The organism is Caulobacter sp. GW821-FHT12A07 (assembly GCF_058807655.1).
Genome location: NZ_JBXAQX010000019.1, coordinates 1 through 42,861, shown reverse-complemented (window position 1 = coordinate 42,861; position 42,861 = coordinate 1). Strand labels below are relative to the sequence as shown.

Genomic DNA, 42,861 nt, shown 5'->3' with positions numbered 1-42,861 from the left:
AGCGCTCCCTCCCGAAGACCAAAAGGTCGTCGGCAATCCAGCTGCCCGAGTCGATTGAGGCCGCGGAACTTAGCGATCCAGCGCCGAAAATGCAAGTCGAAACCTTCATTTCCGAAGCTGCGAAGGCGTCCCCCGCGGCGAGGTGCGGCTTCTACGTGGGGCCTCCGCCGGCCGCAAGCCGATTCCGCCCGCCCCGCGCCCTTAGCTGTGGGCGGATCTGTGCATGGAGTCCGGAACAGAAGCGCTTGCGCCCCGCCCCGCCGTGGCTTCATAGAGCGCGCAGGGTCAGGTGCGCGCGGCTGACCCGCCTGACGCGCTCCATCTATAGAGAGCGCTCTATAGAAGAGGGGTCGTCGATGTTGTCCCAGAAGGCGCGCTACGCCCTGCGCGCGATGATCGAACTGGCGCGCGCCGAGGAGCAGGTCACGGCCGGCGAACTGGCCCTGCGCGCCGACGCGCCCCGCAAGTTCCTGGAAGCCATCCTGCTGGGCCTGGCCCGCCACAAGCTGGTGACCAGCCGCCGCGGCAAGTTCGGCGGCTACCTGCTGGCCCGCCCCGCCGCCGAGATCAATTTCGCCGAGATCATCCGCCTGGTCGACGGGCCGCTGGCCTTGGCCCCCTGCGTCAGCCGCACCGCCTTCCGCCGCTGCGAGGACTGCAGCGACCTGGTGACCTGCGCCCTGCGCGAGGCCCTGCTGCGGGCGCGCGACGCCACCGCCGCCGTGCTCGAGGGCTACACCCTGGCCGACGCGGTCACCGGCACGGGCGCCGAGCTGATCGGCTGACGCCCCTCTCTATATGTAGGGGCGCTCTCATATGAGGCGCTCCCTATAGAAGAGAGAGCGCCCCTCGCCCGCCCCGGCCTCAGCCGGCGGCGATATAGGCCTTCAGGCCGTCGGCCTCGGCCTGGGTCTCCTGGATCTTGTACTTCACCAGGTCGCCGATCGAGATGATCCCGACCAGCCGACCGCCCTTGGCCACCGGCAGGTGGCGGATGCGCCGGTCGGTCATCTTGGCCAGCAGGGCCTCGATGGTCTCGTCCGGCTGGGCGAAGATCACGTCGCGGGTCATGCAGGCCGAGATCGGCTTGGTGAGGGCGCCGGCCCCCTCCTTGGCGATCTGCCGCACGATGTCGCGCTCCGACAGTATGCCGGCGATGCTTTCGTCGGCCTCCAGCACCACCATCGCCCCGACCTTGCGGGCGTGCAGCAGGGCGGCCGCCGCGCCGACGGTTTCCTGGGGCGAGGCGGTGAACACCAGGTCGCCCTTGTCCTTCAGGATCTGAGACACCAGCAAAGCTCAATCCTCCCTTATGGTTCTTGGAGAACGAGGGTCTCGCAATCCCGCTCCGGGATCAATGGCGTAAGAGACGCCAAAGGATGCGCGGCCTTCCGATCGACCGCCCCAACCGCCGCGCGGTGCGCGTTTAACCAATTCTGGATACCTTGGCGCCTAGGATTGGCGTGTCCGGTTTTGGCACGGGGGTTGCTTGCAATCCCCTGGCAGACAGTCGCGGAGCCCGTCATGGCCTCAAATAAGAACAACAAGCCCCTCGTCCGGGCCTACGGCGCGGCTTTCGTCGCGGCCGGTGTCCTGATCGGGGCCAGCGTTCCGGCCTTCGCCCAGAGCGTCAGCACCAATTCGGCCTCGTACAACGCCGGCTATGGCCGCACGGCGGGGCAGGAAAACCAGATCGTCGACTATTCGACCCGCGACGCCAACGGCAACCGCGTCATCGTCGACGGCGTCATGCTGACCGGCAGCGACCAGAGCGTCTATTCCAGCCGCAGCTCGTCGGGCTCGCTCGACAGCTATTCGGGCGTCGGCAGCCTGGGCGGCTATTCCAGCTCGACCGCGATCGGCAACAACCTGACGGTCATCACCCAGGGCAGCAACAACGTGGTCATCGTCAACTCCAAGCAGGTCAACAACGGCAATGTCACCGCCGGTTCGTCGACCAACGGCGGTGTCTCCAATGGCAACTAAGCGGATCCTCCTGCTGGTGGCCGCGGCCTGCTCGGCGCTCAGCGCCTGTGGCGGCGGCGTGCCCAAGCGTCTGGACGCGGGCAACTACGCCCGGCCGATCGGCACCGCGCCGGTCACGGCTAACCCGACCCCCTATTCGACGGCGCTGAACTGCCTGGCCAGCTACGCCCGGCAGAACCGCGTCGCCGCCCCGCGCATCGCCGTGGGCCGCATCGCCGACTACACCGGCAAGGAAGAGTCCGACGGTTCGGGCCGCAAGGTCACCCAGGGCGCCTCGCTGATGGCCATGACCGCCTTCGCCAAGGCCGGCATGCCGATGGTCGAGCGCTTCGACACCTCGGTCTCCGAGCTCGAACTGAAGTACGCCAACAACAAGCTGATCTCCGACCGCCCGGCCCCGACGCCGGACGCTCCGGCCGACTATCGCAAGATCGTCGCCGGCCAGGTCGCGGGCTCGGACTTCTACCTCGTCGGCGGCGTCACCGAGCTGAACTACAACATCCATTCGGCGGGCGCCGACCTCTACGGCGGCGACCTCGACAGCGACGGCCTGAAGGCCAACTTCAAGCGCCGCCTGTTCGTGATGAACATCGCCATGGACCTGCGCCTGATCAACAGCCGCACCCTGGTGGTGGAAGACGTCATCTCCTACCAGAAGCAGGTGATCGGCCGCGAAGTCAGCGCCGGCATCTTCGCCTTCGCCAACAACAACGTCTTCGACCTGTCGGGCGGCAAGGGCGCGCTGGAGCCGGTGCAGCTGGCCGTGCGCTCGCTGATCGAGCGCTCGGTCGTCGAGATGAGCGCCAACCTCTACGGCATGCCGGGTCCCCAGAGCTGCCTGCAGTCGGATCCGTTCGGCGCCGACACCGTCGGCGTCACGGGCGCCTACACGCCCGCCTACAACAACCTGGGAACCAACAATGCGCAGACCCGCGAAGATCCGTCTCGCTGGAACGATCGCAGCGATCCCTCTGTGCGTCGCGGTCGCTACTAGCGTCGCCTTCGCCCAGGGCCAGGTTCTCAACAACCAGGTCAATCTGGGCGAGGTCTTCACCGAGCAGACCCTCAACGTCGTCACCGTCGAGGAGGGCGTCAGCGCCACCACGACCGCCGCCGGCAACGCCGTCGGCATCGGCGGCGAGCGCGCCGACGTCAGCGCCACCTCAAACCAGGTGAACTCCGGCTCGGTCTACGGCCACGGCGTGGTCAACGCCTCCGGCTCGATGGGCGCGTCCAGCGACGTCACCACCGTGGCGACCGGCAACAACGGCTCGGTCGACATGACCGAGGCCACCTATTCCGGCTTCACGGTCCAGACCAACAGCGGCGCGGTCACCGCCCGCGGCCAGGTCGAGGGCGAAACCGCCCAGGCCGGCGACCTGACCATGGCCACCCAGGCGATGGGCAACGCCCAAGGGCTCTATCTCGACAACGGCTCGGCCGGCGCCCGCATCAGCCAGGCCAATTCCGGCGACGTCCTGGCCGACGGCGGGGCGATCGTGCAGTATGTCAGCGGCACGTCCACCGTGGCCGGCGCGGCGGCGGGCAACAGCATCGCGATCGGCGGCTACAACCAGTCGGCCGCCCGGGTGATCGCCGACCAGGGCAACACCTCCGACCTCGTCCAGGCCAGCAAGTTCACCGCCTACGGCAACAGCTACCTGACCAGCACGGCGACCACCGCCGTCGCCAACGACCTGTCGGCCAGCAACACCGGGCCGCTGCTCGACGTGGCCAACCACCAGTACAACACCGCCTATGTGCGCTCGCAGGCCGAGACCAGCTCGTATCTCTACGGCGCGGCCCAGGCCAGCGCCAACGGCGTGGGCAACAACGCCATCGTCGGCAACACCGGCGCGGCCCTGGTGCTCGACAACGTCCAGACCAACGACGGCGGCGGCGTCGAGGTGATCGCCAGCGCCACGGGCGACACCGGCTACGACATCGGCGCCAGCGCCACGGCGGCCGGCAACTCGGTCACCGGCTATGTCTGCAGCCAGTGCGGCGGCTCGATGAGCGTCTCCAACGACCAGTCCAACAGCGCCGACGTCTCGGCCCGCTCGACCACCACGGTCACGGGCTCGGCCCGCTCGGTGACGGGCACGGCCAGCGCCACGGGCAACAACGCGGCGTTCTACATCCGGAACTGAGGCCTCTCTGCTCCTCCCTTGCTTTAGCGGGGGAGGTGGCGCGCTGCGGATACGCAGCGTGACGGAGGGGGCGAGACTGGGCTCGGCCCTCCCCCCGTAAAATCCCCGCGAAAGCGGGGACCCAGGTGTTTTCCAGCAATGCCCGTTCCCTCTCCCCTTGCGGGAGAGGGTGGCCTCCGAAGGAGGTCGGGTGAGGGGTCTCTCAGAAATCGAAACCGCGTGTGGCGGTCAGGCCGGGTGATGCGTCTCATGTCTGAGAGACCCCTCATCCGTCGGCTTCGCCGCCACCTTCTCCCGCAAGGGGAGAAGGATTTCAGCGCCCGTACACCGCGTCGCGCAGTTCCCGCGTCACCTGGCCGTTCATGCCTTCGAACGCGGTATTGGTCAGCAGCACCACGGTCAGACCAGCCTTGGGATCCACGAACCAGTTGTGCCCATAGACCCCGCCCCAGGCCAACGTGCCCTGCCCTTGCGGGGTCTTGGCCACCGCCGGATCGTCGAGCACGGCCCAGCCGTAGCCGAAGCCCCAGCCGGGGCCCTGGGTGGCGGCCTTGATCCCGGCCTGGTCGGTGATCATCAGTTTGACGCTAGCGGGCGAAAGCACCGGCCCGCCGCCGGTGCGCACGGCCTCCAGCAGGGCCAGCACGTCGCCGGCCGTGCCGACCATGCCCGCTCCGCCCGAGGGGAAGGCGGCCGGATCCGTCGCGCGGCTGGGGGCCATGCGCACGGCGGTCGCGCCCAGAGAGACGTCCTGGTTGTCGGTCATCCGGGTGGGGGCCGGGCTGGCGTTGGCGTAGGGCGTGGCCAGGCGGGCCGGGTCCTTGGCCTGGAAGCCGGCGTCCTTCAGGCCCAGCGGGCCGGTCACGGTGCGCTCGACGACCTGCGGCAGCGGCTGGCCGTCGGCCTTCTCGGCCACCAGCCCCAGCACGTCGATAGCCAGCGAATAGCGCCAGGCGCTCCCCGGCGCGAAGGCCAGCGGCCCCTTGCCGATCCGGGCGACGTTCTCGTCCAGGGTCAGGCCCGAGATGTCGAGCCCGTCCGAGACGCCCAGCTTGTGATACGGGTGATCGGCCGTCTCCGACAGGCCGTAGGTCAGGCCCGCCGTGTGGTCGAGCAGCTGGCCTATGGTGATGGTCGGGACCCGCCCGTCGGCCAGGGCCGGCTTGAAGTCTGGCAGCCATTTGGTCACCGGATCGGCCAGCGACAGCTTGCCCTCCTCGACCAGCCGCATGATCGCCACGCTGACGAACGGCTTGCTGACCGAGGCCAGGCGGAACACCGCGTCCTCGCGCATCGGGGCGGTCGCCTCGCGGTCGGCCAGGCCCACGGCCCGGTGGTAGACGAGCTTGCCGTCGCGGGCGACCAGGGCCACCGCGCCCACCAGCCGCTGGTCGGCCACGGCGCGGTCGAGAACAGTGTCGATGCGGGCGGCCAAAGCGGCGTCGGGAGCAGCCGCCTGAACCGCCGGCTTGCCCACGGCCTGGGCCTGAACCATCGCCGGCGCGCCCGCCAGCACCGCCCAAATCGCCAGGGGGGCCGCAACGCCCGCAAGCCATCGACGCATTTCGCTGCTCCCTCGCCGCCGGACGCCCGGCCTTCCTACGGAGTGGGATGCGGCCGCGCCTTGCGCAAGTCCAGGCGCGCGAGTTTCCCACAGGCTTGCGGCCCGATGTTGCAAACTGGAAGTCGCCCTGGCCCAATCCGCCGCCGCGCGGCCTTGCTTGCGCCACGCGCGCCGCCCAAGTTGAGCTTCGACATCTTCCGCAATCGATCGGTAGCCATGATATCCGTCTCGCGCCTGGCGCTCGTCGTCTCCGCCGGCCTGGCGCTCACCGCCTGCTCCACCCTGCCTTCCGTTCTGCCCGGTTCGAGCAAGAAGGCCGACGCCCCGACCGCAGCCGCCGCCCCGGCAGCGCCCGCGCCGCCGGTCGCCCCGGTCAAGACCTCGGGCCCGCAGTTCTCCGACCTCAAGCCCGGCCAGTGGCCGCACGAGATCTCCGACGTCGCCGTCGATCCGGCCATCCACTTCGGCGTACTGCCCAACGGCATGCGTTACGCCCTGCGCAAGAACGCCACCCCGCCCGGCCAGGCCGCGCTGCGCCTGTGGTTCGACGCCGGCTCGCTGATGGAGGCCGACGACCAGCAGGGCCTGGCCCACTTCCTCGAGCACATGGCCTTCAACGGTTCGAAGAACGTGCCCGAAGGCGAGATGATCAAGATCCTCGAGCGCCGGGGCCTGGCCTTCGGGGCCGACACCAACGCCTCGACCAGCTTCGACGAGACGACCTACACCCTCGACCTGCCCAAGACCGACGACGGCACGGTCGACGACGCGATGATGCTGCTGCGCGAGGCGGCCGGCGAGCTGACCATCGACCCCGCCGCCGTCGACCGCGAGCGCGGCGTGGTGCTGTCGGAGGAGCGCACCCGCGACACCCCCGGCTACCGCGTCTTCAAGCAAGGCTTCGCTTTCAACCTGCAAGGCCAGCGGCCGCCCGAGCGCCTGCCGATCGGCACGACCGACGTCATCTCCACCGCCCCGGCCCAGCGCATCCGCGACTTCTACCAGGCCTGGTATCGACCCGAGAACGCGGTGTTCGTAGCCGTCGGCGACTTCGACCTCGACGCCATGGAGGCCAAGATCAAGGCTCGCTTCGGCGACTGGAAGGCCGTGGGCGAGCCGGGCGCGCGTCCCGACCTGGGCGCCGTGGCCCAGCGCGGCCTGACCGCCAAGGTCATCGTCGAGCCGGGCTCGGGCGAGTCGGTGCAGATCGGCTGGGCCCAGCCGGCTGATCAGCGGATCGAGACCAAGGCCACCGACCGCGAATACATGCTGGAATCGCTGGGCATGGCGGTGCTGAACCGCCGCCTGCGCGCCCTGGCCCGCGGCGAGACCCCGCCGTTCATCTCGGCCGGCGCCCTGCGCAACGACCAATACCACGCCGTCCAGATCAACGGCCTGTTCGCCCAGGTGAAGCCGGGCGACTGGAAGACCGCCCTGCAGGTGCTCGACCAGGAACAGCGCCGCCTCGTGCAGTTCGGCGTGCGCCAGGACGAGCTGGACCGCGAGATCACCGCCATGCGCGCCGGCTACCAGGCCGCCGCCGCCGGCGAGGCCACCCAGCGCACCCCGGCCCTGGCCGGCGCCATCGTCGGCAGCCTCGGCGACCGCGAGGTGGTGACCAGCCCCTCGCAGAACCTCGCCGGCTTCGACGCCATCACCAAGGACCTCAAGGCCGACGCCGTCTCGGCCGCCGTGCGCGCGCTGTTCGCCGGCCAGGGTCCGCTGATCGTGCTGCCGACCCCGACCGCCATCGAGGGCGGCGAGGCCACGGTCACCGCCGCCTATACGGACTCGACCAAGACGCCGGTCACCCCGCCGGCCGCCCCCGTGGCCACGGCCTGGCCCTATGCGGTGTTCGGCCCGACCGGCAAGCCGGTGGAGCAGAAGGACGTCGCCGACCTCGACACCGTCTTCGTCCGCTTCGAGAACGGCGTGCGCCTGACGGTCAAGCCGACCAAGTTCCGCGACGACCAGATCCTGGTGAAGGCCCGCATCGGCAACGGCCTGCTCGACCTGTCCAAGGCCGGCCAGAGCCCGCTGTGGTCGGCCTCGTCGATGATCGAGGGCGGTCTCAAGCAGATCACCGCCCAGGACATGGAGCAGGTGCTGACCGGCAAGGTCTGGAACGCCGGCCTCGGCGTCGAGGACGACGCCTTCGTGCTCAGCGGCCGCACCCGTCCGGAGGATCTCTCGACCGAGCTGCAGGTGCTGGCGGCCTACGCCTCCGACGCCGGCTGGCGGTCCGAGGCCTTCAACCGCATCAAGACCTATTACGGCACGATCCACGACCAGCTGGAGCGCACCAACAGCGGCGTCGTCGGCCGCGACCTGGCCGGGCTGATGCACCCGAACGACGGCCGCTGGACCTTCCCCAGCCGTCAGGACATCGCCGCCGGCTCGATCGACCAGCTGAAGGCCGCCGTCGGCCAGCCCCTGTCGACCGGCCAGATCGAGGTCGTCGTCGTGGGCGACACCACGGTCGAGAAAGCCGTCGCCGCCGTGGCCGAGACCTTCGGCGCCCTGCCTGTCCGCACCGGCGCGGCCGCGCCCGCCGAAGCCAAGCAGATCGGCTTCCCCGCCCCCTCCAAGACCCCGGTGATCCGCACCCACAAGGGCCGCGCCGACCAGGGCCTGCTGTTCATGGCCTGGAAGACCGACGACCTGTTCAGCGACCTGCAGCGCTCGCGCAACATCCAGCTCCTGGCCTCGGTGATGCAGCTGCGGCTGATCGACGAACTGCGCGAGAAGCAGGGCGCGACCTATTCACCCTCGGTCTCGGCCACGGCCAACGCCACCTTCCCCGGCTGGGGGTATCTGGGCCTCTCGGTCGAGGTGCCGCCGGAAAAGCTCGACCAGGTGGTCGCCAGCGTCCGCAAGATCGCCGCCGACCTGCGCGACAAGCCGGTCAGCGCCGACGAGCTGGAACGCGCCAAGCTGCCGCGCATCGACCAGCTGGAAAAGGCCCGCGAGACCAACGAGTACTGGCTGGGCGCGCTCTCGGGCGCCCAGACCGACCCGCGCCTGCTCGACGCCACACGCTCGGTGATCGCCGGCCTGCAACGCGTCTCCGCCGCCGACGTCCAGAAAGCCGCCCGCGCCTTCCTGTCCGACGACAAGAGCTGGACCTTCGAGGTCAAGCCGGAGAAGTGATCCTGATCCCTCTCCCCTTGCGGGAGAGGGTGGCCCCCGAAAGGGGGTCGGGTGAGGGGTCTCTCAGAGCTCAACACTTCGAGCAGCGGCCAGGCCGGGCGGAGCGTCCAATATCTGAGAGACCCCTCATCCGTCGGCTTCGCCGACACCTTCTCCCGCAAGGGGAGAAGGACAAAAGAAAAAGGCCTCCGCTCTTTCGAACGGAGGCCTTTGTCGTTTCGAACCGGCTTAGGCGATCAGTAGACCACCCCGCCGACGCCGCCGTCGAGGCTCAGGCTCATGCCCGACGACCGCGTCTCCCGGACCGTCTCCTCGCGATAGGCGGTGTAGGTCTCGGTGGTCAGGATGCTCAGGATCTTCACGCCGGCGCCGTAGCGGCGCAGCAGCGAGCGCTCGTTGCAGTCGCGGGCCGGGCGCTGCGGACGGCAGACCAGGGTCCCGCCCTCACCACCACGAATACCGGGCGTGTGATAGAGCGCCTCGTTCTTCTGGCAGATATAGGTCTGAGCGCCGCGGCCGCCGGTGCTGACGTCGATCGTGCTGTCGTATTCGCCGATCACGTACTGCATGCGGCTGCCGGCGATGCAGCGGTAGAGCTCGCCGTCATAGAGATCGTCGATGTCGCGGTCGGGCGTGACCTGCGAGGCCGGGTGCGGGATGTCCTTGTCGTCCAGGCAGACGGCGCGGACGACGACGCGCTTGAACTTGGTGCGGGTGGCTTCATAGGCCGTGCGGCGGGCGGTCTCGCCGCCGATCACGTTGAGGCCGTCGATATAGCCGGTGGCCTGCGGGCCCGAATAGTAGCCGCCGTGCGCGCCGCCGCCGTAATAGACGGTCGAGCTGGCGCCCGCGCCGGCCCCGGCGCTGCTGCCGGCCGAGGCGTTGGCCGAGGCGCTCGCATTGACGTTGACGTTCACGTTGACGGAGCTCTTGCCGCCGCCACCGCCGTTACAGCCGCTGTTGCAGCCGCTCGGCGGCTTGGGCGGGCGCGGGGGCGCCGGCGGCGGGGTGCAGCAGCTCGGAGGCGTGGTCGTGCAGCCGCTGTTGCACTGGGCGTAGGCGACACCGCCCACGAAGAGTCCGGCCAGGGCCGCCCCGATGGCGATCCACAGCTTGGACACGGTCAGTTTCGGCGCCGTCATGGCGTCTCCCCTTCACACAGCGTGCGTCTTCCAGCCGGTTCACCAGCAAGAAGCGCGCCATGGGCCCGCCGCGCCTCGACTCTGTGCCAAGACGATACGACGGGGCCCCTGGCCCGGTTCTCCTAGCAAGCCCCATGCGGTCGATCTGGACCGCGAAGTGGACCCGCCAGGGGACGACGATGTTCCATCCAAGCACGGAACGGTTGATAGACTATTGGCGAACCCAGGCCGGCGCCGCGCGCATGCCGTCCCGCGCCGATGTCGATCCGGGCGATTTCCTCGATATTCTGTCCCAGGTCTTCATCCTGGGACGCTCGGGCGGCCGCTATCCGTTCCGCCTGACCGGCGGCTTCGTGGCCGATCTGCACGCCCGCGACCTGCGCGGCGAGGACTCGCTGTCGCTGTGGGCGCTGTCGCACCGGCTGGAGGTGAAGTCGGCCCTGGAGGTCGCCCGCCGCCGGGCCGAGCCCGTCGTCGTCACTGCCGACATTCGCGCCCACGGCGTCGCCTCGGTCGGCATGGAGGTGCTGCTGGCCCCGATGACCGGCGCCAGCGGCGAGGTCGACCGGTTCCTGGGCCTCTACCAGCCGATCGCCATGATGCAGCGCCTGATGGGCCGCCCGGCCTATGAACTGGGCGTCCGCCGGATCCAGGCGCTCGGCCCCAACAACGCCGAGGCCCCGCGCCTGCGGCTGGCCAGCCTGGACGGCCGGCTGATCGCCTGACGGCGGACAAGGTTTCCTCCCGGACTCTGGAGCGGGAGGCTTGCGTCGCACTGCCGGGTGCGACGCCGAAGGGATGGAGGGGGACGCTCGGGAGAGCGCCTCGCGGCGGGAGCGCCCCCTCCTCCCGGATTTACTAGGCGCCGCCGTTGCGTGCGGTGACGATCCAGCCGGCGCCGTCGATCACCACCGACCGGTCCTGCGCCTTGGCCGCGAAGGCTTCGCGCACCGCGATCCTGGCTTCTTCCACCACCGCCTTGGCCTGCTCGGCCAGGGCCCGGGTCAGCGGGCCGACCTGGAAGGCCAGGTCCACGGCGTCGGCGATCGCCGCCTCGCGCGTCTCGCCTTCGCCGAAGACGATCTGGTGATCGACCGGCGTCAGCACGACATCGACGAAGCCGGCCTCGCCCAGAATCCGCTCCACCCGCGCCCGGTCGCCGAACGAGAACGGCCCAGGAGCCTCGGGCGGCGGCGCGGCGGGCGGGCCGACGATCGGGGCGATGGCCTGCAGCGGCAGCCGCACCCAGTCGTTCTCGCCCGCCCCGCGCCAGCAGACGAAGGCGAGGCGACCTTTCGGCTTCAGCGCCCGGCGCATGTGGGTGAAGGCCCCCGCCGGGTCGTCGAAGAACATCACCCCGAACCGCGAGAACAGCAGGTCGAACTGCGCCACCGGCAGCAAAGCCCGGCTGGCGTCGGCCACCTGGAAGCGGGCGTTCGGTCGCTCCTCGCCCAGCTCGCGGGCCCGCGCCACCAGCGGTTCGGAAACGTCGACGCCCAGAACGCCGCCCTTGGCCCCGACCAGGGCCGCCAGCGCCAGGCTGCCCGCCCCCGCGCCGCAGCCGATGTCGAGGACCTGTTCGCCCGGCGCCGGCGCGGCGGCGGCGACCGCCGCCCGGCCATAGGCGTCGAGCATCCGGTCGAGCCGCGCCTGGTTGGCCACCCAGCGCTCGCCGGTGCGCCCGTTCCAGTCGGCTATCTGGTGGACATTGCGCTCGGTCATGGCGGGGCCTCAGTTGAGAATTGATCTCAACAAGCTTTAGTCCCGCCGACGCCGGCTGTCGATCGAGAACACAGCCCCGCTAAGATCGTGTGGCCTAGGTCGCCAACTGGCGCAACCGTCCGACCGTGCTTTCGGCCAGATCCGCCAGGTTCCAGGCCTCGCCGTCTTTCAGACGGTTGGCGATCATGCTCAGCGGGTGACAGCCCAGTTGGACGCCCGTCAAGGCGACGCTGATCTCGTCGCCGTACGCGTCATCGACCGCCAGGGCCCATTCCAGGCCGCCGTGCGCGAGCAGCGCCTCGCCGAACGCATAGCCCACAGCCTCGATCGCCGCTGTCGCGCCTTCGGCCTCTGAAAGCAGAACATCGTAGAGCGCTTGCAGGTCGGTCGCCGACAAGCGCTCTACCCCGGCCATCCGTTCGGCCCGCGCCACCCCGATGCGGACGGCCGCACGCTCGGCTTCATCGAGAGGACGGTAGATCGGCAAAGCTCAGCGCCCCGCCGCGTCCAGCGCTGCGATCACCTCGGGCGGCAGGGTCAGGCGGGCGCCGGCCAGCAGTTCGTCGAGCTGTTCGACGCTGGTGGCGCTGGCGATCGGGGCGGTGATGGCCGGATGGGCGACGATCCAGGCCAGGGCGATCTGGGCGGGGCTCGCGCCGGTCGCCTCGGCCGCAGCGTCGAGGGCGGCCAGCACCCGCAGGCCCTTTTCGTTCAGATAGTCGCGCGCGATGGTCCGGCCCCGCGCCCGCCCCTCGAGATCGGCCTCGCTGCGATACTTGCCGGTCAGGAAGCCGGCGGCCAGGCCGTAGAACGGGATGATCCCGACGCCTTCTCGCGTCGTCAGCTCGGCCAGGGCGCCCTCAACCTCGTCGCGGTCATAGAGATTGAACTTCGGCTGGATCGACTCGTAGCGGACCAGGCCCTTGTCGGCCGAGGCCTTCAGCGACGCCTCCAGCCGCTCGGGCGTGAAGTTCGAGGCCCCGATGGCCCGCACCTTGCCGGCCTTCACCAGCCGGTCGAAGGCCTCCAGCGTCTCGTCGATGGGCGTGGCCGCATCGTCCTCGTGCGACTGGTAGAGGTCGACGTAATCCGTCTGCAGCCGGCGCAGCGAGTCTTCCAGCGCCTCGACGATGTTGGTCGCCGACAGACCGGGGCGCTTGGGCCACTTGGCCACCTTGGTCAGGATCTTGATGCTGTCGCGCTTGCCGCCGGCCGCCAGCCAGCGGCCGATCGTCGCCTCGGACTCGCCGCCTTCGTGTCCCGGGACCCAGGCCGAATAGACGTCGGCCGTATCGACCGCGTCGAAGCCGCCGTCGACGAAGGCGTCGAGCAGCCGGTGCGAGGTCGTCTCGTCGGCCGTCCAGCCGAAGACGTTGCCGCCGAACACCAGCGGGGCGATCGAGAGGCCGGAGCGGCCGAGGGGGCGTTGGCTCATGAAGCAGGTCCTATTGGAAGACGGCCGTGACTGTGGGCGGCTTCACCCGCCCCCGCCCAATCAAACTTTGAAATAAGGCCTATTGGGCGCGAGCAGCGGATCTATCCGAAACCGCCCGCGCGCCTCCCTCTTCCGTAAAACCCCCGCGACAGCGGGGATTTTACGGGTGAAGAGGTCAGGCCGCCGCCGCGGCGGCCCCGTCGAACACCGGCGCGTCCTGCGGCGCCAGGGTCGCCTTGCCGCGCAGCAGGTCGGCCGCCCGCTCGGCGATCATGATCGTGGGCGCATTGGTGTTGCCGCCGATCAGGGTCGGCATCACCGAGGCGTCGATCACCCGCAGGCCCGCAAGGCCCTGCACCCGCAGCTGGTCGTCGACCACCGCCAGCGGATCGCCGGCCGCGCCCATCCGGCAGGTGCCGACCGGGTGATAGATCGTCTCGGCCTTGGCCCGGATCCAGGCGTCGATCTCGGCGTCGCTCTTCACCCCGGCGCCCGGCGCGTACTCGCTGTCGCGATAGGGATCCAGCGCCGCCTGGGCGGCGACGTCGCGGCCGATCCGCACGCCTTCGCGCATCGCCCGGCGGTCCTCGTCGGCGGCCAGGTAGTTGGCCAGGATCGTCGGATCGGCGAACGGGTCGGCCGACCGCAGGCCCACCGAGCCCCGGCTCTCCGGCCGCAGCTGACAGATGTGCAGGGTGAAGCCGTCCTTCTCGACCACCACCTTGCCGTGGTCCTGCATGATCGCCAGCACCGCGTGAATCTGCAGGTCGGGCCGGTCGAGATCGGGCCGCGAGCGCAGGAAGGCGCCCGACTCCAGGAAGTTCTGCCGCCCGATGCCCTTGCCCATCAGCAGGTAGGAAAGGCCGACGCCCAGCTTGTTCAGCCCCTTGTTGGCCGAATAGGCGGTCTTGAGCCCCTTGGTCGTCCACGACAGGCAGACGTCCAGGTGATCCTGCAGGTTCTGACCGACGCCGCGCGACTCGTGGATGGTCGAGATGCCGTGCATCTTCAGCGCATCCGGATCGCCGATCCCCGACAATTGCAGAATTTGCGGAGACTGCACCGCGCCGGCGCTCAGCAGCACCTCGGCGTCGGCGTGCGCGACCGCCGTCTGGCCGCCCTTGCCTGCGACATATTCGACGCCGATCGCCCGGCCTTTCTCGACCAGGATCCGCGTCGTGCGGGCCTCGGTGATGCAGGTCAGGTTCGGCCGCGCCAAGGCGCCGGCCAGATAGGCGGCCGCCGCGCTCCAGCGCTTGCCGTCGCGGATCGTCAGGTCGTAGGGGCCGAAGCCCTCCTGCTGGAAGCCGTTGAAATCCTTGGTCACCGGGTGGCCCGCCTGGCGGCCCGCCTCGATCACCGCCTTGTAGAACGGGCTGTCGGACTCCCCGGCCGAGACGTGCAGCGGCCCGTCGCCGCCATGATAGTCGCAGCCCCCGCCGTGGAAGGTCTCCGAGCGCTTGAAGTAGGGCAGCACCTCGGCATAGGACCAGCCCGACAGGCCCATCTGCCGCCACTGGTCGTAGTCGCGGGCATGGCCGCGGATATAGATCATGCCGTTGATCGCCGAGCTCCCGCCCAGGCCCCGGCCGCGCGGCCACCACAGGCGGCGGCCGTCCAGGTGCGGCTCCGGATCGGTCCAGAAGCCCCAGTTGCTCTCGCCCTTGGCCTTGATCAGTTCGCCCACGCCCGCGGGCATGCGCACCAGCACCGAGCCGTTCTTGCCGCCGGCCTCCAGCAGCAGAACCTTCACCGCCGGATCCTCGCTCAGCCGCGCGGCCAGCACGCAGCCCGCCGAACCGGCGCCGATGATGACGTAGTCGTAGCGCGTGCCCGACATGGCGTCCCTCCCACAATGTTATCGTTGTTAAGACAGAGAGTGACCCGGCCCGGCGACGGCGGCAAGAGGGCGCGTAAACGCCGCCATAACGTCGTTACGGATTTTGCGAAGACTCAACCTTAATCCGATCTGCAAACCTGCCCGCCATCATGACGGCATCAGATCGATCGGCGGCTTCGTGGAGAGCGCCTTCCGGTCATCCGAACTTCCAACGGCGGCTTCGATCCCGCTGCCGCCGTGAGAAGCCCCGCGCACCGAGCCCCCCGCGCGGGTCCGTCAGGAGCGCCGCCGTCTTCCCCCCAGAGGGCGGCGCTCCTGCATTTTTCCGGCTCACAAGGCCTTCAGGCCGGCGCGATAGCGCTTCCAATTCTCGACATAGTGCAGGGCCGAGGCCTGCAGGATCATCGCCTGGTGCTCGCTGACCTCGCGGATGATCTTGCCCGGCGCGCCGACCACCATCGAGTTGTCGGGGATCTCCTTGCCCTCGGTGATCAGGGCGCCGGCCCCGATCAGGCAGTTCTTCCCGATCCTGGCGCCGTTGAGGATGATCGAGCCGATGCCGATCAGCGAGCCGTCGCCGATCGTGCAGCCGTGCAGCATCACCATGTGGCCGACGGTGACGTTGGCGCCGATGGTCAGCGGGATCCCGGCGTCGGTGTGCAGCACCGAGCCGTCCTGGATGTTGCTGTTCTCGCCGACGGTGATCGGATCGTTGTCGCCGCGCAGCACCGCGCCCCACCAGACGCTGGCGTTCTGCTTGAGCACGACGTTGCCCATCACGCTGGCGCTGGGGGCGATCCAGTATTCGCCTTCCGGGGGAAGCCGCGGCGCCGCATCGCCCAACGAATAGACAGTCATCCGTACACCCCGTGTTCTTTTGGCACGCAGAATCTTAATCGCTCAGAAACCATAATCACCCCATTGTAAATCCGGTGATTCGGCATGGAACATCCCTTCATCGGGAGACTTCCTTCCGTATCTGCCGCGGACCATACCGACCGCGGCCTCCTGACGACGGAGAACAGGGTCTTGCGTTCGGCGTTCCGGCGTACAGCACCGCCTTCCTGGGGCTCCACCGAGCCGCCTGGCCGCGCCTGCGGCTCCGTCTTCTGCTCCTCTCATCGACCCAAGGACGACGCCTCACGGCCTCGTCCTTTTTTCATGCCTGAATGGAGGCTTTGATGACCAAGCGAGCCCTGAAGCGGATGGTGCGCGAGGGCGCGGACGACCGCTATGACGACGCCAAGGTGCGTCGCCTGCCGGTGGAGCATCGCGGCGGCTGGTCGCCGCTGGGCGAGACGGACAACGCGCCCCGGGATCAGAGCTACATCAAGACGATAAAACCAAAATCACCGGGCCAGGCCCAGCTGATGGAGGCCATGGACTCCAAGAACCTGGTCATGGCTCTGGGTCCCGCCGGCACCGGCAAGACCTACCTGGCCATCGCCAAGGCCGTGGAGGCGCTCGAGGCCGGACGGGTCAACCGCATCGTCCTGTCGCGCCCCGCCGTCGAGGCCGGGGAGTCGATCGGCTACCTGCCGGGCGACATGGAAGACAAGCTGGCCCCCTATCTGCGCCCGCTCTACGACGCCCTGACCGATCGCCTTTCGGTCAAGCGCATGCGGGCCCTGATGGCCGAGGGCGCCATCGAGATCGCCCCGGTCGGCTTCATGCGCGGCCGCACTCTCAACAACGCCTTCGTGGTCATCGACGAGGCCCAGAACTGCACCTACATGCAGCTGAAGATGCTGCTGACGCGCCTGGGCTGGCACTCGACCATGGTGGTCACCGGCGACCCGAACCAGTCCGACCTGCTGCCGGGCATCTCGGGCCTGGCCGACGTGGCCGCCAAGTTCGAGGAGCTGTCCAACATCGCCGTCGTCCGCCTGGCCGACAAGGACATCGTCCGTCATCCCCTGGTGGCCGAGATGCTCGGCGTTCTGTGACCCTAATTCTGTAATTTCATAACAGTTCTTGCCCCTCGGGGCTTGAGTATGGGGCGGTCGGACTGCAAGGTCCGGCCGCCTTAACTGTTTTGGGACCCCATATGTCCGATGCCGCCGCCGCCCCACGCTCGGAGTTCACGCTCCGCGGCGTGCTTCTGGGGATCCTGATCACCGTCGTCTTCACGGCCGCCCAGGTCTATCTCGGCCTGAAGGTCGGCCTGACCTTCGCCACCTCGATCCCCGCCGCGGTGATCTCGATGGCCCTGCTGCGGTTCTTCAAGACCTCGACCATCCAGGAAAACAACATCGTCCAGACGATCGCCTCGGCGGCCGGCACGCTGTCCTCGGTGATCTTCGTCCTGCCGGGCCTGCTGATGATCGGCTGGTGGTCGAACATCCCGTTCCTGGCCACCTTCGGCATCTGCGCCGTCGGCGGCATCCTGGGCGTGATGTACACGATCCCGCTGCGCCGGGCGCTCGTGACCAACTCGCCCCTGCCCTATCCGGAAGGCGTCGCCGCGGCCGAGGTGCTGAAGGTCGGCGCCGGTTCGCGCGAAGGCGCGGCCGAGGGCAAGGCGGGCCTCTGGGCCGTGATCGCCGGCACCCTGGCGTCGGCGGCCTTCGCGGCCCTGGGCGCGGCCAAGATCTTCGCCGCCGAGGTCGCCACCTACTTCAAGGTCGGCAAGGGCGCGACCGGCATCGGCGCGTCCAGCTCGCTGGCGCTGATGGGCGCGGGCCACCTGATGGGCATCACGGTCGGCATCGCCATGTTCACCGGCCTGTTCATCGCCTGGGCCGTGCTGGTGCCGATCCTGACCGGCGTGTTCCCGGCCGAAGCCGGCATGAGCGTCGCCGACCACGCCCTGAAGGTCTGGTCCACCAAGGTCCGCTTCCTGGGCGCCGGCGTCATCGGCGCGGCCGCCATCTGGACCCTGGGCAAGCTCGTGGTGCCGATCTGGCGCGGCCTGGTCTCGGCGTTCGAGGCCGGCAAGGCCCGCCGCGCGGGCTCGGGCGACATTCCGCGGGTCGAGCAGGACATCCCGCTCTTCGTCGTCGGCCTGGTTTCGGTCGCCCTGCTGGCCCCGGCCGGCTGGCTGCTGGCGGCCTTCGCGCTCGGCGGTCCCGCCGGCGCCCTGGCCCTGCCGCTGACCATCGTCGGCGTCGCTTATCTGGTGTTCGCCGGCCTGCTGGCCGCCGCCGTCTGCGGCTACATGGCCGGCCTGATCGGCTCGTCCAACAGCCCGGTCTCGGGCATCGCCATCCTGACCGTGCTGGGCGCCTCGCTGCTGGTCGGCGCCATCGGCCGCGGCCTGATCGGCCCCGACGCCGCCAAGGCCCTGGTCGCCTTCGCCCTCTATGTCACCGCCACCGTCCTGGCCGTGGCCGTCGTGGCCAACGACAACCTGCAGGACCTGAAGACCGGCCAGCTGGTCGACGCCACCCCGTGGAAGCAGCAGACGGCCCTGGTGATCGGCGTGCTGTCGGGCGCCGTGGTCATCCCGTTCGTGCTGGACCTGCTGGCCAAGTCCAACGGCTTCGTCGGCGCGCCGAACCTCAACGTCGTGCCCGGCGCCGAGCCCCTGGCCGCGCCGCAGGCGACGCTGATCTCGACCCTGGCCAAGGGCGTCATCGGCCATAACCTGCAGTGGGACCTGCTGGGCGTCGGCGCCCTGATCGGCCTTGCCCTGGTGCTCGTCGACATCGTCCTGCGCCGCGCCAGCAAGGATCGCTTCAGCCTGCCGCCGCTGGGCGTGGGCCTGGCCATCTACCTGCCCAGCGCGGTGACCGCCCCCGTGGTGGTCGGCGCCGTCGCCGGCTGGATCTTCGAGCGCGTGGTCTCCAAGGACCGCAAGGCCGAGGTCGCCAAGCGCCTGGGCGTGCTGATCGCCTCGGGCTTCATCGTCGGCGAGAGCCTGTTCAACGTGGCCCTGGCCCTGCTGATCGTCGCCAGCAACAAGGGCGCCCCCCTGGCCATCGCCTCGCCGCCGCCCGAGCACCTGGGCATGATCATCGCCCTGGTCGTCGCGGCGATCCTGGTGGCCGGCCTCTACGCCTGGTGCCGCATCCAGGCCCGAAAGACCGAACAGGCCTGATCGGACTTTTCCGCTGAAGACGAAGACCCCGGAAGCCGCCGCTTCCGGGGTCTTTTTCATTCCGCCGCCAGCACGGTGAACCAGACGTCCGCCCGCCGCTCGAAGCCCAAGGCCCGGTAGAGCGCATTGGCCCCGGCGTTGTCGGCGTAGCTGTGCAGGAACGGCGTCTCGCCCCGCGCCAGGATCTTGCCGGCCACGTGCGCCATCAGCCCGGCGGCGTAGCCCTGCCCCCGGAAGTCTGGGTGGGTGCAAACGCCGCTGACCTCGGTGAAGCCGTCGGGCCGCATCCGTTCGCCGGCCATCGCCGCCAGTTCGCCGCCGACCTTCACCCCGACGAACTCGCCCAGTTCGTGGGTGCGCGAGAAGAACGGCCCGGGCTTGGTCAGCGTGGCCAGGGCCAGCATTTCGGCCGCGTCGGCTTCGGTCAGGGCGACGATCTCGAAATCGACGGGCTTGAGCGGGGTGATCGCCGACGCCGCCATCTGCCAGCAGAGGGCGCTGGAGACCACCGCCGTCCCAGGGATCGGCGGCGGCGGAGAAAGCTCGACCAGGCCGCTGTTTCCATGCTCGCCGACGAGCTCGCCCAGGGCAGCCAGGCTCTCCGGCGTCTCATCCGCGATGGCGGCGAACAGGCCGAAGCGCGGATCCATCCGCAGCGCGCCCTCCTTGGCGATCGCCAGGTGCGCCTGCCGGCCGGTCAGGCTGGACCAGACAGGGCGGTCGAGGGGATGGCTCATGGGCAATAGGCGGCGATCAGGGCCTTCACGGCGCCGACGCTGGCCATGGCCGGCTTGTCGTCGCCGTCGAACATCTGGCTGGAGGTGAAGACGCCCTCGATCAGCAGCAGGAAGGCGTCGCCCAGGGCTGCGGGATCGCGCGCGCCCATCTCCACCGCCTTGGCCCGCAGTCGCCGGCGCAGGTCTTCCTTGTGGGTCTGCGAGACCATCCGGCCGACGTGCTGGCGATCGGGATATTCCACCGCCGCGTTGCTCAGCGCGCAGCCGCGATAGTCGTCGCCGACCGACCGCGCCGCCAGCCCCTCGAAATAGGCGACCATCTGGGCCTTGGGGTCGCCGGGAAACGCATCCTCCGCCGACTTGAAGCGGTCCCAGAAGCCCTCTTCCACCTCGCGCAGCACAGCGGCGACCAGGTCGTCCTTGGACTTGAAGCTGCGATAGAGGCTGGGCTTGGTCACGCCCGCCTTGCTGACGATCTCGTCCACGCCCACGGCGCGGATGCCCTCGCGATAGAACAGGTCGCGGGCCGTCTCGAAGATCTTCTCGGCCGCCCGCGCCGCCGGCGCGTAGGGCTGGAGGTGGAGGGGTTGGTCGGCGTCGGTTTTCGTCATCGGTAAGAAGGCCTCTTGACGATGTTACTAACCGGTACGTACAACGCCATCAAGACCCGTACCGATCGGTTACATTTTCCGCTTGGAGCCTGACATGGCCGCGATCCGCCGCCCCTTCGGCCGCAACTACGCCTTCGTGGTGGCCGGCGTGACCTTCCTGGCCCTGCTGGCCGCCGCCGGCCTGCGGGCCGCGCCGGGCGTGCTGATCCTGCCGCTGGAAAAGAGCTTCGGCTGGGATCGCGGCTCGATCTCGCTGGCCGCCGCCATCGGCATCTTCCTCTATGGCCTGACGGGTCCGTTCGCCGCCGCCCTGATGCAGTCGTTCGGCGTGCGCAAGACGGTCAGCCTGGCCCTCGTGTTGATGGCCGTCTCCACCGGGCTTTCGGCCTTCATGACCCAGAGCTGGCACTACGTCGCCACCTGGGGCGTGCTGGCGGGCTTCGGCAGCGGGGCTGTGGCCATGGTGCTGGGCGCGACCATCGTCAATCGCTGGTTCGTCGAGCGGCGCGGCCTGATGCTGGGCCTGCTGACCGCCGCCACGGCCACCGGCTCGCTGATCTTCCTGCCGGCCATGGCCTTCATCGCCGAGCACGGCGGCTGGCGGCCCGTGGTGCTGACCGTCGCCGCCGTCGCCGCGATCATGGCCCCGATCGCCTGGCTACTGATCCCCGAGCGCCCGGCCGACATCGGCCACAAGCCGTTCGGCGCGGGCGAGGACTGGATGGAGCCGCCGCGCGGCTCGGCCACGGGCGCCCTGGCCGGCGCCTTCGGAGCCCTGGCCCGCGCCGGCAAGACCCGCACCTTCTGGCTGCTGTTCCTAGGCTTCTTCATCTGCGGCCTGACCACCAACGGCCTGATCGGCGTGCACATGATCGCCTTCTGCGGCGACCGGGGCATGCCCGAGGTCCGCGCCGCCGGCCTGCTGGCGTTGATGGGCCTGTTCGACCTCTTCGGCACGACGGCGTCGGGCTGGCTGACCGACCGCTACGACCCGCGCAAGCTGCTCTTCGTCTACTACGCCCTGCGCGGCCTCTCGCTGATCTACCTGCCCTATTCGGACTTCTCGATCGTCAGCCTGTCGGTGTTCGCGGTGTTCTACGGCCTGGACTGGATCGCCACGGTGCCGCCGACCGCCCGCCTGGCCACCCAGGCCTTCGGCGACCGCGACGGTCCGATCGTGTTCGGCTGGATCGCCGCCGGCCACCAGCTCGGCGCGGCGACGGCGGCCGTCGGCGCGGGCCTGATCCGCGCGGCCCAGGGCCAGTACGTCCAGGCCTTCGTCATCGCCGGCGTCGCCGGCCTGATCGCGGCCGGCGCCTCGCTGCTGATCCGCCGCGAGGTCAAGGCGATGGCGGTCTGAGCCAGCCTCCTCCACCGTAAAATCCCCGCGAAAGCGGGGACCCAGGTGTTTTATCGTCGAGCACCACGCGTTCAGAAAAAGCCTGGGTCCCCGCTTTCGCGGGGATTTTACGGGGTGAGGATAAGCCCAAAAGAAAACGGCCGCCCCGACGAAATCGGAGCGGCCGCTTTGCGTGCCCGGTCGGGCGAATAAGCTATTCGAGGTCTTCGGCCAGGATGGCCATCTCGAACATGTACGAGCCGTCCTCGTCTTCGTCCTGGAAGAGGACGCCGATGAATTCGCCCTTCACTTCGACCTCGGCGGAGTCCTTCTGCTTCGGACGGGCCTTCACGGCGATGTGCGGGTTGCCGAAGGTGCGCTTCAGGTGGGCTTCGAGCTTGGCGATGGCGGCGGCGTCCACGGGGGGCTCCTGATCTTGTTATTGGGCTTTCGCCCCCGTGGGGCGGAATGGCGGGAAACTAGAGGTCCCGGGCGCAAAGTGTAAGGCCTTTTGCGCGCGAACCGGCTCAGGCCTGTTGAGAAAACGGCGGCGGCGCGGTCGCCCGCCCCTGCTCCACGAGCCAGTCGCGAAAGCGCCGGGCCCCGCGCGAGGCGCCGGTCCTGGGCGTCAGGGCGCACAGCAGCGTCGGTTCGGCCGCCATGCCCAGCGGCGCCACCAGACGTCCCGCCGCCAGGTCCCGCTCGGCGAAGGCGTAGGGCACGACCGCCGCGCCCAGGCCGGCGGCGGCGGCCTCGATCATGTAGAAGTAGTGGTCGAACTCCCGCACCAGGCCCGGCGCCGGCAGGTCGAGACCCGCGGCCTTCGCCCACTGGTCCCAGCTGTGCAGGTAGGTGCGGGTGTGCAGGCGCGGCAGGGCCGCAAGGTCCGCCGCCGTCCGGACGCGCACGGCCAGCTCCGGCGCGACGACCGGCCCGACAAAGGTCTCCAGGAACGGCGTCGCCTCGGCGTCCGCCGACGACGGCGCGCCGGGATCGCGCATCCGGATCGCCAGGTCCACGCCGTCGGCGCGGAAATCGAACGGCCCGTTGGACTCGGCCACCCGCACCGGCGTGTCTGGAAACCGCTCAAGAAAGTCCGGCAGGCGCGGGATCAGCCACTTCATGGCGAAGGTCGGCAGGCAGGAGACCACGGTGGGCCGGGGCTCGTCCTCGGGCGGGCGCGGCACGGTCTCGTCGAGGATGTCGAAGGCCCGGGTCAGGCCCTCGGCCAGCTTCAGCCCGGCCTCGGTCATGACGAGGCGATTGCGCGGCCCCTCAGTCAGGGCGACGCCCAGATGGTCCTCGAGCTGGCGGATCTGGCGGCTGACGGCCCCGTGGGTGACGCACAGCTCGTCGGCGGCCAGGGTCATGCGGCCGCGCCGGCCGAAGGCCTCGAAGGCGCGCAGGGCGTTCAGCGGCGGCAGCGGACGTCGAGCCATGTGACGAAACCTCACAGACCTCGACCGATAAGTCGTTAGCCGCGCGGCCGCAACCGCCGGATAAGCGCAGGCATGGACACGCGGCGGAAAATCACATCGGCGCAATGGGCGGCTGTCGCGGCGCTGTGGGCGCTGGCGATCTACGGCATGACGGCCAAGCCGGCGCCGAGGCTGGAGACAGCGCGGCTAGTGGCCTGCCGCTGAAGCTTGGCCGCTCAGCCACCTTGCCTCTAGGATACGCCAGCGCGGCGAACGGAATCCGAAGATGAAGTGGCCAGACCTGTTCAAGCCTCGCAAGGTGCTCGGCGACTACGATCCGCTGAACGATCCGACCATCGAGCAAACCTTCTACATCCTCGCGGCGCGCAAACGCCGGGACGTCGGGCGCGACACCCAGGCCCGGCTCTATCTGCATGACGGCAAGCGCCTGATCGTCACCGCCGTCGCGGGCATCAGCGACACCGGACCGGTGGCCATTCTCGACATCGGGTCACCCGATCGCGAGATCGGCGCCTGCGTGCGCGAACACCTGCTGCGGTTCTCGCCCGACAGCCCGAGCGACATGCGCGATCACAAGGCCGCCGACTGGGCGGCGTTCAAGGCTTCCAAGGAGCGCTCGGTAAAGGGCTTCGAGGAACGATGCTTCATGGTCATCGTCCAAGGCGGGTCCAGCAGCGTCACGATCGACGCCTTTCCCCGCAAGGGCCTGCACCCCGGCTTCAGCGTCCATGCGACCGAGCGCTACGACGAAACCGAATTGGGCGCCGCCATCCGCCGGACCCTGGCCGGAGCCCAGGCCCTGCGGAGCGCGGGCGTCTTCTAGCCCTCAGATCACGTAGTCGTACACCACGTCGGCCAGGGTGTGGTCCATGGTCCGGGCCGGCTCTTCGCAGGTGGGGCAGTTGACCAGGCGGGCCGGCACGCCGGCGGCGGTGCAGTGCGGGGGAATGGGCTTGAGCACCACCGAGCCAGAAGCGACCTTGGCGTATTCGCCGACGGTGATGTTGCCCAGCACCTTGGCGCCCGCGCCCAGCAGCACGCCCTTGCCGATCTTGGGATGGCGGTCGCCGCGCTCGGCGCCGGTCCCGCCCAGGGTCACGCCGTGCAGCATCGAGACGTCGTCGCCGACCACCGCCGTCTCGCCGATGACGATGCCGGTGCCGTGGTCGATGAACACGCCCGCCCCGACGCGCGAGGCCGGGTGGATGTCGACCTGGAAGACCTCGCTGGCGCGGCTCTGCAGGTAGAAGGCCAGGGTCTCGCGATTGTTTTCCCACAGCCAGTGCGACACGCGGTGGGTCTGCAGGGCCAGGAAACCCTTGAAGAACAGGAAGGGCTGGACGTAGCCCTTGGTGGCCGGGTCCCGCTCGAACACGGCGCGCAGGTCGGCCTCGGCCGCGGCGACGAGGGCCGGATCGCTCTCGAAGGCCTCGGCGGCGAACTCGCGGGCGGTCATGGCCCGCATTTCCTGGTCGCCGAGCTTGCGGGCCAGCTGGAAGGTCAGGGCGTCGGCCAGGTTGTCATGGCTGAGGATCACGGCGTTGAGCAGCGAGGCCAGGGCCGGCTCGGCCTTGGCGGCGTGTTCGGCCTGGTTGCGCAGGGCGGCCCACACGGGCGGCGCGGCGCGCTCGGTCACGACTTCAAGATGCTTGGCCACGGGGCTCTCCCTTCCCAGCGGAGACTAGAGCATATTTATTCAAAACGCCCTAGCCGAACGACGCCCGCCCTACTCAGCGAGCCAGGAGCATTTCCGAGGGAAATGCTCCAAACTTCAAAGATTGCCAGCCCCTTCCGAAGGCAGGGGCTGGAGGACCAGCGCCGCCAGATCGGCCGGCAGCTCGCCCACGGACGCCATATGGTGCACCCGGAGCAGTAACGCCACCGTCAACGAGTCCGGCATCCGCCCAGTGACCGCCGCGTTCAGCGCTTCCTGGAACGGCACGCGGGCCACGGCCAGGTCCTCGGTGTCGTCGGGAGCGGTCTTGGTCGGCGACAGGTCCATGGCCAGGAAGCCGTGGGCGAACTCGTCGCTGATCGAGTTTGAAAGCTCCAGCTCGAGGATCAGCCGCCAGTCGGCGGCGACCAAGCCGACCTCCTCGGCCAGTTCGCGCTTGGCCCCGTCGAGCGGGTTCTCGTGCATCGGCGCGCCGCCCTCGGGGATCTCCCAGCTATAGTTGCCACGCGGAAAGCGGGCCTGGCCGACCAGGGTCACCGTGCCGTCGGCGTGCAGCGGCACGATGCCGATCGCCTGGTTCTTGAACGACACCTTGCCGTACAGCGCCGGCCGGCCCGTCGGCGCGATGGTCTGGTACTCCGTCACCTCGATCCAGGGATTGCCGTAGACGACCTTGGCGCTGGTCACGCCCCAGGGTTTTCCGTGCGGCTTCAGCCAGATTGGATCGTCGGACATGAGCTCTCGACTTGTCTGAACCAGGGCGGGGCCATAGGTGACGTTTTCTGTAGCGCGCTTTCAGGAGATCGTCTTGGCCGGTTCCGTTCCCCCCGCCCCCGAATTCGGCGAACCGATCGCCATCGAACCGGCGCCCGAGGTGCTGGCCTTCCTGGCCCGGCGTCGCTCGGCTTCGGCCATGGCCCTGGTCGCGCCCGGCCCCAGCGAGGACGAAATCTCCGACCTGCTGCGCCTGGCCGTCCGCGTGCCCGACCACGGCAAACTCGCCCCCTGGCGGTTCGTGCTGCTGCGCGGGCAGGCCAAGGCCGCCTTCGCCGAGAAGATCGCGCCCCTGGCCGCCGACCAGGCCAATCCGGTCAAGGCCACGGCCGCCATGCGCAAGCTGACCACCCCGCCCCTGGCCGTGGTGGTGATCGCCCGCCCGCTGTCGGACGAGGTGCCGAAATGGGAGCAGGTGATGAGCGCCGGCGCGGTCTGCACCCAGCTGCTGCTGGCCGCCTCGGCCATGGGCTACGGCGCCAACTGGATCACCGACTGGTACAGCTTCGACGAGCGGGCGCTTGAGATCCTCGGCGTCGCCGAGGGCGAGCAGGTCGCCGGCTTCCTCTACATCGGCACGAGCGCCGAACAGCCGCAGGAACGCGTGCGCCCGGACGTGGCGGCGATCACCAGCGAGTGGACGGCGTAGTTCCTTCTCCCCTTGCGGGAGAAGGTGTCAGCGAAGCTGACGGATGAGGGGTGGCACAGACGAAAAACGCCGCGACAGCTGATCGGCTGTCGCGGCGTCTTGCTTTTGAGAGACCCCTCACCCGACCTCCCTCCGGGAGGCCACCCTCTCCCGCAAGGGGAGAGGGAAACGGGTAATCACCCCCGGCCGCGATAGGCCGGCACGCCCTGCTCGGGCACCCACAGGCCTTCCGGCGCCGGGCCGGTCTGCCAGAAGACGTCGATCGGGATGCCGCCGCGCGGGTACCAGTAGCCGCCGATGCGCAGCCAGCGGGGCTTGGCGACCTCGACGATCTTGCGGCCCACCTTCACGGTGCAGTCCTCGTGGAACGAGCCGTGGTTGCGGAAGCTGGTCAGATAGAGCTTCAGCGACTTGCTCTCTATCAGCCAGTCGCCCGGCGCGTAGTCGATCACCAGGTGCGCAAAGTCCGGCTGGCCGGTCACCGGGCACAGCGAGGTGAATTCGGGGGCCACGAAGCGGGCCAGGTACAGCACGTCGTTCTGCGGATTGGGCACGGCCTCGAGCACGGCGGCCTCGGGGCTCTCCGGCGCGGAGACGGTCTGGCCCAGTTGGGTCACGGAAAGTTCGGTCATGGTCGCGATTTAGGCCTCCGCCCCCGGCGAGACAAGCGCCCGCGCGCCGGTTACGGTGTCGCAAACAAGCGTTCGAACGCAGGAGGAAACGGATGACGGGTCGCGACTTCGACGGCTTTTCGGTGGTGGTCACCGGCGCGTCCACGGGCCTGGGGCGGGCGATGGCGGTCGAGACCGCCCGTCGCGGCGCGGCCCTGGTGGTGGTCAATTTCGCCAGCAGCGCCCAGGAGGCCGAGGAGACCGCCCGCCAGGTCGAGGCTCTCGGCGCCCGCGCGGTTCTGGCCAGGGGCGACGTCGCCGACGACGCCGACTGCCGACGGATCGTCGAGGCCGCCGCGCCCTCGGGTCGCATCGACGCCCTGTTCAACAACGCTGGCGTGACCAAGTTCTCCCCGCGCCACGCCGACCTCGACGCCGTGAACGCCGACGACTTCCTGCGGCTCTATTCGGTCAACGTGGTCGGCGCCTTCCAGATGGTGCGCGCCGCCCGCAGCCTGCTGGAGGCGGCGCCCCGCCCCGGCGCCGTGGTCAACACCAGCTCGATCGCCGGCGTCATGGGCAACGGCTCGTCGGTGCCCTACGCCGCCTCCAAGGGCGCGATGACGACCATGACCCTGTCGCTGGCCCGCGCCCTGGCCCCACGGATCCGGGTCAACGCCGTCTGCCCGGGCTTCATCGACACCCCGTGGTTCGGCAAGGCCATGGACGAGGAGAAGATCGAGCGCCTGCGGGCCGGCGCGGCGGCCGCCACCCCGCTGCAGGTCGCCTCCAGCGCCGAGGACGTGGCCGGCGCCGCCGTGTTCCTGGCCTCGCCCGCCTCCCGCCACGTCACCGGCGAGACCCTGCTGGTCGACGCCGGCCTGCACCTGGGGGCCGCGACGATGGCGATGCGCTGAAGCCGCAGTTAAGCGCTAAACATCCACCTGGCGACAACTGTGGCCTAGGAAGCTGCTTATGAAGCAAATTCGTCACACATGCCCAAGTTTTGGACGACCCTTGTTCTTATCGCTGGCGCTGTCGCCTAGCTGATTGCAACTAGAGCACGGCCCGCAGTTAATCCTGGCTTGTGAACTGACGCGCTTGCAGGCGCCGCACAGGTTGGGAGCAAACTCCCGGCGGGCTAACAAAAAAGGGGATAGCACGGATGAAGTTCTTCAAGCTTTCGCTGGCGGCCGCCGCCGCGACGGTCGCCCTCGGCGGCGCCGCCATGGCCCAAGAAGTCAGCCTCTCGTACAATGTCGGCATCGCCAGCGACTACGTGTTCCGCGGCGTGAGCCAAACCCAGGAAGACCCGCAAGTGTTCGGCGGCGTCGATCTCGGCTACGGCATCGGCTACGCCGGCGTCTGGGCTTCGAACGTCGATTTCGGCACCGATGATCCGTCGGTGGAAGTCGATCTGTACGGCGGCATCAAGCCGACCGTCGGCGACGTGTCGTTCGACTTCGGCGTGCTGTACTACGGCTACGTCGAAGACAAGGGCCTGACCCCCGGCAAGTTTAGCTACACCGAACTGAAGGCCGCAGTGTCCAAGCCGTTCGGCAAGGTCACCCTCGGCGCCGCCGCCTACGTCTCGCCGGAATGGCCGGGCGACCTGGGCACCGCCACCTACGTCGAAGTCAACGGCTCGGTGCCGCTGAACGACAAGTTCTCGCTGAGCGCCGCCCTGGGCAAGCAATCGGTCGAAGACGCCGCCGACTACACCACCTGGAACGTCGGCGTCGGCTACGCCCTGACCGACAAGCTCGGCCTGGACGTCCGCTACTGGGACACCAGCGAGCATGACTTCGGCGACATCTACAAGTCGCGCATCGCCGTCTCGCTGAAGGCCGCTTTCTAAGCCAAGGCCCTTCGGTAAAGGATCAGCCGCCCGGGTTCGCCCGGGCGGCTTTTTCTTTGCCCGTTTACTGGGCCCGTTTACTTGGAACAACTTCGCCGGGGCTAGCCGCCCCAGGCCGCCTGGATCTCGGACGCGGTCTCCAGCAGGGCGAAGCTCAGCCCCAGGCTCTTCAGCGCGCCCTCGTGCAGGTCGGGCTCGTAGGCGGCGCAGGCGTCGCTGGCCACGAAGACGTGGTAGTCGCGATGGAAGGCGTCGCGCACGGTGCTGTCGACGCAGCACTCGGTCGTCAGGCCGCAGACCACCAGCGTATCGACGCCCCGCGCCCGCAGCCGCGCGTCGAGATCGGTGCCGACGAAGGCGCTGTAGCGCGGCTTGCGCACCACCAGCTCGCCCGGTCCCGGGACCGGACCGTAGAAGTCCGCGCCCGGCGTTCCCGCCCGGCAGATGGCCCGCTCGATCTCAGGATCGCCGCCCCGCCGGCGCATGCGCTCCAGCAAGGTGGGGGCGTCGGTCTGCGGCGTCGTCTCCAGGCCGACGAACACCACCGGCGCGCCGGCCGCCCGGGCCGACTCGACCAGGCGCCCGGCCGCGTCCAGGGCGGCTTCCACCGCCGACAGGTCGACGCCGAACCGGCCGATCACGCCGTCGGGCGCGGCGAAGTCCACCTGCATGTCGACGACCAGCAGCGCCGTGCGCGCCGGCGCGATCCAGGTCGAAAGGCCGTCGTCGGCGCGGATGGGGGCCGTGTTCAAGGATAGGCCTCCCGCAGGCCCGGCAGGATCTCGGCGCCGAACATGGAAAGACCGGCCTCGTAGTCGGGGAAGATCAGCATCAGCCCGTCCAGTTCGCAGGTTTCGACCAGGTCGCGGATCCGCGCCCCGCAGGTCGCCGGCGCGCCGATCACCGTCCGGGTCATGAACGCCCCCTGGCGCGCGGCGGTCTGCGCCAGGCGCTCGGGGGGCACGCCCCAGTTCGACAACATGGTGGTGACCGCCGTCATGTCCACCCCGTCGCGATAGTGGTCGGCCAGGGCTTCGGCCTCCGCGTCGGTCGCCGCATGGACCACGGTGCACATGGCGTAGGTGCGGACAGCCTTGCCCAGCTCGGCAGCCCGCGCCTTGGCCCGACGGCTGGCCTCGCGCAGGGCCGCCTCGTCCTCGCCGCCGATGAAGCAGGCGTCCGCCTCGGCGACGGCGAAGGAAAAGCCGCGCTCGGAGACGCCGGCGCAGATCAGATCCGGTCGCGGCGCGCTGATCGGCTTGGGCTTGGATCGGCAGTCGTTCAGCGTGAAGAACCGCCCCTCGTGGCTGACGCTGTCCTCGGTCCAGAGGCGCTTGACCAGGCGGGTCCATTCCTCGGCCAGTTCATAGCGGTCGTCGTGGCTCAGCGTGTCGTCCCAGGCGCTCATCTGGGCGAACTCGTCGCGATAGGCGCCGGCGACGATGTTGAGCCCCGCCCGGCCGCCGCTGATATGGTCGAGGGTGGCGACCATCTTGGCGGCCACGGCCGGGTTCTGCAGCAGCGGATGCAGGGTGGCCCAGATCTTCACGCGGCTGGTGGCCTCGGCCAGGGCGGCCATCAGGGTCACCGATTCCAGCGCCGCGCCCCAATGGTCGGTCTCGCCGCCGAAGCCGCGGAACTTGGCCATCGACATGATGAAGTCCAGGCCGATCTCGTCGGCCAGCACGGCGGCGGCGCGGTTCTGGGCGTAGAGGCCGTCCAGCGGCGGCGTCGTCTTCGAGACGATCCAGCCGCCATTGGCCACGGGCAGGAAGACGCCGAACTCCTTGCGTCCGTCCTCGCGCCCCATGCTCGCCTCCCGCCGTGCTCGCCCTGCTGGCGAGTCGGCGGCGACCATAGACCAAAAGGGTGACGTAGCGAGACCCCGGGACGAGGTATCGGCGTGCGGTATCAGGGCGCCGGGACGACCTCCGTCTCCGCCGCCGCGAGACGCGGCTTGGGCGGGCGCATCATCAGGGCCGCGACGAACACCACCGCGGTCAGGGCCGCGAACAGCTCGAAGGTCTGGGTGAAGCCCCCCAGCCGGTCGCGCATGAAGCCGCCGATGAACGGCCCCGCCGCCGAGACCGCGCCCACCAGGCAGACCAGCGAGAAGAGCTCGACGTTGTTGCGGCGGCCGAAATAGTTGAGCAGCAGCAGGCTGACGGCCAGCACGGTGAGGCCAAAGCCCAGGCCCACGCCGACGGCGTAGAGGGCTTGCAGCGGCAGGGTCGTGGCCCGCGACAGGGCCAGCAGGCCCACGACCAGCAGGCCTTGCGCCAGGGCCAGCAGCCAGCGGGGATCGACCCGATCACCGACGGCGCCGCCGGCCAGACGCGCCACGACCTGCATCAGGCCTTCGGCGCTCAGCGCGCCGGCCGCCACGACGCCGGCCACGCCCAGCTGGGTCAGGTGGGCCTGGGTCAGGCTGGCGGCGGTCACCCCGGCCAGCAGGTGGCTGAAATAGGCCGCCACCAGGATGGCGAACTGCGGGGTCCGCACGGCGTCGCGGACGCTCCAGTCGTGGTCGGTGCGGAAGACGCGCGGATGGGCCGGCGCGGCCTTGGCGTCGGCGGCGGTCAGGCGGTCCATGGCCCGGCCCGCTTCCTCCAGCCACTTGGGTCCGCCGACAACGGCCGCGCAGAGCAGGCCCAGCACGCCGATGGCCAGCGCCTGCAGCGCCCAATAGACTCGCCAGTGGCCGTCGAAGGCGCCCTGGCTGGCCAGCACCATCAGCGGCCCGGCCACGCCGCCCAGGGCGCCGCAGGTGAAGTAGATGCCGAACGGCATGGCCCGCTGGCGGAAGATCGCCGACAGCACGTAGGTGCCAGGGATCAGGGCCGCCGCCTGGAAGCCGACGCCCAGCAGCGCCGTGGCCAGGAAATAGGCCGGCAGGCCGTGGACATTGGCCATCAGCGCCAGCCCCCCGGCCATCACGGCCGCGCCGGCCACCAGGGTCGCGCGCACGCCCCAGCGTCGGATCAGCAGGGTCGGCAGCCAGGACGAGGCGCCGGTGGCCACGCCCATGATCGAGAAGCCGAGGAAGGCGTGCTCCCAGCTCCAGCCCAGCTCCGGAACCATGGCCGGAATGACCACGCCCAGCGACGAATAGGTCGCCGCGGTGATCAGGAACAGCAGCAGAGAAAAGGCGCCCAGCAGCAGCCAGGGGCGATGCTGGATCCGGACGTGGGCCATCAGAAGCGCCTCGCGAGGGTGACCCGCCACTCCCGCCCCTTGCCGGGCAAGGCGGCGAGGTTGGCGTAGGTGTCGGCGACGGGCGTGAAGTAGAGCTCGTCGAACAGGTTGTCGATGTTCAGCGTGGCCGTATAGGGGCCGTACTCGTAGGCGACCGAGCCGCTGGCCACGGCATAGGCCGGATAGACCGGCGCGCCGGGCACCGTGCCCGAGGTCTTGGTCACATGCGTCACGCCGAGCGTGGCGAAGACCTTGCCCCAGTCGTGCTGGTCCGACGCGTAGGCGCCGTACAGGCTGACCACCGATTTCGGGATCAGGGTGTAGTCGTAGTCGCCCGGCCGGATGCTGGTGAAATCCCAGACCAGATAGGCCCCGCCATAGCCGTCCACGCCGCTGACGCCGGCCGTGTAGACGGGAATGTACTGGAACGACTTGTCCGGCCCCTTCACCGTCGTGTGCTGGCTGTTGCCCGAGAAGGTGAAGCTGAAGTGGTCGCTGGCCAGCCAGCGCACCTCCAGCTCGAGGCCCTTGGCGCGCGTACCGGTCGGCGTGGCTTTGATGCCGGTCAGCTGGGTGCGGTTCTGGCGATAGCCGGCCAGCGAGCCGATCAGCGTGCCCTTCAGCCACTGGAACTTCACGCCCGCCTCGGCCAGGTCGCTGTCCGACAGCCAGGCGTCGCTGGCGTCGGCCACGAGGCCCGGGGCGATGTCGCCCGCCTGGCTCATCTCGAGCGCCGAAGCCTTCGCGTAGGTCATGTAGGGCATCAGCCCGAAGGGCGCCTTGTAGCTGACGCTGACCGTATAGGTCCCCTTGCCCTTGGCCGCCTTCTGCACGCCGGCGACAGTGTAGGACAGATAGCCGACATCCTCCGACGTGACGTCGTAGTCGTCGTAGCGACCGCCCAACATCAGGTTCAGGCGCTCGCCCAGGGAAATGTCGGTGGTGAAGAACACGCCGGCCTGCGTCCACTTGGAGTGGTTGTCGTTCTCCCATTGAACGCCGTCGCCAGGATTGAACGGACTGCCGATGATGTCGGTCGCCGTGGCGCCGTACGACAGGTCCCGGCGGTCCAAGGCGATCAGGCCGCTGTTGAAGCTCTCGCGCCGCCGGCCGTCGAAGGCCCGATAGGAGGCGCCGACGAACGACTGGGCCCGCACCGCGCCGTCGAAGGCCTCGTTGCGGAAGTCCCAGGTCAGGCGGGCCTCCCAGACGTCGCTGTCGAACCAGGCCGGATAGCCGTAGGAGACGAAGCGCTTGTTCTCCAGGGAGTCGTAGAACAGCTGCAGCTTGACCGAGCTGTCGGGCGACAGCTTGCGGCCGATGTCGAAATAGAGGGTGTTGGTCGCCGTCTTCGAGAAGTCGGCGGCCGAGACATAGACCGTGCGCGGCGACAGCTTGGTCGTGCCCACCCCGGTGTCCAGCGTGTGGGCCGCGTCCGTCGTCGGAGAACCGAAATAGGCCAGGTACAGCGCGCTGGCGTAGGGGTAGTAGCCGATCTCGCTGGGCGTCAGCCGGCCGTTGCCGTCGCTGTCGACCAGGCTGGTGTCGCGGCCGGTGACATAGGTTCCGTTGTCGATCAGGTCCTGGGTCAGGCGGTTCCAGCCCGAGGTCTGCACGTCCCCCTGCGAGCGATAGATCATGCCGCCCAGCGCCACGCTCCAGCCGCCGCCCAGGTCGAAATCGGCCGAGACCTGGCCCGTCTGCCGCCTGGGATAGATACCATGATAGAAGCTGTGGCTGTCCTCGACCTCGCCATAGAGGTGGACGCCGCCGATCACCTGGCCGGCCTCGACGGGCAGGCCGACCTGGGCCGTGGCGTCCTTCTTGTTGTAGCTGCCGTAGGTGAGCGTGATCTCGCCCTCGGGCTTTTCCAGATAGCCGCCCTCGCCCTTCCCGGACTTCGGGATGAAGTTCAGCATGCCGCCGACCTTGCCCGAGCCGTAGATCGGGGTCGGCGGGCCGCGCACGATCTGGATCTGCTCGGCCGCCCCGATCGGCGTCGCATAGGTGCCGCGGTTCTCGACGCGCTTGAAGCCGCGGAAGTAGTTTTCGGCCAGGGTGCCGCGGATGTTGAGCGCCCCGGGCACGCCGTAGAAGCTGGCCGTGTAGGTCCCCGGCGACACCGCCGTCAGGTCGTCGATAGTCTCGACGCCGTAGCGCTGCAGGGTCAGGCCCGAGACGAAGCTGGCCGAGCGCGGCGTCTCGATCAGCGGCTTGTCCAGGCCGAACACCGTGTCGTTGGGCTGCTTTTCCAGCAGGCCGGCGTTGCGGTCGCGGGCCGTCACCACCACCGCGTCGACTTCCGTCAGCTGGTCGGCCGCCCGCGCCGAGGAGACGGCGGCGAGGCCGGCGAAGGCGCCCATGGAGGCGACGGTGGCGAGAAGGGCGAGGCGACGAGACATGCGGCAGGCTCCGGGAAGCGGCGCCTTCGGCCCCGCCTCGCCGCACCAAATGGGGATGGCTTGACGTTCGTCAAAATCTCTTCTGACATTTTAGAACGAATTGCCAAAGCCCTGTGTCGAGAAAGCCTCACAGTTGGCGAGACGTTCCGCGGGCTGTCGCCCGCCGGCCACAGCCAGGCCTTCAGGCAGCCAGGCGCCGGGCCTCGATCCGGCGCGACGCGGCCTCGACCCGCAGTTCGTAGTGGTCGCCCTGGGTCACGTCGTGGACGTTGCGGGGACGGTGGGCGACGACATTGATCCCGCCCGCGTGGCGCAGGCTGTCGAACAGGATCCCCGCCCCGCCCGAAGCGCGCACGGCCTCGCCCAACACCTGGCCAGCCGCATAGTCGTCGCTGGCGTAGACCTCGGGCCGCGCCGCCTGCTGGCCCCGGATGTCGAGATAGTCGCCCTCCAGCCTGGCCGAATAGACCCGGTACTGGCGGCTGAGGGCCTCCGCTCCCGTGGCGACCGCCTCGCGCCGCAGGTGGTGGGCCACCTCGGCCACCGCCGTCGTCAGCCGGGCGGCGGCGTACCAGGCGCCCAGATCCGGGCCGTTGAACCGCATGCCATTGGGCGCGACGTGCAGGAACGACGCCATGACGATGCTGGCGTTGGTTCGGCCATGGACCCGCTCATCGATCGGCAGGCGCGCCACGCGCTCGGCCACCAGGCGATCGTTGGTCCAGCCGGCCAGGTCCATCACCGCGTCGAGATCGGCCGCCGTCGCCACCGTGTCGAACAGGCCGATCGGCGGAAAGCGCGACGGGATCAGCCGATAGCTGGGCTGCGGCGCCGGCGCGTAGGCCTCGCTCACGAGAAGACGATCTCGGCGTCGTCGTAGGGACGGAAGTCGCGGTCGAGATCGCCCGGCGGCATGTAGAGCCCGCCCCGCGCCGCATCGAGGAAGCGGCGCACGCTGATCAGGCCGTCCTGGGTTCCGCAGGTCAGCACGTCCAGCGGCGGGCGGCCGCCGAACAGCGGGGCCGTGTGCGGCGTCCGCAGCCAGGCGACCGCCTCCCGCTCGCCCGCATGCAGCACGCCCAGGGCCTGGTGCACGCCCAGCACCGCCGAGATGCGGGTCAGCATGTCGAGGTCCAGCGTGACGTCGCGATGCTCCCGCACCGCCTTCACCCAGTTGTAGTAGGTCGAGCGCGACGGCAGGCCCAGCACCAGCAGGCGCTGGTCTTCGGACAGGTCCCACAGGTCGGCGATGGCCAGGAAGGTGCGCAGCCCCGGCCCGCTCAGCCGACGGCGGTTGGCCGGCGAGAAGCGCGACAGGTCCAGCACGGCCGAACCGGCGGCGACTTCGACAGGTTTGCGCTTGGCGACAGGCATGCGGGCCCTCCATCCAGATCCGAATATAGTCCAAATCTGGACTGGATGGAAGGCGCGCGCCGAAAAGCCCCCTTCCCCTTGATGGGGGAAGGGTCGGGGATGGGGGTGATCTGCTGAGCAGGCGGCAGCGCGCGGCTTCCAACGTCGCAACCACCCCCACCCAACCCTCCCCCATCAAGGGGGAGGGCTAAGGACGGCGCGTTAAGCCTCCACCTGCGGCCGCTGCACGGCCTCGGGAGTAATGCTGAGGATGCGGATCATCGCCGCCTTCGAGGCCTCGACGTCGCCGCTGGCGATGACGTCGGCGACCTCGCGGTGCTGCTCGATGTCGGCCATCAGCTCGGCCTCGGTGGCCCCGCCGAACGAGAACACCCAGAAGCGGGCGGCCTTGTGCTGCAGGGGGATCAGGATCCGGGCCAAAGCCAGGTTGCCCGAGGCGCGGGCGACGGCGGCGTGGAAGCGCTGGTCCATGGCCACCAGGGCCGGCAGGTCGCGCGCCCGGGCGGCGTCCTCGGCCCCGTCGAACACGGCCTTGATGGCGGCGATGTCGGCCTTGGAGGCGTGGCGGGCGGCCAGGCCCGCGCAGTGCGGCTCGATCAGGGCCCGGGCTTCGTAGCCCTGGCGCAGGTCCACCAGATCCAGCGGCGCCACCGTGGTGCCCGAGCGGGCGCGGCGGATGACCAGGCCCTCCAGCGCCAGCCGGCCCAGGGCGTCGCGCACCCCGGCGAGCCCTGCGTCATAGCGCGCCGCCAGCGACTGCTCGTCCAGCCGCGCGCCGGGCGCCAGCTCGCCCAGGATCAGGTCGAGCAGGATCTTCTCGTAGACCTTGGCCTTCTGCAGGTCGGGCGACCAGTCCTCCAGCCCCGACGACGAGCAGACGTCCAGCACCAGCATGCGCGACCGCGCGCCGCCGGCGACACCGTCGTCAGGGGCCCGCAAGGGCGAAGGCTGGCGCACGAAACCGCTCCCGAAGGTTGTCTTCGGACTGATAGGTAAGCTGAAATGTCAGTTTCGCCTAGTGGCTTCGCACCCGTAAGGGTGCGGGCTCAGGCGATCCGGCCGCGCCTCGAAGGACTCAAGCGCCTCAGACGCCCTGCATCGGCGGCTGGAACAGACCCGTCGGCGAGGCGGTGAACACCTCGCAGCCGTCTTCCGTCACGCCGATCGAGTGCTCGCACTGCGACGACAGCGACTTGTCGCGGGTCACGGCCGTCCAGCCGTCGCCCAGCACCTTCACCGCCGGCTTGCCCAGGTTCACCATCGGCTCGATGGTGAAGAACATGCCGGCCTTCAGCACCGCGCCCTGACCGGGGCGGCCGAAGTGCAGGATGTTGGGCGAGTCGTGGAACACCTTGCCCAGGCCGTGGCCGCAGAAGTCGCGCACGACGCTGCAACGCTGGGCCTCGACGTAGCTCTGGATGGCGTGGCCGATGTCGCCCAGGGTCGCGCCCGGCTTCACCACCGCCAGACCGCGAGCCAGGCTTTCATAGGTGATGTCCACGAGGCGGCGGGCGCGCGGCCCGACCTCGCCGACGCCGTACATCCGCGAGGTGTCGCCGTGCCAGCCGTCGACGATGACGGTGACGTCGATATTGGCGATGTCGCCCTCGCGCAGGGTCCAGTCGCCCGGGATGCCGTGACAGACCACGTGGTTGCGCGAGATGCAGACCGTCTTGGGATAGCCGCGATAGAACAGGCATGCCGGCAGGGCGCCGTTGTCGAGAATGAACTCGCGGGCCAGCGTGTCCAGGTGGTCGGTCGAGACGCCCGGAACCACGTGCGGGATCAGCATGTCCAGGCACTCGGCGGCCAGACGGCCGGCCTTGCGCATGCCTTCGAAGTCTTCCGGCTTGTGAATCTTGATCTCGCCCGTGCGGGTCTCTGTCTCGATCTCGAAGGCGTCGTCGAGGGTCATGGGCGGCTCAATCTCAAACGGGGCGCGTCACGCGGGGGAGCGCCAGGAACAAATGTCGGTCGGGCTTATGTCGCGACTATAGCACGAAAGTTCAACTGGGGCACGGCGCGCGCTCCTCTCCCTTCCCCCTTTGATGGGGGAAGGGCCGGGGATGGGGGTGACAGCGGTTCAGAAAAGAGCGCTAACCCAACCGCCGTAGCCACCCCCACCCCGGCCCTCCCCCATCGAGGGGGAGGGAGCGCCTCACCGCTTCCAGACGATCGGCCGCGCGATCCGGATCTCTTCGGTGCTCATCGCACACGCCCAGACCAAGATCTCCACCCCCGCCTCGGCCGCCACGTCGAGGCCGCGCGCGAAGGCCGGATCCAGTTCGCGGCAGGCCTGGAAATCCTCGCAGTCCTCGCGCTGCACGACAAACAGCGCCACCGCCCGGTGGCCCTCGGCGACCTGGGCGGCCAGGTCCTCCAGGTGGCGGGTCGAGCGGGCGGCCTTGCAGTCGGGGAACTCGGCCAGGCCGGGCGAGCGCGACAGGTGGACGTTCTTGACCTCCAGCCAGCACGGCGGCCGGTCCGGATCGGTGAGCAGGAAGTCCACCCGGCTGGCGGCGGCGTACTTCACCTCCGGCCGCACGTTGGCGTAGCCCGTCAGTTCGGGGATCACCCCGTTCGCCAGGGCCTCGGCGACCAGCTTGTTGGGCAGCATGGTGTTGACGCCGACCAGGCCTGTCCCGTCCGCCCCCGCCGCCTCGACCAGCTGCAGCGTCCAGGCCAGCTTGCGCTTGGGATCATCGGAGAACGACACCCACGCCCCCTGCCCCGGCAGGTTCACCCCCAGCATGGCCCCGGAGTTCGGACAGTGCGCGGTCGCCTCCCGCCCGTCGTCCAGCACCAGATCGACGAAGAAGCGCTTGTAGCGCTGGACGATGCGGCCGTGGGTAAGCGGTTGCGGCAGGAGCATGCGAAGCCTAAGTCGAGTAGCTATCCAGGATAGCGTTTAGGGGACGGCGACCATGACGGCCAGCAAGGATCGGGTGACGGCGGCGGTGCTGATCATCGGCGACGAGATCCTGTCGGGCCGCACCCAGGACGTGAACCTGAACGCCATCGCCAAGTACCTGGCGACCTACGGCGTCGACCTGGCCGAGGCGCGCGTGGTGCCCGACGTCGAGCAGGAGATCGTCGAGGCGGTCAACGCCCTGCGCACCAAGTACGACTACGTGATCACCACCGGCGGCATCGGCCCGACGCACGACGACATCACCGCCGACTCGGTGGCCAAGGCGTTCGGCGTCACGGCCCCCGAGCACCCCGAGATCATGGCCCTGCTGCGCGAGCGCTGGGGCGAGCCCAACGCCGCCCGCCGCCGCATGGCGCACGTGCCCGAGGGCGGAACCCTGGTGAAGAACCCCGTCCAGGGCCCGCCCGGCTTCCAGAAGGAAAACGTCTTCGTGCTGGCCGGCGTGCCGGCGATCATGCGCGGCATGCTCGACGACGTCGGCCCGCGCCTGCGCACCGGCGCCGTGGTGGTCGCCACGACCGTCCGCGTCACCGGCACCGGCGAGGGCACGATCGCAGCCCCGCTGGAAGCCGTCGCCAAAGCCCATCCGGACCTGTCGATCGGCAGCTATCCGTTCTTCGCCCTGCCCGACGTCTACGGCGCCAGCCTCGTCATCCGCGGCCGCGATCCCGCCGAGGTCGAGGCCGCCGCGGTCGAACTGGAAAAGGCCCTCGCCGACCTCGGCGTCACGGGCGTGGAGCGGCTGGAGGCCTAAAGCATTTTCGAGCGAAGTGGATTCCGGTTCGCGTGAAGAAAATGCGTTAAAACAAAGAATTAGATTTCCGGCCTGATGCAATCAGGTCGGAACTCTAATCCTCCTCGCCGGCCTCGATCATGGCCTGGGCCAGGCCCACCATCGCCCGCTGGGTCTTGGGACCGGCCTGGGCGTAGGCGCTCAGCAGGTCCAGCGCGCCCGGCAGGGTCAGGGCCGCCAGCATGCCGGCGCTCTCCTCGGCGGGGGCGTCCTCGCCCACCAGGGTGGCGACCGAGGTCTCGAGCCGGGCGGCGATGCGCACCAGCATCGAGGCCGACACGCGGTTCTCCCCGCGCTCGTACTTCTGGATCTGCTGGAAGGTCAGGCCCAGGGCCTCGGCCAGCTCGTCCTGGCTGATTTTCAGGTAGCGACGACGAATACGAATGCGCGTTCCGACGGCGAGGTCGATGGGATCCGGGCCGGCTGTCGTCATCTAGGCATGTCCGAAAATCAAAGAACTCGGCTATCTATCGGCGTGGCCGCCCCGCGCCGCAACGCACTTCATCCCTAGATCGAGTGGAGCCGATTCGCTCGCCCCCATGGACACGCCTTCCAATCCCGCCGCCGGCCTCGAACTTCTGACCAAACGCGAGCGCGAAGCCCTGCGCCTGGTCAGCGAACACAGGCTTTCCAAGGAGATCGGCCCGCTGATGGGGGTCTCCAAATCGCGCGCCGACGCCCTGGTGGAAAGCGCCTGCCGCAAGCTGGGCGTCAACGGCCGCCGGGCCGCGGCCCGGGTGCTGAGCGAGCATGAACGGGGAATCGATCCCCCCCTCGCTCCCCCAGGCGCCCCGCCCGCCGACTATGGGACTCGATACCACCCCGACCCAATCGGACTGGCGGGCGCCCCGCCGGCCTCGCCACCGTCGTCCTTGCGTAAAACCGAGGCCTACGACGACCGTGACATCCGACCAGAACACCCCCGCCCCAGTCAGCCTGCAGGAGCATCGCCTGGGCATGCTGGTGTGGAAGGCCCGCCAGATCAGGCAGGCGGTGACCGCCTTCGAACAGGCCTGGCCGCCCCTGCCCCCCGAGCCGCCGGTCCCGCCCTTCGGCTGGTCGCAGCTGCAGCGCCAGCTGACCGACCTGGCCCCGCCGGAACTGGCCCCGCTGGTGACCGACCTGGTCTCGGCGATCCGCAAGGAAGCGGCCGCCAAGCCGCCCGAGATGGTGCTGAGGGAGATCCTGACCATCACCGCCACGGTGCTGGACGAGAGCTTCCGCGAGAAATGCGCGGAGGATTCGACCATGCTCTGACCCCCGCCTTCCGCCTGCTGGCCGTCCTGGCCATCGCGCTCGGCTTCGCCATGCTGATCGGCGGGCTGCTCAGCGCCCGCCAGGTGGTCGAGCTCTTCCAGAACCTGCGCCACGGCTGAGGCCGCCTTTCCCCAGAAGGCGCCCGCCGGCGCCTTCGCTCAACGTCCGGATCGCGGCCCGCCGAAGCCGCCGGACCTTTCGAGGGGAACTCCACATGAACCGCCGCATCGTCGCCGAGCATCTCGCCACCCGCCTGTTCACCGCCGAGGAGGCCGTCGACAACACCCTGGCCGCCATGGGCGAGCTGATCGCCGCCATGCCCCGCGCCCGCCTCCAGGCCCGGGTCGCCGCCGGGGTGGGCCAGCAGGCCGTCGACCACGTGATGGTGGCCGCCTCGGGCCTGGCCGACGTCCGCCGCTCCCTGATCGCCGCCCACGGCGCCCTGTCCGACGCCAAGGACCAGATCGGCCTGCGCCGCGTCACCCTGGTGGGCGGCGGCGACAAGGAAGAGCCCGACTCCACCCGGGGCCAGCTGGAAGTGGTGAAGTCGGCCTGAGGCCCCAGCGCCCCCTTCGCCCCTTTGCCGATCCCGCGATTCACCGCGACAATGGCCCCCGGACACGTTCGGGGGCCGCCTTGTTCTCAATCCTGCCGACCCAGCTGGGCGCCGGCGCCATGTTCGTCATCTGCGGCGTCGCCCTGTGGATCGGCGGCCGCATGGAACGCGGCCTGGCGATCGCCACCATCATCGCCTGGGTCGGCTCGGCCGCCCTGGAGATCGACGACCACCGCATCCCGCAGTGGGGCATCTTCGCGGTCGACCTCGTCTATCTCGGCGTGCTGGGCAGCCTGGCCCTCTTCGACCGCCGGATCTGGCTGCTGTTCATGGCCGCCTTCCAGCTGCTGATCGTCCTGACCCACGTCGCCTTCGCCCTCGACCGCTCGCTGATGCAGTGGGGCTTCTTCTCGGCCTACTACCTGTGGAGCTACGCCGAACTCGTGGCCTTCGCCATCGGACTGGCGGCGCTGGCCTGGCGGCGGAGGAAACAGGCTCGCCGCTGAGCGAGGGTGGCCGGCCCGGGCTGGGACGCGCGAGCCGGCCGGCGTCCGACAGTGTGGAGTGGAAACGAACGCGCGCCCGACCTCGCGAGAGTCGCCGCGCTCATCTGTGCGCTGGCGCACAAGCAGCCCAGGATCGCTGAAAAAGCTGGTGCGGGCAGCCGGGGTCGAACCGGCAAGGCCTTGCGGCCGGCGGATTTTAAGTCCGCTGCGTCTACCAGTTTCGCCATGCCCGCACTGGTAGTGCGAGGCCTAGCGCAGCCGGGCGGAGGCTGTCGAGCCCCTCAATCGGCCGTCCAGCCGCCATCGACCACCAGCGACGAGCCGGTCATCAGGGCGCTGGCGTCGGAGGCGAGGAAGACGACGGCGCCCATCAGGTCCTCGACCTGGCCGAGGCGCCCGAGCTTGATCTTGGCGAGCACGCTTTGCAGGAACGCCGGGTCCTCGAAAAACGGCCTCGTCAGCGGGGTCTCGATGAAGGTCGGGGCGATGGTGTTGACCCGGATGCCGTGCGGGGCCAGGTCCAGCGCCATGGCCTTGGAGAGGCCCTCCAGCGCCCACTTGCTGGCGCAGTAGAGGGTGCGGTTGGGCCCGCCGACATGGCCCATCTGCGAGGTCATGTGGATGATCGAGCCCTTGGCGCCCTGCTCCACCATCCGCCCGGCGACGGCCTGGGCGACGAAGAAGGCGGCCTTCAGGTTCAGATCGAGCACGGCGTCGTAGTCTTCGACGCTGACCTCGCCGAACGGCTTGGGGCGGTTGGTGCCGGCGTTGTTGACCAGGATGTCGAAGGCCGGACGGTCGGCGATGGCGGCCTTCACCGCCTCGACGTCGCCGACGTCCAGCACCAGGGCCTCGGCGGCCCCGCCCTGCTCTCGGATCGCTTCGGCCGCCGCCTCGATCTCACCGGCCGAGCGGGCGACCAGGGTGACGGCTGCGCCGGCGTCGGCCAGGGCCGCGGCGGCGGCCAGGCCGATGCCTCGCCCCGCCCCGGTGACCAGGGCCCGGCGACCGTCCAGCCGGAACGACGGCGTGCGCGGCAGGTCCATGGCCTATTCCGCCGCCAGCACGGGCGAGGCCGCGCCGGCGTAGGGCACATCGCGATGGCCGTAGCGGCGCACGCGGATG

At 69.5% G+C, this 42,861-nt stretch carries 44 protein-coding genes, 1 tRNA gene and 1 pseudogene; 19 read left to right on the top strand and 27 right to left on the bottom strand.

The window, feature by feature from the left end; translation table 11 throughout:
- Positions 1-356 precede the first annotated feature (356 nt).
- Positions 357-785, top strand: a complete 429-nt coding sequence (locus AC1RRS_RS24705) for an RrF2 family transcriptional regulator (protein WP_110120654.1) — start codon at positions 357-359, stop codon at positions 783-785.
- Between the two features lie 79 nt (positions 786-864).
- On the opposite strand, the gene AC1RRS_RS24700 is transcribed toward AC1RRS_RS24705, so the two are convergent.
- The gene (locus AC1RRS_RS24700; RefSeq protein ID WP_110120655.1) at positions 865-1,296 is read right to left on the bottom strand and encodes a CBS domain-containing protein; all 432 of its coding nucleotides are present in this window, start codon (positions 1,294-1,296) and stop codon (positions 865-867) included.
- Positions 1,297-1,524: 228 nt separating this feature from the next.
- On the opposite strand from AC1RRS_RS24700, the gene hfaA reads away from it, so the two are divergent.
- The 3 genes from hfaA to hfaD are packed head-to-tail and all read left to right on the top strand — an operon-like array spanning position 1,525 to position 4,136.
- Entirely contained in the window at positions 1,525-1,986 is a 462-nt protein-coding gene (gene hfaA / locus AC1RRS_RS24695; protein ID WP_487292518.1) for a holdfast anchoring protein HfaA, read from the top strand.
- Positions 1,976-2,980, top strand: coding sequence for a holdfast anchoring protein HfaB (gene hfaB / locus AC1RRS_RS24690; RefSeq protein WP_110120657.1), 1,005 nt, complete (start codon positions 1,976-1,978; stop codon positions 2,978-2,980). Before hfaA ends, hfaB begins: the two co-directional genes overlap by 11 nt.
- Positions 2,907-4,136: a holdfast anchor protein HfaD gene (gene hfaD, locus AC1RRS_RS24685; protein ID WP_492857475.1), complete on the top strand. Its 1,230-nt coding sequence runs from the start codon at positions 2,907-2,909 to the stop codon at positions 4,134-4,136. Before hfaB ends, hfaD begins: the two co-directional genes overlap by 74 nt.
- A 313-nt stretch (positions 4,137-4,449) precedes the next feature.
- Here hfaD and AC1RRS_RS24680 read toward each other — a convergent pair whose 3' ends face one another.
- Positions 4,450-5,700, bottom strand: coding sequence for a serine hydrolase domain-containing protein (locus AC1RRS_RS24680; RefSeq protein ID WP_492857474.1), 1,251 nt, complete (start codon positions 5,698-5,700; stop codon positions 4,450-4,452).
- A gap of 216 nt (positions 5,701-5,916) precedes the next feature.
- On the opposite strand from AC1RRS_RS24680, the gene AC1RRS_RS24675 reads away from it, so the two are divergent.
- Entirely contained in the window at positions 5,917-8,850 is a 2,934-nt protein-coding gene (locus AC1RRS_RS24675) for a M16 family metallopeptidase (protein ID WP_492857473.1), read from the top strand.
- 236 nt (positions 8,851-9,086) lie between these two features.
- On the opposite strand, the gene AC1RRS_RS24670 is transcribed toward AC1RRS_RS24675, so the two are convergent.
- Positions 9,087-9,992 (bottom strand): hypothetical protein, encoded by a 906-nt coding sequence (locus tag AC1RRS_RS24670; RefSeq protein ID WP_492857472.1) that lies wholly within the window; start codon positions 9,990-9,992, stop codon positions 9,087-9,089.
- Between the two features lie 179 nt (positions 9,993-10,171).
- Here AC1RRS_RS24670 and AC1RRS_RS24665 point away from each other — a divergent pair, with 179 nt between their 5' ends.
- Positions 10,172-10,717 carry a PAS domain-containing protein gene (locus AC1RRS_RS24665; protein WP_492857471.1) on the top strand — a complete coding sequence of 182 codons (546 nt, stop codon included), beginning with the start codon at positions 10,172-10,174 and terminating at the stop codon, positions 10,715-10,717.
- Positions 10,718-10,850: 133 nt separating this feature from the next.
- On the opposite strand, the gene AC1RRS_RS24660 is transcribed toward AC1RRS_RS24665, so the two are convergent.
- The 5 genes from AC1RRS_RS24660 to AC1RRS_RS24640 form a co-directional block, all read right to left on the bottom strand.
- On the bottom strand, positions 10,851-11,714 hold the full coding sequence (locus AC1RRS_RS24660; protein ID WP_492857470.1) for a class I SAM-dependent methyltransferase: 864 nt from the start codon (positions 11,712-11,714) through the stop codon (positions 10,851-10,853).
- A 94-nt stretch (positions 11,715-11,808) separates the two neighbouring features.
- The gene (locus AC1RRS_RS24655) at positions 11,809-12,201 is read right to left on the bottom strand and encodes a DUF3806 domain-containing protein (protein WP_492857469.1); all 393 of its coding nucleotides are present in this window, start codon (positions 12,199-12,201) and stop codon (positions 11,809-11,811) included.
- A 3-nt stretch (positions 12,202-12,204) separates the two neighbouring features.
- Positions 12,205-13,149: an aldo/keto reductase gene (locus tag AC1RRS_RS24650; RefSeq protein WP_492857468.1), complete on the bottom strand. Its 945-nt coding sequence runs from the start codon at positions 13,147-13,149 to the stop codon at positions 12,205-12,207.
- Positions 13,150-13,324: 175 nt separating this feature from the next.
- The gene (locus AC1RRS_RS24645) at positions 13,325-14,989 is read right to left on the bottom strand and encodes a choline dehydrogenase (RefSeq protein ID WP_492857467.1); all 1,665 of its coding nucleotides are present in this window, start codon (positions 14,987-14,989) and stop codon (positions 13,325-13,327) included.
- A gap of 330 nt (positions 14,990-15,319) precedes the next feature.
- Positions 15,320-15,847 carry a gamma carbonic anhydrase family protein gene (locus AC1RRS_RS24640; RefSeq protein WP_492857466.1) on the bottom strand — a complete coding sequence of 176 codons (528 nt, stop codon included), beginning with the start codon at positions 15,845-15,847 and terminating at the stop codon, positions 15,320-15,322.
- 311 nt (positions 15,848-16,158) lie between these two features.
- Between AC1RRS_RS24640 and AC1RRS_RS24635 the strand changes: the two genes are divergently transcribed.
- Both AC1RRS_RS24635 and AC1RRS_RS24630 read left to right on the top strand, forming a co-directional pair.
- Positions 16,159-16,935, top strand: a complete 777-nt coding sequence (locus tag AC1RRS_RS24635) for a PhoH family protein (protein ID WP_487292508.1) — start codon at positions 16,159-16,161, stop codon at positions 16,933-16,935.
- A 101-nt stretch (positions 16,936-17,036) separates the two neighbouring features.
- Complete coding sequence (locus AC1RRS_RS24630) at positions 17,037-19,028, top strand: OPT family oligopeptide transporter (RefSeq protein ID WP_487292507.1); 1,992 nt, start codon at positions 17,037-17,039, stop codon at positions 19,026-19,028.
- A 56-nt stretch (positions 19,029-19,084) separates the two neighbouring features.
- Here the strand turns inward: AC1RRS_RS24630 and AC1RRS_RS24625 are convergent, their stop codons facing one another.
- Positions 19,085-19,765: a GNAT family N-acetyltransferase gene (locus tag AC1RRS_RS24625; RefSeq protein ID WP_492857465.1), complete on the bottom strand. Its 681-nt coding sequence runs from the start codon at positions 19,763-19,765 to the stop codon at positions 19,085-19,087.
- Positions 19,762-20,376: a TetR/AcrR family transcriptional regulator gene (locus AC1RRS_RS24620; protein ID WP_492857464.1), complete on the bottom strand. Its 615-nt coding sequence runs from the start codon at positions 20,374-20,376 to the stop codon at positions 19,762-19,764. Before AC1RRS_RS24620 ends, AC1RRS_RS24625 begins: the two co-directional genes overlap by 4 nt.
- 94 nt (positions 20,377-20,470) lie before the next feature.
- Between AC1RRS_RS24620 and AC1RRS_RS24615 the strand changes: the two genes are divergently transcribed.
- A complete protein-coding gene (locus AC1RRS_RS24615) occupies positions 20,471-21,736 on the top strand; it encodes an MFS transporter (RefSeq protein WP_492857463.1) in 1,266 nt (421 codons plus the stop codon).
- Between the two features lie 193 nt (positions 21,737-21,929).
- Here the strand turns inward: AC1RRS_RS24615 and AC1RRS_RS24610 are convergent, their stop codons facing one another.
- Positions 21,930-22,136 carry a DUF3126 family protein gene (locus AC1RRS_RS24610; RefSeq protein WP_110120674.1) on the bottom strand — a complete coding sequence of 69 codons (207 nt, stop codon included), beginning with the start codon at positions 22,134-22,136 and terminating at the stop codon, positions 21,930-21,932.
- A gap of 106 nt (positions 22,137-22,242) precedes the next feature.
- Complete coding sequence (locus AC1RRS_RS24605) at positions 22,243-23,154, bottom strand: LysR substrate-binding domain-containing protein (protein WP_492857462.1); 912 nt, start codon at positions 23,152-23,154, stop codon at positions 22,243-22,245.
- A gap of 265 nt (positions 23,155-23,419) precedes the next feature.
- Between AC1RRS_RS24605 and AC1RRS_RS24600 the strand changes: the two genes are divergently transcribed.
- Complete coding sequence (locus tag AC1RRS_RS24600; RefSeq protein ID WP_492857461.1) at positions 23,420-23,977, top strand: hypothetical protein; 558 nt, start codon at positions 23,420-23,422, stop codon at positions 23,975-23,977.
- A gap of 3 nt (positions 23,978-23,980) precedes the next feature.
- Here the strand turns inward: AC1RRS_RS24600 and cysE are convergent, their stop codons facing one another.
- Positions 23,981-24,811, bottom strand: a complete 831-nt coding sequence (gene cysE, locus AC1RRS_RS24595) for a serine O-acetyltransferase (RefSeq protein ID WP_110120676.1) — start codon at positions 24,809-24,811, stop codon at positions 23,981-23,983.
- A 114-nt stretch (positions 24,812-24,925) separates the two neighbouring features.
- The gene (locus tag AC1RRS_RS24590) at positions 24,926-25,564 is read right to left on the bottom strand and encodes an NUDIX domain-containing protein (RefSeq protein WP_492857460.1); all 639 of its coding nucleotides are present in this window, start codon (positions 25,562-25,564) and stop codon (positions 24,926-24,928) included.
- A gap of 73 nt (positions 25,565-25,637) precedes the next feature.
- Between AC1RRS_RS24590 and AC1RRS_RS24585 the strand changes: the two genes are divergently transcribed.
- Positions 25,638-26,252 carry a nitroreductase family protein gene (locus AC1RRS_RS24585; RefSeq protein WP_492857459.1) on the top strand — a complete coding sequence of 205 codons (615 nt, stop codon included), beginning with the start codon at positions 25,638-25,640 and terminating at the stop codon, positions 26,250-26,252.
- 176 nt (positions 26,253-26,428) lie between these two features.
- Here AC1RRS_RS24585 and queF read toward each other — a convergent pair whose 3' ends face one another.
- Positions 26,429-26,884, bottom strand: coding sequence for a preQ(1) synthase (gene queF / locus AC1RRS_RS24580; RefSeq protein ID WP_110121693.1), 456 nt, complete (start codon positions 26,882-26,884; stop codon positions 26,429-26,431).
- A 92-nt stretch (positions 26,885-26,976) separates the two neighbouring features.
- On the opposite strand from queF, the gene AC1RRS_RS24575 reads away from it, so the two are divergent.
- Positions 26,977-27,780: an SDR family NAD(P)-dependent oxidoreductase gene (locus AC1RRS_RS24575; protein ID WP_492857458.1), complete on the top strand. Its 804-nt coding sequence runs from the start codon at positions 26,977-26,979 to the stop codon at positions 27,778-27,780.
- Positions 27,781-28,028: 248 nt separating this feature from the next.
- Positions 28,029-28,721, top strand: a complete 693-nt coding sequence (locus tag AC1RRS_RS24570) for a TorF family putative porin (protein ID WP_487291737.1) — start codon at positions 28,029-28,031, stop codon at positions 28,719-28,721.
- A 101-nt stretch (positions 28,722-28,822) separates the two neighbouring features.
- On the opposite strand, the gene AC1RRS_RS24565 is transcribed toward AC1RRS_RS24570, so the two are convergent.
- From AC1RRS_RS24565 to sfsA, 9 genes are all read right to left on the bottom strand, one after another.
- Complete coding sequence (locus AC1RRS_RS24565; protein WP_492857457.1) at positions 28,823-29,473, bottom strand: cysteine hydrolase family protein; 651 nt, start codon at positions 29,471-29,473, stop codon at positions 28,823-28,825.
- Positions 29,470-30,531, bottom strand: coding sequence for an LLM class flavin-dependent oxidoreductase (locus AC1RRS_RS24560; RefSeq protein ID WP_492857456.1), 1,062 nt, complete (start codon positions 30,529-30,531; stop codon positions 29,470-29,472). Before AC1RRS_RS24560 ends, AC1RRS_RS24565 begins: the two co-directional genes overlap by 4 nt.
- A gap of 101 nt (positions 30,532-30,632) precedes the next feature.
- The gene (locus AC1RRS_RS24555; RefSeq protein ID WP_492857455.1) at positions 30,633-31,916 is read right to left on the bottom strand and encodes an MFS transporter; all 1,284 of its coding nucleotides are present in this window, start codon (positions 31,914-31,916) and stop codon (positions 30,633-30,635) included.
- Positions 31,916-34,318, bottom strand: a complete 2,403-nt coding sequence (locus AC1RRS_RS24550; protein ID WP_492857454.1) for a TonB-dependent siderophore receptor — start codon at positions 34,316-34,318, stop codon at positions 31,916-31,918. Before AC1RRS_RS24550 ends, AC1RRS_RS24555 begins: the two co-directional genes overlap by 1 nt.
- Positions 34,319-34,499: 181 nt before the next feature.
- Positions 34,500-35,171 (bottom strand): RES family NAD+ phosphorylase, encoded by a 672-nt coding sequence (locus tag AC1RRS_RS24545; RefSeq protein WP_492857453.1) that lies wholly within the window; start codon positions 35,169-35,171, stop codon positions 34,500-34,502.
- Positions 35,168-35,692, bottom strand: a complete 525-nt coding sequence (locus AC1RRS_RS24540) for an antitoxin Xre/MbcA/ParS toxin-binding domain-containing protein (protein WP_492857452.1) — start codon at positions 35,690-35,692, stop codon at positions 35,168-35,170. Before AC1RRS_RS24540 ends, AC1RRS_RS24545 begins: the two co-directional genes overlap by 4 nt.
- 201 nt (positions 35,693-35,893) lie before the next feature.
- Positions 35,894-36,586 carry a GntR family transcriptional regulator gene (locus AC1RRS_RS24535; RefSeq protein WP_492857476.1) on the bottom strand — a complete coding sequence of 231 codons (693 nt, stop codon included), beginning with the start codon at positions 36,584-36,586 and terminating at the stop codon, positions 35,894-35,896.
- Positions 36,587-36,776: 190 nt separating this feature from the next.
- A complete protein-coding gene (gene map, locus AC1RRS_RS24530) occupies positions 36,777-37,607 on the bottom strand; it encodes a type I methionyl aminopeptidase (RefSeq protein ID WP_492857451.1) in 831 nt (276 codons plus the stop codon).
- 243 nt (positions 37,608-37,850) lie between these two features.
- Positions 37,851-38,564 carry a DNA/RNA nuclease SfsA gene (sfsA, locus tag AC1RRS_RS24525; protein WP_492857450.1) on the bottom strand — a complete coding sequence of 238 codons (714 nt, stop codon included), beginning with the start codon at positions 38,562-38,564 and terminating at the stop codon, positions 37,851-37,853.
- 52 nt (positions 38,565-38,616) lie between these two features.
- Between sfsA and AC1RRS_RS24520 the strand changes: the two genes are divergently transcribed.
- On the top strand, positions 38,617-39,378 hold the full coding sequence (locus AC1RRS_RS24520; protein ID WP_492857449.1) for a competence/damage-inducible protein A: 762 nt from the start codon (positions 38,617-38,619) through the stop codon (positions 39,376-39,378).
- Between the two features lie 94 nt (positions 39,379-39,472).
- On the opposite strand, the gene AC1RRS_RS24515 is transcribed toward AC1RRS_RS24520, so the two are convergent.
- The gene (locus tag AC1RRS_RS24515; RefSeq protein ID WP_487291747.1) at positions 39,473-39,850 is read right to left on the bottom strand and encodes a helix-turn-helix domain-containing protein; all 378 of its coding nucleotides are present in this window, start codon (positions 39,848-39,850) and stop codon (positions 39,473-39,475) included.
- 106 nt (positions 39,851-39,956) lie between these two features.
- On the opposite strand from AC1RRS_RS24515, the pseudogene AC1RRS_RS24510 reads away from it, so the two are divergent.
- The 5 genes and pseudogenes from AC1RRS_RS24510 to AC1RRS_RS24490 form a co-directional block, all read left to right on the top strand.
- Positions 39,957-40,145: pseudogene (locus AC1RRS_RS24510) on the top strand (LuxR C-terminal-related transcriptional regulator); the annotation flags it as partial.
- Between the two features lie 172 nt (positions 40,146-40,317).
- Positions 40,318-40,674, top strand: coding sequence for a hypothetical protein (locus AC1RRS_RS24505; protein ID WP_487291748.1), 357 nt, complete (start codon positions 40,318-40,320; stop codon positions 40,672-40,674).
- On the top strand, positions 40,647-40,793 hold the full coding sequence (locus AC1RRS_RS24500; RefSeq protein WP_199228593.1) for a hypothetical protein: 147 nt from the start codon (positions 40,647-40,649) through the stop codon (positions 40,791-40,793). Before AC1RRS_RS24505 ends, AC1RRS_RS24500 begins: the two co-directional genes overlap by 28 nt.
- A 95-nt stretch (positions 40,794-40,888) precedes the next feature.
- A complete protein-coding gene (locus AC1RRS_RS24495) occupies positions 40,889-41,230 on the top strand; it encodes a hypothetical protein (RefSeq protein WP_110121678.1) in 342 nt (113 codons plus the stop codon).
- Positions 41,231-41,310: 80 nt separating this feature from the next.
- Positions 41,311-41,736, top strand: a complete 426-nt coding sequence (locus AC1RRS_RS24490; protein ID WP_492857448.1) for a hypothetical protein — start codon at positions 41,311-41,313, stop codon at positions 41,734-41,736.
- 146 nt (positions 41,737-41,882) lie between these two features.
- Here the strand turns inward: AC1RRS_RS24490 and AC1RRS_RS24485 are convergent.
- Positions 41,883-41,969: transfer RNA gene (locus tag AC1RRS_RS24485), tRNA-Leu, on the bottom strand.
- A gap of 48 nt (positions 41,970-42,017) precedes the next feature.
- A complete protein-coding gene (locus AC1RRS_RS24480; protein WP_492857447.1) occupies positions 42,018-42,782 on the bottom strand; it encodes an SDR family NAD(P)-dependent oxidoreductase in 765 nt (254 codons plus the stop codon).
- Positions 42,783-42,861 lie beyond the last annotated feature (79 nt).

Coding starts and splice junctions, on each gene's coding strand:
- AC1RRS_RS24590 (WP_492857460.1), bottom strand. CDS start 25,564: ATGTCCGACGATCCAATCTGGCTGAAGCCGCACGGAAAACCCTGGGGC.
- AC1RRS_RS24495 (WP_110121678.1), top strand. CDS start 40,889: ATGAACCGCCGCATCGTCGCCGAGCATCTCGCCACCCGCCTGTTCACC.
- AC1RRS_RS24650 (WP_492857468.1), bottom strand. CDS start 13,149: ATGAGCCAACGCCCCCTCGGCCGCTCCGGCCTCTCGATCGCCCCGCTG.
- map (WP_492857451.1), bottom strand. CDS start 37,607: ATGACCCTCGACGACGCCTTCGAGATCGAGACAGAGACCCGCACGGGC.
- AC1RRS_RS24500 (WP_199228593.1), top strand. CDS start 40,647: ATGCGCGGAGGATTCGACCATGCTCTGACCCCCGCCTTCCGCCTGCTG.
- AC1RRS_RS24550 (WP_492857454.1), bottom strand. CDS start 34,318: ATGTCTCGTCGCCTCGCCCTTCTCGCCACCGTCGCCTCCATGGGCGCC.
- AC1RRS_RS24480 (WP_492857447.1), bottom strand. CDS start 42,782: ATGGACCTGCCGCGCACGCCGTCGTTCCGGCTGGACGGTCGCCGGGCC.
- AC1RRS_RS24665 (WP_492857471.1), top strand. CDS start 10,172: ATGTTCCATCCAAGCACGGAACGGTTGATAGACTATTGGCGAACCCAG.
- AC1RRS_RS24555 (WP_492857455.1), bottom strand. CDS start 31,916: ATGGCCCACGTCCGGATCCAGCATCGCCCCTGGCTGCTGCTGGGCGCC.
- queF (WP_110121693.1), bottom strand. CDS start 26,884: ATGACCGAACTTTCCGTGACCCAACTGGGCCAGACCGTCTCCGCGCCG.
- AC1RRS_RS24625 (WP_492857465.1), bottom strand. CDS start 19,765: ATGAGCCATCCCCTCGACCGCCCTGTCTGGTCCAGCCTGACCGGCCGG.
- AC1RRS_RS24560 (WP_492857456.1), bottom strand. CDS start 30,531: ATGGGGCGCGAGGACGGACGCAAGGAGTTCGGCGTCTTCCTGCCCGTG.
- AC1RRS_RS24680 (WP_492857474.1), bottom strand. CDS start 5,700: ATGCGTCGATGGCTTGCGGGCGTTGCGGCCCCCCTGGCGATTTGGGCG.
- AC1RRS_RS24640 (WP_492857466.1), bottom strand. CDS start 15,847: ATGACTGTCTATTCGTTGGGCGATGCGGCGCCGCGGCTTCCCCCGGAA.
- AC1RRS_RS24520 (WP_492857449.1), top strand. CDS start 38,617: ATGACGGCCAGCAAGGATCGGGTGACGGCGGCGGTGCTGATCATCGGC.
- AC1RRS_RS24660 (WP_492857470.1), bottom strand. CDS start 11,714: ATGACCGAGCGCAATGTCCACCAGATAGCCGACTGGAACGGGCGCACC.
- AC1RRS_RS24570 (WP_487291737.1), top strand. CDS start 28,029: ATGAAGTTCTTCAAGCTTTCGCTGGCGGCCGCCGCCGCGACGGTCGCC.
- AC1RRS_RS24540 (WP_492857452.1), bottom strand. CDS start 35,692: ATGCCTGTCGCCAAGCGCAAACCTGTCGAAGTCGCCGCCGGTTCGGCC.
- AC1RRS_RS24645 (WP_492857467.1), bottom strand. CDS start 14,989: ATGTCGGGCACGCGCTACGACTACGTCATCATCGGCGCCGGTTCGGCG.
- hfaD (WP_492857475.1), top strand. CDS start 2,907: ATGCGCAGACCCGCGAAGATCCGTCTCGCTGGAACGATCGCAGCGATC.
- AC1RRS_RS24620 (WP_492857464.1), bottom strand. CDS start 20,376: ATGACGAAAACCGACGCCGACCAACCCCTCCACCTCCAGCCCTACGCG.
- AC1RRS_RS24630 (WP_487292507.1), top strand. CDS start 17,037: ATGTCCGATGCCGCCGCCGCCCCACGCTCGGAGTTCACGCTCCGCGGC.
- AC1RRS_RS24675 (WP_492857473.1), top strand. CDS start 5,917: ATGATATCCGTCTCGCGCCTGGCGCTCGTCGTCTCCGCCGGCCTGGCG.
- AC1RRS_RS24670 (WP_492857472.1), bottom strand. CDS start 9,992: ATGACGGCGCCGAAACTGACCGTGTCCAAGCTGTGGATCGCCATCGGG.
- AC1RRS_RS24635 (WP_487292508.1), top strand. CDS start 16,159: ATGGAGGCTTTGATGACCAAGCGAGCCCTGAAGCGGATGGTGCGCGAG.
- AC1RRS_RS24600 (WP_492857461.1), top strand. CDS start 23,420: ATGAAGTGGCCAGACCTGTTCAAGCCTCGCAAGGTGCTCGGCGACTAC.
- hfaA (WP_487292518.1), top strand. CDS start 1,525: ATGGCCTCAAATAAGAACAACAAGCCCCTCGTCCGGGCCTACGGCGCG.
- sfsA (WP_492857450.1), bottom strand. CDS start 38,564: ATGCTCCTGCCGCAACCGCTTACCCACGGCCGCATCGTCCAGCGCTAC.
- AC1RRS_RS24705 (WP_110120654.1), top strand. CDS start 357: ATGTTGTCCCAGAAGGCGCGCTACGCCCTGCGCGCGATGATCGAACTG.
- hfaB (WP_110120657.1), top strand. CDS start 1,976: ATGGCAACTAAGCGGATCCTCCTGCTGGTGGCCGCGGCCTGCTCGGCG.
- AC1RRS_RS24605 (WP_492857462.1), bottom strand. CDS start 23,154: ATGGCTCGACGTCCGCTGCCGCCGCTGAACGCCCTGCGCGCCTTCGAG.
- AC1RRS_RS24535 (WP_492857476.1), bottom strand. CDS start 36,586: ATGCTGGTGCTGGACGTCTGCTCGTCGTCGGGGCTGGAGGACTGGTCG.
- AC1RRS_RS24575 (WP_492857458.1), top strand. CDS start 26,977: ATGACGGGTCGCGACTTCGACGGCTTTTCGGTGGTGGTCACCGGCGCG.
- AC1RRS_RS24615 (WP_492857463.1), top strand. CDS start 20,471: ATGGCCGCGATCCGCCGCCCCTTCGGCCGCAACTACGCCTTCGTGGTG.
- AC1RRS_RS24515 (WP_487291747.1), bottom strand. CDS start 39,850: ATGACGACAGCCGGCCCGGATCCCATCGACCTCGCCGTCGGAACGCGC.